Raw genomic sequence first — 56,629 nt, 5'->3', positions numbered from 1 at the left:
GGACCACTTCGCCGCGCTGAAGGCCGTCGCCGAGGAGCTGGCCGCGGACGGGCTCGGGCTGGACTCCCCCGACCTGGCCGCGATCGGCCACCGGGTGGTGCACGGCGGCAAGCGGTTCACCGAGCCGACCGTGATCACCGACGAGGTGCTGAAGGAGATCCGCCGGCTGATCCCGGTCGCGCCGCTGCACAACCCGGCCAACATCACCGGCATCGAGGTGGCCCGCGCGCTGCGGCCGGACCTGCCGCAGGTGGCCGTGTTCGACACCGCCTTCCACGCCTCGATGCCCGAGTACTCGGCCCGGTACGCGATCGACAAGGCCGTCGCCGACGAGCACCGGGTGCGCCGCTACGGCTTCCACGGCACCTCGCACCAGTACGTCTCCCGGGCGACCGCCCGGCTGCTCGGCAAGGACCCGGCCGAGGTCAACGTGATCGTGCTGCACCTGGGCAACGGCGCCTCCGCCTCGGCGGTCAGCGGCGGCCGCTGCGTGGACACCTCGATGGGCCTGACCCCGCTGGAGGGCCTGGTCATGGGCACTCGTTCGGGTGACATCGACGCCGGCGTGGTGTTCCACCTGCACCGGGTCGGTGGGCTGTCCGTCGACGAGATCGACGACCTGCTCAACCGCCGCAGCGGCCTGCGCGGCCTGTGCGGCGAGAACGACATGCGCGAGATCATGCGCCGCGCCGAGGAGGGGGACGCGGACGCGCGGCTCGCCTTCGACAGCTACGTCCACCGGCTGCGCAAGTACATCGGCGGCTACTACGCGGTGCTCGGCCGGGTGGACGCGATCGCGTTCACCGCGGGCGTCGGGGAGAACGCGGCGCCGGTGCGCGCGGCGGCCACCGCAGGACTGGAGGAGCTGGGCATCGCCGTGGACCCGGAGCTGAACTCGGTGCGCTCCGGCGAGGCCCGGATCATCTCGCCCGCGTACTCCCGGGTGGCGGTCGCGGTGGTGCCCACCGACGAGGAGCTGGAGATCGCCCGACAGGCCTTCGCCCTGGTGCACCGGGAGGCCGGGTCGTCCGAGGACTGACACGAAATCGTCTCACTCCTCGGAATTCTTCGTCGGCGATTCCTCCCGATCCGTGCCGAATGCACCTATAACACGAACGGATAGACTGACCCATATGCGCCGAGCGAAAATTGTCTGCACCCTGGGTCCGGCGACGGACTCCTACGAACAGCTGAAGGCCATCGTCGAGGCGGGCATGAACGTCGCCCGACTGAACATGAGCCACGGCAACCACGCGGACCACGAGGAGCGGTACCGAAAGGTCCGCCAGGTCTCGGAGGACACCGGCAAGGCCATCGGCGTCCTGGCCGACCTCCAGGGTCCCAAGATCCGTCTGGCGACCTTCGCCAACGGCCCGGTGACCGTCGACAACGGCGACGAGTTCACCATCACCACCGAGGACGTCCCCGGTGACCAGCACATCTGCGGCACCACCTACAAGGGCCTGCCCGGCGACGTGAAGCCCGGCGACCCGATCCTGATCAACGACGGCGTCATCGCCCTGGAGGTCGTCAGCGTCGACGGCCCGCGGGTGAAGACCGTGGTGGTCGAGGGCGGCGTGCTCTCGAACAACAAGGGCATCAACCTGCCCGGCGCGGCCGTGAACGTGCCCGCCCTGTCCGAGAAGGACAAGGAGGACCTGCGCTTCGCGCTGCGCCTGGGCGTCGACATGGTCGCCCTGTCCTTCGTCCGCAACGCGGCCGACATCAAGGACGTCCACGAGGTCATGGACGAGGTCGGCATCCGGGTGCCGGTCATCGCCAAGATCGAGAAGCCGCAGGCCGTCGAGGCCATGGAGGAGATCGTCCTCGCCTTCGACGCCATCATGGTCGCCCGCGGCGACCTGGCCGTCGAGTACCCGCTGGAGCGGGTGCCGCTGGTCCAGAAGCAGCTGATCACCCTGGCCCGCCGCAACGCCAAGCCGGTCATCGTCGCCACCCAGATGATGGAGTCGATGATCCACGCCTCGCGCCCGACCCGCGCCGAGGTCTCCGACGTCGCCAACGCCATCCTGGACGGCACCGACGCGGTGATGCTCTCCGCCGAGTCCAGCGTCGGCAAGTACCCGGTCGAGACCGTCCGCACCATGAGCCGGATCTGCGAGAAGGCCGAGGAGGAGCTCGTCTCCCAGGGCCTGCAGCCGCTCAACCCCGGCCGCAAGCCGCGCACCCAGGGCGGCTCGGTCGCCCGCGCCGCCTGCGAGCTGGGCGACTTCCTGAACGGCAAGGCGCTGGTCGCGTTCACCAAGTCCGGTGACACCGCGCGCCGGCTGTCCCGCTACCGCTCGCCGATCCCGGTGATCGCGTTCACCCCGGACGCGGCCACCCGCAACCAGCTCTCGCTGAGCTGGGGCGTCGAGTCGTACGTCACCGAGCAGGTGGCCACCACCGACGCGATGGTCGCGCAGGTCGACCGCGAGCTGCTGCGGATGGGCGAGCTGGGCGAGGGCGACACCGTGATCGTCACCGCCGGTGTCCCGGTCGGCGTCCCCGGCACCACCAACCTGGTGCAGGTGCACCGCCTGGGCAGCCACGGCGAGTGACGCCCCGGTAGGACCGTACGAACGCCGGTGGGGCGGCCCTCCTTCACGGGAGGGCCGCCCCATCGGCGTCGTGGCGTCCGCTATTTGTCGCTGTAGGGCGCGTTGTCGTTGAACAGGTGCATCCCGGGGATGTGCAGGGTGCCGCCGAACTGACCGGCCTGCTTGGCGGTCACGCCGGTCAGCTCCAGGTCCAGCGGGATCGGGACGGAGCCGATCAGGTCGTACAGCCAGCGCGGCAGGGTGTCCGGGGTGAGGGTGATCTCGCCCAGGTCGATCGGGATCGGCAGGCCGAGCACCTTGGACAGGTGGCCGGAAAGCCGTTCCACGTACATGGTGACCTGGCCGTTGCGCATGGTCGAGGTCGAGCCCGGGGCGCCCTGGACGTGGAAGGTGACGCCGTTGCCCTCCAGGGTCGACATGTCGAGATTCTCGATGTCCACGCTGTCGACCACGAACTTCAGCACCCGCTTGGTGCCGGTCGGGGTCCTCACGTCGTAGACGCCGTGGAAGGCCGCGCCGTGCAGGCCCAGCCGGCTGGTCTGCAGCGTCCAGTTCTGCTGCGGCACGACCTGCTCGGAGGAGGCCTTGCCGGCGGTCAGGTTGCGGGCGTCCACGTCGCAGTTGGGATTCGCGGTGGGCGAGGCGGACGGGGTCGCGGTGGCCGCCGGGGTCGCCGGGGCGTCCGCCGACGGGGTCGCGGACGGGGCCGCCTTGGCGCTCGACTTCCCGCCGGAGGCGGTGGCGGCCGGCGAGGGCTGCCCCGCCGAGGGCTGGGCCCCCGCGGACTGACCGCCCGAGGACTGGGTCGCGGCCTGCCCGGTGCCGGCGGCCGGGGCCTGCGGCTGGGCGGGCTGCGCCGGGGTGCCGACCCGCGGGGCCGGGGCGGCCGGGGCCTGGGGGGTGGCACTGGGTGTCGCGGTCGGCGTCGAGCTCGCCGAACTCCCCGGGTCCAGCAGGTGGTTGATGCCGCCGACGATGTCGTCGATCAGTCCGGCCTGGCTCGCGGTGGCCGTCCCGTTCCCGGTGCCCTGGTACACGGCGCTCACCGTGCCCGAACCGCCGGTGGCGGCGGAGCGGACGACGGGCGGGGCGGCCGGCGGCTTCACCGGCGCGGTGGTCGGGGCCGTGGTCGGCACCTGGGTCGGCACGGTGGTCGGCACCGACCCGGGGCCGGTCGCGGGCGCCCCCGTCGACGCCGTACCGGGCGTACCGGACGGCGCGGGCGGTGGCGCGGGCAGCTCGCTCTTGGGGACGGGCGTCTCGATCGGCGCCACGTCCGGAACGGCGACCGGCGCGTTGCCGCAGGGCTTGCCCGCCGCGGACTCGGCGACCGCCGGGTTGGGCGTGTAGGCCGCGGCCATCAGCAGCGCGGTCGGCACCGCGGCCATCGCCAGGGCGCGACCTCTCAGTCTCACCCGCACCGGCGTGCGTGGCGCCGCGTGCCGGCCGGAGCGCTGCGCGGGGCCGGCCGTGCCCTCCGCTTGCTCGGCCGGCCCGGTCACCGCGCCTCCTCCTGCTCCGCGGCGGTGCCCTGCTGCGGGACGGCGGCCTCGGCGGCGGGCTCGGCGGCCGGCTCCTTGGGCGCGGCCTGGGCGGGCAGCTTGGCGGTGGGCGCCTCGACCGCCTCGGTCTTGGCGCTCTCGGGCCCAGCGGTCTCGGCGGCGGCCGGCTCGGTGGCCTCGGAAGCCTTGGCACCTTCAGCGGTCCCGGTGGCGACGCGCGGCGCGACGGGGTTCTCCGCCTGCCTGGCCCGGCGCCCGCGCCGCCCGTCGGCGGGCTCGGCGACCGGCTCCGGCAGCGGCGCCCAGGAGACCATCAGCCCGCCGCCGATCAGACCCGGCAGCAGGGACAGGCCGAAGCCCGCGAGGTTGGAGACCGGGATCGAGACCAGCGTCAGCAGGATGGTCGCGATGCCGGCGAAGACCCGTACGGCGGGCTGGAACCAGGCGGTCAGACCGAGGATGATCATCAGCACCCCGATGATCAGCGACCCGGCGCCGGCCGTGGTGGACATCGCGATGGTCAGCCCGCCGAACGTGAGGTGCGCGTACGGGAAGTAGAGGATCGGGATGCCGGCGATCATGGCCAGCTTGCCGCCCCAGTAGGGCCTGGTGCGGCGGAAGTCACGCCAGTGCCGCCAGAGCCACCCGATGGGGTTCTGATGGCCGGGTCGCGTCTCGACCGTTGCGCTGGACATGGTGCAACTCCTCGACGTCGCTACGAGGTTGGAACAAAAAAGGGGGGTGGCCGAGGAGCAGCGGTGATCCGCCGCCCCCCGGCCGCAGTTGGACCCGTCACCCGGGCACGCCGGTCGGCGTGCCGTCAGACGGGGCTCAGAAGCACTCGTTGCCCGCGCCGTCGCCGCTCTTCAGCGCGAGGCTCAGGCCGTTCAGCTTGAAGGTGCCGGCCGAGGTGGCCCGCGCGGTCTGCTGAACGCCGCTCAGGTCGGCGACCTTGGCCGACTGGGCGAAGCCGGTCGGACCGGTCGGCAGACCGGCGCCGCCGCCCGCCTTGGTCACGCCCGCGTGCGGGGCCCAGCCCTGGGTGGCCGTGCCGGAGAGGGTGGAGGCGTCCTGACCGATGTTGATGTCGGTGAAGGTCGCGTCCGCCTTCAGCTGCTCCAGGTCGATCAGCAGGTTCGAGGCCTCGACCGGCTTGGCGGAGTCGGTGCCGGCGTGCAGCTGGAGGGTGATCTTGCCCAGGCCGAACGCGGACAGGTCGGTCACCACCGACTGGCACAGGTTGTTGATGGTGGCGTGGTCGAAGGCCGAGACCGCGACCGGGTGCGGCTTGCCGTTCGCCTCGATGTCGACCGAGCCGAACTGGGCGAAGTTGGTGCCGTGCAGCTGGTCGGTGCTGACCTTGAACTGCTGGCCGGAAATGCTGAACGAGGCGGCGAGCGCGCTGTTGGCGATCGAGACGCCGACCATCGCGGTGGCCGCGACGCTCGGCACCATCACCAGGGCGAAGCGCTTCCAGCGGGTCTTGCCGTAGGCCTTGGACATGCGAGTCCTCCTTCTAGGACGTACATCTCCGGCTCCCCGGCGGCGCGTCCCGCGCCGGTGGGGGCCTGGGATGGGAGAGAGCTACGTCCTCGGTAGCGGAGAGCGCCTTGGGCGTCGTCGGACGCGGGAGCGGCCTGCGTGCTGCGGCACTCCCGTCCCGGAACCGGCCGTCCTTGTGGGACGACGGGTCGGACCGACGACATCGGCGATCACCCCCGAGCGACAACCAGCGACCGCGCAGGGCCGCGCGGCCGGTCGAGGACAGGAACCGCCGTGGGACCGCGGATACCCCCCTGCCCTCCCTACCGCCGACCGGAGCCGGCGGATCACCCGGTGGGGATCCCGCGCTCCGCGTGGCCGACCGGCTGTCGGAGGGTGTGGAGTCTGGGACCGGGCGTGGCCGATCGTGCTTGAATCCCGGGCGAAGCACAAGGGGTGGCTTACTGACGGGTAATGCAACACGGAGTGGCATTGATCATGGAATTGGCGCGATTTGCACTGTGCGTGACGCCTTGAAGGAATCGTGGCGACGAAATTTGCCGGAAACACTAGCGAAACACCCGTGGGTGGTCACTCAACGTGACCACCCACGGGTGAAATCAAGATTTGGTAAACCTCTGTCCGGTTGACCGGATTGTCGCCAAATCCCCCGGCGACACCACAGGTCACCCGACGTGCCAGGCACTCGGTGCCAGGACCCGCCAGCCGTACCGCTCAGAACGGCACGCGGGGCTCAGAACAGCACGCGGGCCAGCGCCGCTCGGGCCGCGACGACCCGCGGGTCCTCCGGGCCGATCACCTCGAACAGCTCCAGCAGGCGCAGCCGGGCGGTGTCCCGGTCCTCGCCGAAGGTCCGGCCGACGGTGTCCACCAGGCGCCCGAAGGCGTCCTCGACGTGACCGCCCACCAGGTCCAGGTCGGCCGCCTGCAGCTGGACCTCGACGTCCTTCGGGTCGGCGGCGGCCGCCACCCGGACCGCCTGCAGGTCCAGGCCCTCGACCCGCCTGAGCAGCTCGGCCTGAGCCAGGCCCAGCTTGGCCTCGGTGTTGTTCGGCTGGTCGGCCAGCACGTTCCGGTAGGCCTGGATGGCGCCGCCCAGGTCACCGGCGTCCAGCGCGTCGTGCGCGGCGGCCAGCGCCGGGTCCTCCGGGCGCTGCGGGACGGCGGCCTCCGCGGCCCCGCCCGGGGCGACCGCGCCGCCGGAGATGCCGAAGCGCTGCTCGGCGACCAGGATCAGCTGGTCCAGCACCTTGCGGACGTTCGCGGCGCTCTCCGCGCCCTGGAACAGCGGCACCAGCTGGCCGGCCACCACGGCCATCACGGCCGGGATGCCCTGGATGCCGAACTGCTGGGCGATCAGCGGGTTGGCGTCCACGTCGATCTTGGCGAGCACGAAGGCGCCGGCGTACTCCTCGGCCAGGCCCTCCAGGACCGGGCTGAGCTGCTTGCAGGGCCCGCACCACGCGGCCCAGAAGTCGATGACGACCGGCACCTCGGTGGAGCGCTGGACGACCTCGGTCTCGAAGGTGTCCTCGGTGACGTCGATGACGAGCTGGTAGGCGGACTGGGGGGCGACTCCGTCCGCTTCGGCGGCGGCCGCCTGGCGGGCCCGCTCGGCCCGGGCCTGCTCGGCCTTCTGGGCGGCCTCACCGGCCGCCTTCACTGCGGCGAGGTCGACCGCACCGCGCAGGGCGGCGCTGTTGAGACGCGAATTCCGTGGCTGCATGGCACCATCCTCCCCCGTCCGCGCTGCTCGCGGGCACCAACCTCCGGAAAGTCGCCCCGCGCGGGCTGCGCGGCGCGGGATCCCGGACGGTGCGCCCCTCCCCCGGTAGCCTGAACCGTTCGGCGCGGATCCCCACCCGCGCCCGCGCCGTCCCCGTCCCACGGGTCCGGCGCCTGGTTGTCACTGCTTTCGCTACAGGTCGTAGCGTAACTGGAGCCGGTGGCCCGGCCGCAAGCCCCACCGGCGGTTCGGGGACGTGAGCTGCCCCACTTTCCCGGGCTGCCCGGCTGCCCGAATCGGCGAACAGTCGCTACCGTTACCAGCCCCACCCAAGTTACTTACCAGTAAATCGCAAGGAGATCCGGTGCCGGCCGCCCAGCCCTCCGCGAGCCCGGACCGCACGGTCCCGGGCAGCCCAGACCGGGGCAGCACGGCCCAGGAGGGCGCGAACGCGTCCCGGACCAAGGGTCGGCCGCGCAGCGCCGCCGCCGACCGCGCGATCCTCGACGCCACCCGCGAGGCCCTCGCCGAACTGGGCTGGGGCGGACTGACCATGGGCCACGTCGCCAGCCGGGCCGGGGTCGCCAAGACCACGCTCTACCGCCGCTGGCCCTCCAAGAACGAGCTCGTGGTGGACGCCGTCGCCAGCCTCTTCGACGAACTCGTGATGCCCGACCTCGGCAGCCTGCGGGCCGACATCGAGGCCGTGGTGGCCCAGTTCGCCGACCTGCTGGCCCGCCCGGAGACCCAGACCGCACTGCTCGCCCTGTTCGCCGAGGGCACCCGCGACCCGCAGCTGCGCCGCCGGATCCGCGAGGCGATCGTGGACCCCCAGAAGCGGCTGGTCCGGCAGGGCCGGGCGGCCGCCCAGGCGCGCGGCGAACTCGAGGAGGACACCGACGCCGGATCGGCCCGCGAGGAGGTCGACATCATCTTCGACACCATCGCGGGCACGGTCGAACACCGCGTCCTGGTCAGCGGCGAGCCGATCACCCCCGAGTGGACCCGCCGCTTCACCGACCTGCTGCTCGGACCGCTCACCACGGGCTGAGGACTTCCGGGCACGGCGGAGCCGCCGTACGGAAGTCCGTACGGCGGCTTCGAAGTTCAGGAGGTCAGAACGCCGCGTTCTCCCGGTACGTCCCCCACTCCTGCCGCAGCGCGTTGCAGATCTCGCCCAGGGTCGCCTCGGCGCGCACGGCGTCCAGCATGGGCGGGATCATCGACTCGCCCGAGCGCGCCGCCGCCAGCATGGCGTCCAGCCCGGCCCGCACCGCCGCGTCGTCCCGGGCCGCCTTGCGCTCACCCAGCACCCGCACCTGCTCGCGCTCGACCTCGTGGCTGACCCGCAGGATCTCCAGGTCCGGGGTGACGCTGCGCGGGTGGCAGTTGACGCCGACCACGCGCTTCTCGCCCTTCTCCACCGCCTGCTGGTACTGGAAGGCCGCCTCGGCGATCTCGCCGGTGAACCAGCCCTCCTCGATCCCGCGCAGGATGCCGGAGGTGATCGGGCCGATCTCGTGGTCCTCCCGGCCCTTGTCCAGGATCCTCTGGAAGATCGCCTCGGCCTGCTGCTCGATCCGGTCGGTCAGCGCCTCGACGTACCAGGAACCGCCCAGCGGGTCGGCCACGTTGGTTACGCCGGTCTCCTCCATCAGCACCTGCTGGGTGCGCAGCGCGATCTCGGCGGCCTGCTCGGAGGGCAGCGCCAGGGTCTCGTCCAGCGCGTTGGTGTGCAGCGAGTTGGTGCCGCCGAGCACCGCGGAGAGCGCCTCGACGGCGGTGCGCACCACGTTGTTGTACGGCTGCTGCGCGGTGAGCGAGACGCCCGCGGTCTGGGTGTGGAAGCGCAGCCACTGCGCCTTGTCGGTCTTCGCGCCGAAGCGGTCGCGCATCCAGCGGGCCCAGATCCGGCGCGCGGCGCGGAACTTGGCGATCTCCTCGAAGAAGTCCAGGTGGGCGTCGAAGAAGAAGGACAGGCCGGGCGCGAAGACGTCCACGTCCAGGCCGCGGGACAGGCCCAGCTCGACGTAGGCGAAGCCGTCCGCGAGGGTGTACGCCAGCTCCTGCGCGGCCGTCGCCCCGGCCTCGCGGATGTGGTAGCCGGAGACGGACAGCGGCTTGTACGCCGGGATGCCCTTGGCGCAGTGCTCCATCAGGTCGCCGATCAGGCGCAGGTGCGGCTCGGGGGCGAAGAGCCACTCCTTCTGGGCGATGTACTCCTTGAAGATGTCCGTCTGCAGGGTGCCGTTGAGCACCGCCGGGTCCACGCCCTGGCGCTCGGCGGCCACGATGTACATGCAGAAGATCGGGACGGCCGGGCCGCTGATCGTCATCGAGGTGGTGACGTCGCCGAGCGGGATGCCGTCGAACAGCACCTCCATGTCGGCGGCCGAGTCGATCGCGACGCCGCAGTGGCCGACCTCACCGAGCGACTTGGGGTCGTCCGAGTCGTAGCCCATCAGGGTGGGCATGTCGAAGGCGACCGAGAGGCCGCCGCCGCCCGCGTCCAGGATCATCCGGTAGCGCTCGTTGGTCTGCTGCGCGTTGCCGAAGCCGGCGAACTGGCGGATGGTCCAGGTGCGGCCGCGGTAGCCGGTGGGGTGCAGGCCGCGGGTGAAGGGGTACTCGCCCGGCCAGCCGATCCGCTCGAAGCCCTCGACGGGCTGCCCGGGGGCGGGGCCGTAGACCGGCTCGACCTCGTCGCCGGAGAGGGTGGTGAAGTCCGCGTCCCGCTTGCGGGCCTTGTCGTACCGCTGCTGCCAGCGCTGCCGTCCGCGCTCGATCTCCTCGGCGTCCATGGGCCGAACTCCGCTCCGTACGGCCGCCACGGCACCGGGCGGCACAGCTATTAGGACGTCCTACTAATTTACTCGGACGTCCTAGTAGTTGTCGACGGCGGCCCCGGGAAAGCCGGAGAACAAAGAAAGGCGCCCCTCCCCGGTCAGGGAAGGGGCGCTCTCGAAAGCCCTGCTCAGGCGTTCACCGGCTCCGGAGCGGCGATCAGCGGCGCGACCTCGCGCGACACCGTGCGCTCGACGAAGAAGGCGGCGGTCGGGACCACCCCGGCCAGCAGGACCCAGGCCAGCTTGCCGACCGGCCACTTGGCCTTGGTGCCCAGGTCGAAGGCGAAGACCAGGTAGACCACGTACAGCCAGCCGTGCGCGATGCCCACCGCGGTCGTGAAGCCGGCCGCACCCGAGATGTCGAGCACGTACTTGGCGATCACACCGGCGGTCAGCAGCACCAGAAGGACGCCCGTGACATACGCCATGGCCCGGTAGCGGGTCAGCACACTCTGCTTCATGGCATCGAGGGTAACCGCCTTCACGCCCTCCCCTCGGCAGCCCCCTCGCCCGGCTCCGTGAAGTCCCCGGCGGCGACCCGCAGCGGCCTGAGCAGTTCGAACACCTGACGGCACTGGTCGGGGCCGTACTCCTCCAGCCCGAACTCCATCGCCATCAGCTCCCGGGTGGCCTCCTCGACCACCTCGCGGCCGCGCCCGGTGATCGTGGCGAGCACCCCGCGGCCGTCCAGCGGGTTGGGGCGGCGGGCGACCAGGCCGGCCCGCTCCAGGCGGTCGACGGTGTTGGTGACGCTGGTCGGGTGGACCATCAGCCGCTCGCCGATCTTGGAGAGCGAGAGCTCACCGGTCCGGCTGAAGGTCAGCAGCACCAGCGCCTCGTACCGGGCGAAGGTCAGACCGTACGGCTTGAGCACCGCGTCGACCCGGGAGAGCAGGATCTGGTGGGCGCGCATGATCGAGGTGATCGCCGCCATCGAGGGCACGGAGCCCCAGCGGCGGGCCCACAGCTCGTCGGCGCGGGCGATCGGGTCGAAGTCGAGTGCGAGGGGCTTGGCCACCTCCTTACCGTACCGGCGGACGGGACGTGTGCTACCAGCTGTCCTGATGCTGGACAAGCGCGACGCGTGGCGGGATCCCGCCAATCGGACGGCCAGGTCCATACCTGGACATTGCGTCGGTGTGAATGGACGGCAACGCGCCTCCGGCGCACGGGGGTTGCCCGTCGAACGACCGAACACCGCGGTACCCGGCCTCGGTTCGGACCGGAACCCGCTGAAAGTCAGGGTAAAAGGTCCCCTTTGTCCTTCCGTTCACATTGCTTCGCCTTGGCGGGACTTGGCCAATTCATGAGGAAGACCTGTCATTTGATTTGCTCGATTGTCATGCTTTCCGCCAACCCCGTTCGGTAGCCACCACCCCCACCCAACCGGTGGCAGCCGCACGACCGCTCGGGGTCCTCGCACGTCAGCGCCCGTCCCGCCCCTCAGGTGCCGAGCCCGGCCCCCGGGACGCGGTGCGACCGCGCCCACACGCGGTTTCCCGGAAGGACTCGTCCGTGAAGCGAAAGCTCGCCGCAGTCGCCGTACTCTCCGCCACCGCCCTGCTCACCGGTGTCGTCCAGGGCGTCGCCGCCCAGGCGGACCCGGCGCCGCACGCCCGGGGCGCCCAGCAGCGCGCCGACCTGATCGCCCAGGCGAACGGCCAGGCCGCCGAGGTGGCGCACGCCCTGGCCCTGGGCGGCCAGGAGCAACTCGTCGCCAAGGACGTCGTGGTGGACGCCGACGGCACCCGCCACCTCCGCTACGAGCGCACCTTCGCCGGACTCCCGGTCCTGGGCGGCGACCTGGTGGTGCACCAGAAGGCGGACGGCACGACCACCGCCGTGGACAAGGCCGTCGGCGCCACGCTCGCGCTGCCCGGCCTCGCCCCGAAGATCCCGGCGGACCAGGCCGCCGCCCAGGCGACCGGCGCCGTGCAGTCCACCGTCGGCATCGCCGCCGACGAGGACGAGGCACCGCTGACCGCCGTGCACCGGACCGGCAAGGCCGAACTGGTCGTCTGGGCGTCCGACGGCGCCCCGCGCCTGGCCTACCGGACCACCGTCGAGGGCGAACGCGCCGACGGCACGCCGAGCAGCCAGCTGCTGGTCACCGACGCGGCCACCGGCCAGGTGCTCTCCACCCACGAGCAGGTGCAGACCGCCTCCGGCACCGGCAAGGGCGTCTTCGTCGGCACCGTCCCGCTGAACACCACGCTGTCCAGCGGCACCTACTCGCTCAAGGACGACACCCGGGGCAACCAGTCCACCGTCAACATGAAGAACCGCACGTCCGGTTCGGGCACGCTGTACAGCAAGACCACCAACACCTGGGGCGACGGCACCGTCTCCAACGGCGAGTCCGCCGCAGTGGACGCCCAGTACGGCGCGGCGGCCACCTGGGACTTCTACAAGAACACCTTCGGCCGCAACGGCATCAAGAACAACGGCGTCGGCGCCACCAGCCGGGTCCACTACGGCTCCAACTACGTCAACGCGTTCTGGAGCGACACCTGCTTCTGCATGTCGTACGGCGACGGCGCGAGCAACACCCACCCGCTCACCGAGATCGACGTGGCCGGCCACGAGATGACCCACGGCGTCACCTCCGCCACCGCCGGACTCAACTACTCGGGCGAGTCCGGCGGTCTCAACGAGGCCACCTCGGACATCCTCGGCACGATGGTCGAGTTCTACGCCAACCTGCCCACCAACCCGCCGAACTACTGGATCGGCGAGCTGATCAACCTGAACGGCAACGGCACGCCGCTGCGCTACATGGACAAGCCCAGCAAGGACGGCAGGTCCGCGGACTCCTGGTCCTCCGGCGTCGGCAGCCTCGACGTCCACTACTCCTCGGGCGTGGCGAACCACTTCTTCTACCTGCTCTCCGAGGGCAGCGGCGCGAAGAGCATCAACGGCTTCAGCTACAACAGCCCGACCTCCAACGGCTCGACCGTCACCGGCATCGGCCGGGACAAGGCCGCGCAGGTCTGGTACCGCGCGCTGACCGTCTACTTCACCTCCACCACCAACTACGCGGGCGCCCGCACCGGCACCCTGAAGGCCGCGGCCGACCTGTACGGCGCCGGCAGCGCCGAGTACAACGCGGTCGCCGCCGCCTGGAGCGCCGTCAACGTCAACTGACGTACGGCACGCGGTGAGCAGGACGCCCGGGGCCTCGTTGGAGGGCAGGCCCCGGGCGTCCGCCCGTGCCCGGTGAGAAACGGCGACAGGCTGCCGCGGCCCTTGGGGAGAGGAGGCCGTGGCAGCCTGTCGACCGTCCACGCGGAAGCGGGATCAGGCGGTGGCGGGCTCCAGCTCGCCGCGCTCCTCCTGGGCGAGGGTCCGCTCGGCGTAGATGCCGCCGAACGGCAGCACCGAGAGCACGAACAGCAGGACGCCGCGCTTGGTGTCCCACTTCTGCGTCTGCCACGCCTGGATCCAGAACACCACGTACAGGATGAACAGGGTCCCGTGCAGCGGGCCGAGCACCGGGACGGCGTTGAAGCTGGTGTTGTACTTCAGCGCCGTGCAGATCAGCAGCAGGACGAAGGAGATCCCCTCGGGCGCGGAGATCAGGCGCAGGCGGTGGACGGCGCTGCGGTTCACGTTGGATACCTCAATACGGGGGTCGGAGGCGCGGGCACGCTTGTGAAGCGACTCACAAGCCTTCCGGCCATTATCACCGAGCACACGTCCGGGTCCCGGGCCGGGGGTGGCCACCGTGCCGGATGTCACAGCCGCGCGCCAGAACCCGGCCGGATGCGGCAGGGCGTCGCCCGTAGCCCCTATCCTCTTGCCCGCGCGCCCACAGATCCGGGCGCCCGGGCATCACACACGGGGGTAGCCACACCATGTTCAAGCGGGACTGGGACCGTAGGACCTGCGCCAAGCGCGGCCACATCACCTACGCGCCGACCGAGCCCGAGCTGGCCACCCGGCTGCACGCCGCCACCGCCGTCGGCGACGCCTGGCGCTGCCTGCGCTGCGGCGACTTCGCGCTCGGCGCCCCGCACGGCTCCGGCCCGGCGGCGAACGCCCCGCTGGTGCCGCGCGGCAAGGCGCTGCGGGACCTCTTCATCCTGCGCTTCCTGGCCGTCGAGCGGGTGCTGCGCGGCGTCGTCATCATCCTGATGGCCTGGGGGGTCTGGAAGTTCTCCAACAGCCAGGAGGCCGTGCAGCGGGTCTTCGAGGAGGACCTCACGATCTTCAAGCCGGTCACCGACCACTTCCACTGGGACCTCGACCACGCCCCGATCGTCGAGACGATCCGCAAGACCTTCGGCTACCAGAAGAAGACCCTGCTGATCGTCGCGGGCGCGATGGTCGCCTATGCGCTGATCGAGATCGTCGAGGCGGTCGGCCTCTGGCTGGGCAAGCGCTGGGCCGAGTACCTGACCGTGGTCGCCACCGCGGCCTTCCTCCCGCTGGAGGGCTACGAGCTGCACGAGCACGTCAGCGCGGTGAAGATCTGCACCCTGCTGCTGAACATCGCGGCGGTGCTCTGGATCATGCTCTCCAAGCGGCTGTTCGGCCTGCGCGGCGGTGTGGTGGCCTTCGAGGCGGAGCGCCACTCGGCCTCGCTGCTGGAGGTCGAGGAAGCGGCCGGCACCGTCCCCCACCCCGGCCACGGCCGCGGGGCGCACGCCCGCTCCTGACCCGAACGACTGTCCCAGCTCCGTACCGGTTGGCCCGCGCCCTCTCGCCCGGCCGCCCCGGCGGCGGCTAGATTGCGGCCGTGGCACAGTTCAGACTCCAGGGATCGCGGGTGCTCGCCGTCGAGTTGGGCGGCGACGCCGTCAAGGCCCGGCACGGCTCGATGGTCGCCTACACCGGCCAGATGACCTTCAAGAAGCTGACCGGTGGCGGGGACGGCCTGCGGGGCATGGTCACCCGCCGGCTCACCGGCGAACGGATGGCCGTCATGGAGGTGAAAGGGCAGGGCACCTGCTACTTCGCCGACAAGGCCACCGAGATCAACCTGGTCCGCCTCGACGGGGAGACGCTCCACGTCGAGGCGGACAACCTGCTCTGCACCGAGGCCGGTCTGCACACCGGCACCAGCTTCACCGGGCTGAACGGCGTCTCCTCGGGCAACGGGCTCTTCACCACCAAGGTGGAGGGCCACGGCTGGGCCGCCGTCACCTCCAACGGCCCGGCCGTCATCCTGCGGGTCAGCAGGGACATGCCGCTGCGGGTCGACCCGGGCGCGTACGTCGCGCACACCGGCAACCTGCACCGCAGCCTGAAGTCGGGCGCGGGCTGGACCACGGTGATCGGCGAGGGCGGCGGCGAGGCCGTCCAGGTCGAGTTCACCGGCGAGGGCCTGGTGTACGTCCAGCCCTCGGAGAAGGTCACCATCGGGGGTGACGTCTGATGGGTTTCACCCGGATCAACGGGAAGATGGTCGAGGCCCAGGTGCTGCCCGGCCAGCGGCTGTTCAGCCAGCGCGGGGCGATGCTCGGGTACACCGGCGACGTCCGGTTCACCCCGAACATCACCGGCGGGCAGGGCGGGGTGATGTCGATGATCGGCCGCCGGGTCGCCAACGAGGACACCCCGCTGATGACCGTCGAGGGCCACGGCCGGGTGATGTTCGGCCACGGCGGCCACCACGTCCAGGTGATCGACCTGACCGGCGAGGCCCTGTTCGTCGAGGCGGACCGGCTGCTCGCCTTCGAGGGCACGCTGCGGCAGTCCACCGTGTTCCTGGGCTCCCAGGGCGGGGTGATGGGCATGGTCCGCGGTCAGGTCAGCGGGCAGGGCCTGTTCACCACCCGGTTGGAGGGCCACGGCTCGGTCGCGGTGATGGCCCACGGCGGCGTCTTCGAGCTGCCGATCACCCCCGGCCAGCCGGTGCACGTCGATCCGCAGGCGTACGTGGCGCACCGCGGCGAGGTGCGCAACAAGCTGTCCACGGCGATCGGTTGGCGCGAGATGATCGGCCGCGGCTCGGGCGAGGCGTTCCAGCTGGAGCTGTCCGGGCAGGGCGCGGTGTACGTCCAGGCGAGCGAGGAGAAGCTCTGATGTCCTACCCTCCGCAGCCGCCGTACGGGCAGTCGCCGTACGGGCAGTCGCCGCACGACCAGCCGACCCAGCCGGGCTTCACGGTGCCGCCGGTGCCGCCGACGCCGGCGAACCACGGCCGCTCCTCGGACTACCCGCCGCCCCCGCCCCCGCCGCCCGGCTTCGTGGACCACCAACAGCCGTACGCCCAGGAGCAGTTCACCGGCCCGCCGGCCCCGCTGCCGACCACCCACGGCGGCCCGGGCCCGGTGGTCCACGACGCGTACACGCTGCCGGCCAACGACAACGTCAACCCGTACGCCTTCGCCGTCGACCTGAACGGCTCCTACTTCCTGCAGAAGGGCAAGATGGTCGCCTACTACGGCGACATCACCTTCCGCGGCGTCGGCGCCGGGATGGTCGACCGGGCGCTCGGCCTGCACTTCAACTCCCCGCTGCACGCGGCGGACTGGGTGGTCGCCCAGGGCACCGGCAAGCTGCTGCTGGCCGACCGCGCCTACGACCTCAACTCCTACGACCTGGACGACGGCAACCTGACCGTCCGCTCCGGCAACCTGCTCGCCTTCGACCCGGCGCTGCGGCTCAAGCAGTCGATCATCCCGGGCTTCCTGACGCTGATCGGCACCGGCCGCTTCGTCGCCGCCTCGAACGGGCCGGTGCACTTCGTGGAGCCGCCGATCCGGGTGGACCCGCAGGCCCTGGTCGGCTGGGCGGACTGCCCGGCGCCGTGCCACCACTACGACCACGACTACCTGCACGGGGTGGTCGGCGGCCTGCGGCGGCTGACCGGCCTCGGCGGCGCCTCCGGCGAGGAGCACCAGTTCGAGTTCATCGGCGCCGGGCAGGTGCTGGTGCAGTCGAGCGAGAAGCTGATGGCCGAGCGGTCGGTGGGCCGGGTGGACGCCGAGGCGGGCGTCCCGGGCGGCGGGGTGCCGGTCCAGCCGGACCACGGCGGCGACCCCCACACCCCGGGGCTCGGTAGCCTGGGCGAAATCGGTCGGCGTTTCGGCCTGTAAACTTGTACAAGATTGAACTAAATCGGCTATGCTGGATCCCATGGATACGCACACGATCGAGACTGCGGACACCCCCGAGCCGCAGCCCGAGGAGGAGACTCCCTGGCTGACCGCCAGGGAGCAGCGGATGTGGCGCGCCCATCTGGAGGTCGCCAAGCTGCTGGACTACCAGCTCAGCCGCGAACTCCAGCCCCACAACCTGGCCATCAACGACTACGAGATCCTGGTCGTCCTCTCCGAGGCCCCCGACCACCGGATGCGGATGACCGACCTCGCGACCGCCACCCTCCAGTCGAAGAGCCGGCTCTCGCACCAGATCACCCGCATGGAGAACGCCGGCCTGGTCCTGCGCCAGGAGTGCCCCGGCGACCGCCGCGGCCTCTACGCCCACCTCACCGAACAGGGCTGGGAAACCATGCAGCGCGTCGCCCCCGACCACGTCCGCAGCGTCCGGGCCCACTTCATCGACCGCTTCACCCCGGAACAGCTCGACGCCATCTACGAGGCCCTGGCCCCCGTCGCCGACCACCTCCGCGGCCTCCGCGGCCGCTCCTAGCCCCGGGAACACCCCGCGCCTGTGCACAGGAAGTCGGCCGGGCCGACTTCCTGTGCACAGGTCCGGACGGGGCGACCCGCTCAGTTCGTGGTCAGGCCCGCCACGAGTTCGTCGGCGGCGCCGTACGGGTCGAGGTGGCCGGTGACGACGCGTTCGGCGAGGCCGGCCAGGTGGCGGTCGCCGGAGAGGTCGCCGATCCGGGCGCGCAGTTCGGCCAGGGCGATGGCCTCGATCTCCTGGGCGGCCCGGCGGCGGCGGCGCGCGGCCAGTTCGCCGTGCTCCTCCAGCCAGGCGCGGTGCTTCTCCAGCGCCTCGACCACCTCGTCCACGCCCTCGCCGCGCGCCGCGACGGTCTTGACGATCGGCGGGCGCCAGTCCCCCGGTTCGCGGGCCTCGCCGAGGCCCAGCATGTGGTTGAGCTCCCGGGCGGTGGCGTCGGCGCCGTCCCGGTCGGCCTTGTTGACCACGAAGACGTCGCCGATCTCCAGGATGCCCGCCTTGGCCGCCTGGATGCCGTCGCCCATCCCGGGGGCGAGCAGCACCACGGCGGTGTCGGCCTGGGCGGCGATCTCGACCTCGGACTGGCCCACGCCCACGGTCTCGACCAGGATCACCTCGCACCCGGCCGCGTCCAGCACCCGCAGCGCCTGCGGCGCCGCCCAGGACAGCCCGCCCAGGTGCCCGCGGGTGGCCATCGAGCGGATGAACACCTCGGGGTCGGTCGCGTGGTCCTGCATCCGGACCCGGTCGCCCAGCAGCGCCCCGCCGGAGAACGGCGAGGACGGGTCGACGGCGAGCACCCCGACCCGCTTGCCGAGCCGCCGGTAGGCGGAGACCAGCGCCGAGGTGGAGGTGGACTTGCCGACCCCGGGCGAGCCGGTCAGGCCCACGGTGTACGCCTGCCCGGTGTACGGCGCGAGCGCGGCCATCGCCTCCCGCAGCTGCGGCGCGGCGTTCTCGACCAGCGTGATCAGCCGGGCGACCGCCCGCGGCCGGCCCTCCCGGGCCTGCTCGACCAGCGTGGCGACATCGATCATGGGGGATCTCCTTGCGCAGATGCCGACGGACGGCGGATGCCGAAGGGGCTGCGGACCACTTGTGGCGGTCCGCAGCCCCGAGGTCAGAGCGGTGATCAGGCCTTCGGCACGCGCACGATCAGCGCGTCGCCCTGGCCGCCGCCGCCGCACAGGGCGGCCGCGCCGACCCCGCCGCCGCGGCGCTGCAGCTCCAGCGCGAGGGTGAGCACCACGCGGGCGCCGGACATGCCGATCGGGTGGCCGAGCGCGATCGCGCCGCCGTTGACGTTGACGATGTCGGAGGAGACGCCCAGGTCCTTCATCGACTGGTGGGCGACGGCGGCGAAGGCCTCGTTGATCTCGATCAGGTCGAGGTCGGAGACCTCCAGGCCCTCCTTGGACAGCGCGTGCTTGATCGCGTTGGACGGCTGCGACTGCAGCGAGTTGTCCGGGCCGGCCACGTTGCCGTGCGCGCCGATCTCGGCGATCCAGGTCAGGCCCAGCTCCTCCGCCTTGGCCTTGCTCATCACGACCACGGCGGCGGCGCCGTCGGAGATCTGCGAGGAGGTGCCGGCGGTGATCGTGCCGTCCTTGGTGAAGGCCGGGCGCAGCTTGGCGAGGCCCTCGACGGTGGTGTCGGCGCGGATGCCCTCGTCCTGGCTGAACAGGACCGGCTCGCCCTTGCGCTGCGGGATGGCGACCGGGACGATCTCGGCGTCGAAGACGCCGTCGGCCTGCGCCTTGGCGGCGCGCTGGTGGGAGGCGGCGGCGATCTCGTCCTGCACCTCGCGCGGGATGCCCAGGCGGGTGTTGTGCTTCTCGGTGGACTCGCCCATCGGGATGTTCTCGTAGGCGTCGGTCAGGCCGTCGTACGCCATGGCGTCGAGCACCTCGACCGCGCCGTACTTGTAGCCCTCGCGGGACTTCGGCAGCAGGTGCGGGGCGTTGGTCATCGACTCCTGGCCGCCGGCCACCACGATGTCGAACTCGCCGGCCCGGATCAGCTGGTCGGCCAGGGCGATGGCGTCCAGGCCGGAGAGGCAGACCTTGTTGACGGTCAGCGCCGGGACGTTCATCGGGATGCCGGCCTTGACGGCCGCCTGGCGGGCCGGGATCTGGCCGGCGCCGGCCTGCAGCACCTGGCCCATGATCACGTACTGGACCTGCTCACCCGTGATCCCGGCCCGCTCCAGCGCGCCCTTGATCGCGAAGCCGCCGAGGTCGGCACCGGAGAAGCCCTTGAGGGAGCCGAGCAGGCGACCCATCGGGGTCCGCGCACCGGCAACGATCACAGAGGTGGTGTTGGTCATGGGACGGGCCCCTTCGCACGTCGTGGCCAGGTGAGGATGCGCTCAGGGTACTGACCCGTTTTCCGCCCGTCACCGGAGCGACGGTGTGATCGAGCGCACTGGCACCATCCAGTCAACACCGTGTCAACACGGTCCGGGTGAACGTTCGGGTGAAACCCGTGCGTGTGAGCAGGCTCGCACGTCCGGCACTGGCGCGGCCTCGGGCCCGTACGCTGCACTGGGTGCCACTTTCCGTCCACCGCCCTGGAGGCCGCCGTGCTGACCCGTATCGACCACATCGGCATCGCCTGCCGAGACCTCGACAAGACGGTCGAGTTCTACCGCGCCACCTACGGCTTCGAGGTGTTCCACAGCGAGGTCAACGAGGAGCAGGGCGTCCGCGAGGCGATGCTCCGGATCAACGGCACGGACGACGGCGGCGCCTCGTACCTCCAGTTGCTCGAGCCCACCCGGCCGGACTCCACCGTCGCCAAGTGGCTGGAGAAGAACGGCGAGGGCGTGCACCACATCGCCTTCGGCACGGCCGACGTGGACGGCGACGCCGAGGCCATCCGCGGCAAGGGCGTCCGGGTCCTCTACGACCAGCCGCGGATCGGCTCGATGGGCTCGCGGATCACCTTCCTCCACCCCAAGGACTGCGGCGGCGTGCTGACCGAGCTGGTCACCTCCGCCCAGCCGACCGAGCGCGAAGGGCACTGAGAACCACCGGACGCCGCACTCGACCCTAGCGACCCGTCAGTAACCTGGTCCGCCAGCCGGAAAACCCCCACGCGGCCATTCCCCCGCAGTGCGCTCCCACTACAATGCCCAGGTGCGCGACGACTCCGGGGGACGGAGGCGGCGGGCACGGCCGATGACAGGCCTGTCCGCCCTCCGGTGGTCGGCCCGTCGCAGGGGAGTCCAGTACGCGGGCACGGCTGAACAGTCGCAAGACGGATCTGTCACCATTCTCCACAGGCAAGAGTTCGCCCAGGAGTCCACCCGGACGGGGGAACGCGGCACCCCCGCGTTCCCGCGGCCAGGACTCCGACGACCGCGGCGGACGCCCCCGGCTTGGCAGGGGGCCGTCCGGTGACCGCGGATGCAAGGACCAGTCGGACCGGCACCCGGACACGGGAGCCCCGGACCGGCCGGGTCGAGGACGCGACCAGGAGATGGATGGGACCGCGGAGTGCGGGGCAACGACCGCTACGAGGCTGACGATCACCTCTCCCAGTTCGAGGCCGAGATGGGTCGGACTCGGAAGGAGCGGGACAAGGCAGTCGAGCATGCCGAGGACCTCGCCTACCAGGTGGAGGTGCTCCGGGCCAAGCTGCACGAGTCCCGGCGCATGCTCGCCCAGCCGCGCGCCTTCGACGCCGTCTCCGGCCAGGCCGAGCAGATGCTCCGCACCGCCGAGATGCAGGCCCAGCAGATGCGCGCCGACGCCGAGCGCCAGCTGCGCGACTCCCAGGCCGCCACCCAGCGGATCATGGCCGAGGCCGCCGAGCGCACCGCCCGGCTGGAGGCCGAGCTCGCCGCCCGCCGCCGTCAGCTGGAGGACGAGCTCACCGAGCTGCGCCGCACCGCCGAGCAGCACGTCAACGGCTGGGCCGAGCAGACCCGGACCGGGTCCGAGCAGGAGGCCCAGCGCCTGCTGCAGGAGGCCCGTGCCGAGGCCGAGCGGATGGTCGCCGCCGCCCGCGCCGAGGCCGCCGCCCTCTCCGACCAGGCCCGCGCCCAGACCGCCGCCGACGTGGACGCCGCCCGCGGCGAGGCCCAGGCCGCCGCCGAGGCCGCCCTGCAGAAGGCCCAGAGCGACGCCGAGCGGCTGCTGCGCGCCGCCTCCGAGCACGCCCAGCAGGCCGGCGCCCAGGCCGCCGCCGACGTGGACGCGGCCCGCGGCCAGGCCCAGCAGGAGCTGGCCGCCGCCCATGCCGCCGCCGAGCAGCAGCTGGCCGCCGCGCAGGCCGAGATCGGCCGGCTCAAGGAGCAGGCCGCCGCCGAGCAGGCCCGCGCCGAGCAGCAGCTCAGCGCCGCGAAGACCGAGATAGAGCGACTGCGGGCCGAGGCGATCGCCGAGGCCGAGCGCACCCGCCGGGAGGCCGCCGAGCTGCGTGCCCAGGCCGAGCAGGCCGCCGAGCAGCTCCAGGCCGACGCCGAGGCCGCCGCCGAGCGCAAGGTCGCCGACGGCGAGGCCGCCACCGAACAGCGTTCCCAGACCGCCCGGGCCGAGATCGCCCGACTGGTCGCCCAGGCCACCAAGGAGTCCGAGGCGATCCGCGCGGAGGCCGAGGCCCTCCGGGCCGAGGCGGCCACCAGGCAGGCCGAGGCGGACGCCGCCAAGGCCGCCGCCGCCGAGGAGGGCGAGCGGCTGCGGGCCACCGCCGAGTCGGTCGCCGCCCAGCTGAAGGCCGAGGCCGAGGCCGCGATCGCCGAGCTGCGCGCCCAGGCCGAGCGGGACGTGGCCGAGCTGCGGGCGCAGGCCGAGGCCGACGCCCAGCGGCTGCGCGGCGAGGCCGAGGAGGCGGGCCGCGCGGCCGGCGCCAAGGACGCCACCGTCCACCTCGCCAAGGCCGCCAAGACTGCCGAGGAGGTGCTCGGCCGGGCCAACCAGGACGCCGAGGCCGCGCGCAGCGAGGCCGCCACCGAGGCCGAGCGGATCCGCGCCGAGGCCCGCGCCGAGGCCCAGCGACTGCGCGAGCAGGCCCAGGCGGCCGTCGAGCAGGCCCAGAACGCCGCCCTGGACGACGCCGCCGCGATCCGCGAGCGGATCGAGCAGATGCAGGACGAGGCGGCCCGACTGCGGGCCGAGGCCGAGGAGCTGCGCGCCCAGGCCGCCGCCGAGGCCGACCGGGTCCGCAGCGAGGCCCGCCGCCAGGCCGTCCTGCAGATCGAGGAGTCGGCGAAGAACGCCGAGGAGCTGCTCACCAAGGCCAAGGCCGACGCGGACGAGCTGCGCGCGGGCGCGGCCGGGGAGATCGAGCGGCTGCGCGAGCAGGCCCAGGAGCAGGCCGCCGAGACCCAGGGCCGGGCCGAGCAGACCCTGGCCCGGGCCCGGGCCGAGGCCGAGAAGATCACCGCCGCGGCCGAGCAGCAGGGCCAGGACGCCCTGGCCGCCGCCAAGGCCGCGGCCGCCGAGAACCGCACCGCGGCCGAGCGCGAGACCGCCGAACTCCGGCGCGACGCGGCCGAGTTCGACCAGCGGGTGCGGTCCGAGGCGAGCGCCGCCGCGCAGGCCCTGACCGCCGACGCCCAGGCCGAGGCGAACGCCGTCCGGGACGCCGCGGTCGCCGACGCCGAGCGGGTGCGCACCGAGGCCGACACCGAGGCCGCCCGCACCCGGGCCGAGGCCGAGGCCGCCGCGAACGCGCTGCGCGAGGAGAGCCGGCGCGAGTACGAGGAGGCCGCCGCCGGGCTGCGCCGTGAGCGCGAGGAGACCGCCGAGCAGCTGGCCGGCGCCCGGACCGCCCGCGAGCAGGCCGAGCAGGCCGCCGCCGAGCTGACCGAGCGCACCGCCGCCGAGACCGCCGAGGTCCGCGCGGCCGCCGACCGCTACGCCGCCGAACAGCGCGAGAGCGCCGACCGCGAGACCGCCGAGCTGCGCGCCCTCGCCCAGCAGGAGACCACCCAGCAGCGCGAGAACGCCGAGGCCTACGCCGACCGCGTCCGCACCGAAGCCGAACAGCACGCCGCCGCGCTCACCGAGCGCACCGCCGCCGAGACCGCCGAGCAGCGCGAGGGCGCCGACCGGTACGCCACCAAGCAGCGCGCGGACGCCGACCACTACGCCGCCGAACAGCGCGAGAACGCCGACCGGTACGCCGCCACCCAGCGCGCCGAGGCCGAGCAGACCGCCGCCGAGCTGCGCGCCGAGGCCGAGCTGTACGCCGTCGACCGCCGCGCCGAGGCCGACGAGCTGCTGGAGCGGGCCGCGGACGCCGCCGAGCAGCGCCGGGCGGAGGCCGCCCAGGACGCCAAGGCGACCCGCGAGAAGGCCGCCGCCGAGCTGGCCCTCGCCAACGAGCAGGCCGAGACCGTACGGGCCGAGGCCGGCCGGGAGCTGTCCGAGGCCCGCGCCACCGCCGACGAGATCCGCGCCGAGGCCACCGCCGTCCTGGAGCGGGCCAAGGCCGACGGCGAGGACGTGCTCGCCGCCGCACGGGCCGAGGGCGCCGAGCTGGTCGCCGCCGCCGAGGAGGAGGCCGCCGAGGTCCGTCAGTCGGTGGCCGGCCTGCACGAGGCCGCCGCCGAGCAGATCGCCGCGCTGCGGGCCACCGCCGAGCAGGAGGCCGCGGACACCCGCGCCCTGGCCGAGCAGGACGCCGCCGAGACCCGCGCCCTGGCCGAGCGGGAGACCGCGGAGCAGCGCGAGCTCGCCGAGCGCGAGACGACCGAGCAGCGCGAGCTGGCCGACCGGGAGACCGCCGAGCAGCGCGCGGCGGCCGAGGAGTACAGCGCCGAGCAGCGCGAGGCCGCCGACAAGTACGGCGCCGACCTGCGCGCCCGCGCCGAGGCCGAGACCGCCGCCCTGCGCGAGCAGACCGAGCTCGAGCTCACCGCCGAGCGCGAGGCCGCCGAGGCCGAGCTCGGCCGCCAGCGGGCCGAGGCCCAGGCCTACGACGAGCAGCTGCGCGCCGACGCCGAGGCCGAGCTGCGCGCCGCCCAGGAGGCCGCGGAGCAGCTGCGCGCGGACGCCGAGGCGCAGGCCGCCCGTACGGTGGCGGACGCCGAGGCCCAGGCCGCCCGGACCGTCGCCGACGCCGAGGAGCTGGCCGCCGGGCTGCGCGCCGAGGCCGAGGAGTACGCCCTCGCCACCCGCACCCTGGCCGACGAGTACGACGCCGCCACCCACTCCCGCGCCGACGCCTACGACGCGGAGACCAGGGAGGCCGCCGAGCAGTTCGACAAGGCCACCCGGGAGCGGGCCAAGTCCGTCCTGGAGAAGGCCTTCGCGGACGCCGAGGCGCTCGGCGAGGACGCCCAGACCACCGCGCTGGCCACCACCGCCGCCGCCGAGGAGCAGGCGGACGCGATGGTCGCCGCCGCCCGCAAGGAGGCCGACCGGCTGGTCGCGGCCGGCGAGGCGGCCGGTCAGGCCGAGGTCGAGAAGGGCCGCTCCGACGCCGACGCGCTGCTCGCCGAGGCCCGTCGGGACGCCACCGCGATCCGCGAGCGCGCCGAGGAGCTGCGCGAGCGCACCGACGCCGAGGTGGAGGCGCTGCACGAGCGGGCCCGCAAGGAGAACGCGGCGGCCATGAAGTCGGCCGGCGAGCGGGTGGACGCACTGGTGACGGCCGCCCAGGAGCAGCTGACCGAGGCCGAGGAGCAGGCGGTGGCCACCGTCGCCGAGGCCGAGGACCGGGCCGCCGCCCTGGTCGCCGCCGCCGAGGAGCGGGCCGCCGAGCTCACCTCGGAGGCGTCCGCGGAGGCCAGCAAGGTCCGGCTGTCCGCCGTCCGCAAGGCGGAGGGCCTGCTCAAGGAGGCCGAGACCAAGCTCGCCAACTCCACCGACCGCGCCGAGTCGCTGATCGAGAAGGCCGAGGCCAAGCTGGCGTCGGCCGAGGCGGAGGCCGAGGAGCGGCTCGACAGCGCGGCCACCGAGGCGGAGAAGCGGCTGCAGGACGCCGACCGCACCGCGGAGGAGCAGGTCGAGCTGGCGAAGGCGGAGGCCGAGCGGATCGTCGCCGAGGCGAAGGCCGAGGCCAAGCGGGTCACCGACGAGGGCCGGCGCGAGCTGGACGAGCTGGTGCGCCGCCGCAAGGACATCAACACCGAGATCTCCAGGGTCCAGGACGTGCTGTCGGCGCTGGAGGCGTTCGAGGCACCGTCACCGGTCGCCCAGGCCAACGGGGGAAGCAACACCAAGAAGGACGGGGGTGCCAAGGCCGGTGCCGGAGTTGGCTCCCCCCGGTCGGGTGGCAATCGCTCCAAGAACGCACCACCCGATTGAGCGGACATTGGCGGTCATTGTCCGTGAGACAACGGCATTTCGCCGTCGACACTCCGGTACCGTGTCAGGATTCCCTCAACCACCTCAGCGGTTTGACGACAGGAAGCCCAGAGTCCCATGAGCGACAGTCACTCCCCTCACGGCTTCGACCTGGTGCGCCGTGGGTACGAGCGCGCCCAGGTCGACGAGCGGATCACCAAGCTGGTGGCCGACCGTGACAGTGCCTTGACCCGGATCAGCGCGCTGGAGAAGCGCATCGAGGAGCTCCACCTGGAGACCCAGACCGCCCAGGCGGCGGTCGCCGATGCGGAGCCCTCCTACGCCGGTCTCGGCGCCCGGGTCGAGAAGATCCTGCGACTGGCCGAGGAGGAGGCCAAGGACCTGCGCGACGAGGCGCACCGCGCTGCCGAGCAGCACCGCGAGCTGGCCGAGGCCGCCGCCCAGCAGGTCCGCACCGAGGCCGAGAACTACGCCAAGGACCGCAAGGCCAAGGCGGAGGACGAGGGCCTGCGGATCGTCGACAAGGCGAAGAGCGACTCCGCCCAGCTGCGCGCCGAGGCCAACAAGGACGCCCAGAACAAGCGCGAGGAGGCGGACGCCCTCTTCGAGGAGACCCGCACCAAGGCCGCCCAGGCCGCGCTGGAGTTCGAGACCAACCTGGCCAAGCGCCGGGAGCAGTCCGAGCGCGACCTGGCCGCCCGTCAGGCCAAGGCCGAGAAGCGCCTCGCCGAGATCGAGCACCGGGCCGAGCAGCTGCGCCTGGAGGCCGAGAAGCTGCGCACCGACGCCGAGCGCCGCGCCCGCCAGACCGTCGAGACGGCCCAGCGCCAGTCCGAGGACATCGTGGCGGACGCCAACGCCAAGGCGGACCGCATCCGCAGCGAGTCCGAGCGCGAGCTGGCGGCGCTGACCAACCGTCGCGACAGCATCAACGCCCAGCTGACCAACGTCCGCGAGATGCTGGCGACGCTGACCGGCGCGGCCGTGGCCGCCGCCTCGCTGCCGAACGACGACACCATGGGCGTGCCCGCCCAGCAGTCGCGCTGACGGCCGACACCGACGGGCCCTCACCCTCCCGGGTGAGGGCCCGTCGACTTTCCCCGCGTCACCACCTCGGGTAGGCCCCGTCGGGCCGCTGGTGCCCGCTGCTGAGCTGGTTGCCCTCGTCGTCCGAGACGGTGCCGAACCAGGAGGTACACCAGACCGACACCGAGTCGGGCCAGTACTGCACCTCGAACGGGTGCCCGGGCCCGTAGTCGCCGTACGAGGTGACGGTGAAGGTCTCGCCCGGGCGCAGCCAGTAGTCCTCGCCGAGCGGCTCCAGGGTCAGCTCCAGCAGCCCCTCGCCGCGGTTCGTCACCGGCATCCGGCCGGTGACCTCGAGCGCGGAGAAGTCCCAGCCCGCCGCGTCCGGGCTCATCCGGCCACCCGGGCGAGCAGTCGGCGGACGGCGGCGTCGAACGCCCCCGGGGACTCCAGGGCGCTGAGGTGTCCCACGCCGGGGACGACGGTCAGCTCGGCGTCCGGGCGGGCCTGGACCATGAGTTCGGCCTCCTCCGGCGGCACCAGGGCGTCCTGGGCGCCGGCGACGACGGCGAGCGGCACCCGGAGGCCGGCCAGCACGTCCAGGGAGTCCGGGCGGCCCGCCATGGCCCGCTGGGCCCAGGCGACGGCGGCCGGCGACGCGGCGGCCACCATCTCCTGCACCCGGTCCACCAGGTGCTGCGAGTCGGGCCCGAGCTGCCCGGCCGCCACCCGCTCGTCCAGCAGCAACCGGACGCTGTCCCGGGCGGTGACGGCGGCGGCGATCCGCTCCCGGTTGGCCCGGGCGGCGTCGGTGTCGGCGGTGGCCCGGGTGTTGGCCAGCAGCAGGCCGGACAGCCGGTCCGGGTGGCGGCGGGCGAAGGCGAGGGCCACGTAACCGCCCATGGAGAGCCCGCCGACCACCGCGCGGTCGATCCCGGCCGCGTCCAGCAGCAGCGCCAGGTCGTCGGCGACCAGGTCCAGCGAGGGCTCGTCGGCGCCCAGCTCGGTGCCGCCGAAACCCCGCTGGTCGGGGGCGAGCACCCGGACCTCGTCCCCGGTCAGTCCGGGCAGCGCGTCCAGCTGGGCGGACCACATCGAGGCGTTCAACGGAAAGGCGTGCAACAGCACGAGGGGTGTTCCGGTACCGCTCTCGCGGACCGATACTGCGGAGGGGAGCTGGGTCATGCGCCCACCTCGCTACGCTCGGCAGGGGCATAACCCAACGCGCACCTCTCAACGATTCGCTCGCTTCGCTCGCTCATGCGCCCACCTCGCGACGCTCGGCAGGGGCATAACCCAACGCGCACCTCTCAACGATTCGCTCGCTTCGCTCGCTCATGCGCCCACCGTATTCGGGTGTGCCCGGCAGGCCCACTCAGCGGGCCGCCTTGTCTGCTTTGTCCTAACCTGACAGAGAGTAAGGGAGCGCGAATGATCGAGTTGCACGACCTGACGAAACGTTACGGCAAGACGCTCGCGGTGGACCGGCTCGGCTTCTCGGTCCCCCCGGGAGTGGTCACCGGCTTCCTCGGCCCCAACGGCGCGGGCAAGTCCACCACCATGCGCATGATCCTCGACCTGGACCGCCCGACCGGCGGCCGGGTCACCATCGACGGCAAGCGCTACGGACAGCTCAGCGAGCCGCTCAGGAAGATCGGCGCCCTGCTGGAGGCCAAGGCCGTCCACCCCGGCCGCACCGCCCGCGACCACCTGCTCTGGCTCGCCCAGAGCAACCGACTCCCCGAGCGCCGGGTGGACGAGGTGCTCGCCCTGGTCGGCCTCACCCCGGTCGCCCGCAAGCGGGCACGCGGCTTCTCGCTCGGCATGGGCCAGCGCCTGGGCATCGCCTCCGCGCTGCTCGGCGACCCGGAGATCGTCATGTTCGACGAGCCGGTCAACGGACTGGACCCGGAGGGCATCCTCTGGATCCGCAACCTGATGAAGCGCCTCGCCGGCGAGGGCCGGACGGTCTTCGTCTCCTCCCACCTGATGAGCGAGATGGCCGTCACCGCCGACCACCTGGTGGTCATCGGCAAGGGCCGGCTGCTCGCCGACCTGCCGATGCCGGAGTTCATCCGGCGCAACTCCCGCTCCGCCGTACGGCTGCGCAGCCCGCAGCCGGAGCGCCTGCTCGACGTCCTGGCCGGAGCCGGCCTGCGGCACGAGCCGGGCCCGGACGGCTCCTACGAGGTGGTCGACGGCGACCTCGCGGACCTCGGCGAGCTGGCCGCCTCGCACGGCGTGGTGCTGCACGAACTCAGCCCGCAGCAGGCCTCGTTGGAGGAGGCGTTCATGCAGATGACGGCGGACTCGGTGGAGTACCACGCGGGCGACGGCCCGGGTCGGGACGCGGCCGGCGCGCCCGGCGCCTGGGGCGCGGGCTGGAAGGCGGACGGCAACCGGCCGACCGCGGCCGTGCGGCAGGAGGAGAACTGAGATGACGTCCTTCCCGGCGATCCTGCGCTCCGAGTGGACGAAGATCCGCAGCGTCCGCTCCACCGTCTGGACCCTCGCGCTGGCCTTCGTGGTCACCGTGGGCATCGGCGCGCTGCTGTCCCTGCTCACCGCCGACAACTTCACCGAGTTCCGGCGCCACGACCAGAGCCCCTTCGACGCCACCGGCACGGCCTTCTCCGGCATCATGCTCGGCGAGCTGGCCATCATCGTCTTCGGCGTGCTGGCGGTCGGCAACGAGTACAGCAGCGGCATGATCCGGGTCACCCTGGCCGCCGTCCCCCAACGCGGCACCCTGCTCACCGGCAAGGCCGTGGTGCTCGGCGCGCTGGCCCTCGCGGTCTCGCTGGTGACGGCCTTCGTCACCTTCTTCGTCGGCCAGGCGCTGCTGGGCTCGCACTCCACCACCCTGAGCGCGCCGAACGTGCTGCGGGCGGTGCTCGGCGCCGCGCTGTACCTGACGATGCTCTGCCTGTTCTCGGCCGGCGTCACCGCCATGCTGCACAACCAGACGCTCGCGCTGGGCGTGCTGGTGCCGTTCTTCTTCCTGCTCTCGCCGATCCTCTCGGCGGTGCCGAAGGTCAAGACCCTCGCCCACTACTTCCCCGACTACGCCGGCTCGCGGATGCTGCTGGTGTACGAGCAGAACGGCCAGCCGTACGGTCCGTGGGCGGGCTTCACCATCTGCCTGGCCTGGACCCTGGCGGCCCTGGTCGGCGGCGCGCTGGTGCTCAAGGACCGCGACGCCTGAGGCCAGCCGGGCCCTTTCGGTGCGGCCGGGCTCTCAGTACCGCGGAGCGCTGCGGCCCCGCGGGATGTTGGCGGCCCGGCGCTCCCGCGCTCCCCAGCACGCGCGGTGCCAGTGCCGCCGGTCGTCCACCCCACCGCCGTGCATCGGCCAGGCCACCACGTGGCCCACCCCGGGCGGGATCTCCTGGTCGCAGCCCGGGCAGCGGTAGAACCGCCCCGAGGTGCCCGCGACCGTCTGCACCACCCAGTCGTCGCCCTGGTAGCTCTCGGTACGGCGCAGCGATCCGCCGAGCGGGGCGGCGGCCGGCTTGGCGCTCTCGCGGGGGGCGGCGCTCTTGATCCGGTTGCGGCGGGGCACGGCGGACTGCCTCTCTTCCGGGGGCACGAAGTCGTTCCAGCCTAGGGCCTGTCCCTTCGGGGGTGTCCGGCCGCCTCGAGGGCCCGCTCGGCGGCCCATACCACGGCTTCGGCCGGTCATCCCGCCTTTTTACCGAGATCCACCCGGTCATCGGGCAAATTCGGGGTTCAGCGTGCCATTGGCACATGACATCGGATACCCACGAGGGGACAGGCGGGGCCCGCAGACCCTGCGTGCACCCGAGGAGGCCCCCAGGATGACCAAGACCAGCCCCCGCGCCGAGACCCGTCGGCCCGTCGGCGTACGGCCGCCCGCCCCAGGCCCGACGCTGACCTCCGTCCCGCCGCTGACCGCCGTCGCGGGCGAGCCGCTGACCGCCTTCCAGCGCGCCGGCACGCTGCCGCCGGACACCGCCCCGGTCCGGGTCGGCGCGTTCCTGCTGTCCGCCCAGTTCCCCGGGCAGAGCCACGGCGAGGTGCTGGAGCGCACCGTCCGGGCCACCGTCGAGGCCGAACGCGCGGGCCTGGACAGCGTCTGGCTGGCCGAGCACCACTTCGTCCCGTACGGGGTCTGCCCGAACGCCGCGACCCTGGCCGCGCTGCTGCTCGGCCGCACCCGCCGGATCGGCATCGGCACGGCCGTCAGCGTGCTCTCCACCACCCACCCGGTGGCGCTCGGCGAGCAGGCCGCGCTGCTGCACCTCACCTCCGGCGGCCGCTTCACGCTCGGGGTCGGCCGCGGCGGGCCGTGGATCGACCTGGACGTGTTCGGCAGCGGCGTGGACGCCTTCGAGAACGGCTTCCCGGAGCGGCTGGAGCTGCTGCTGCGCTGGCTGCGCGGCTCCCGGGTGGGCGCCGACGGCCCGCAGTTCAGCTTCCCCGAGGTGGCGGTGGTGCCGCAGGCCACCGAGTCGCCGCGCCGCCCGGACCTGGGCAGCTGGCTCGGCCTGGACGACCCGTCCGGCCCGGTGCGCTTCCCCCGCCAGCGCAAGGACACCGAGCGCCTCGGCGAGGAACTCGACTCCGCCGGACGGCCGGTGGCCGGCCCGCCGGTGGTGGTCGCCTGCACCTCCCCGGGCGGGGTGAAGCTGGCCGCCGAACGCGGTCTGCCGATGCTGCTCGGCATGCACTCCGGCGACGACGACAAGCTGCGGATGCTGGAGCACTACCGCGCCGCCTGGCTGGCCGCCGGGCGCGGCGAGGAGCAGCTGCGCCGGGTGACCCGCCAGCACGTCGCGGCCGGGGTGGCCCAGGTGGACGACCGCACCGCGGCCGCCCGGGCCACCCTGCTGAACGCGATGCCCGGCTGGTTCGAGTACGGGCTGGGCGCCCACCGCACCGTGGACGGGCGCGAGCGCAGGATGCGCGACCCGCGCCAGTACACCGAACTCCTCTGCGACCTGCACGCGGTGGGCACCCCGAAGCAGTGCGCCGACCGGCTGCTGGCCACCGCCGAGCGCACCGGCCTCCGGCGGTTCGCCCTGCTCGCGGAGGGCAGCGGCGACCGCGAGGCGACCCTGCACAACATCGCCCGGCTGGGCAACGAGGTGCTGCCGCAGCTGAGTTGACCACTGCGTTGGCCGAAGAACCTCGACCCCGGGCCGCCGCCCCTCCCCCGCACCGGGGGGACGGGGCGGCCGGCACCGGCCGGGTCAGCAGTCCCGCAGCTCCTCGGACTGGTTGAGCAGCTGCTCCCGGACGGAGGTGAAGCGGTCGTACCGCGCCTCGTTGGCCTCCGACGGCAGGAACACCGCCACCCGGTGACAGTTCTGGAACGCCAGCCGGACCCCGAAGTGCCGCTGCAGGGCACCCCGGATGGCATCGCTGGCCAGGGCGCGCAGCAGCTGGCCACGGGCCTGCTCACTGGGTGGCGGCACCTGGTTGTCGGCGAAGTCGGTGCCGTCCACCTTCGCCTGGGCGACCAGCGAGCTGATCAGGTCCCAGGCGTAGGGCAGCGAGACGCGGACGCAGTCGACGAATTCCCGCTCGTCGACCTCGCCCCGCTCGGCCTTCTCCAGCAGGGCCGGTGAGACGTCGAGCGACATGGATTCTCCTCTCGCGGTCCACCCGCGCGGCGCCCGGGTGGTCATGCGTAGTCCAAGCTCACAGTGAGGGTGGGCGAAATCGCAGGTGATGTCCGGAACACCGTGGGACGGGGATGTCCGGCACCTTTGCGAAGGCGGTGGCGCCACGGGACGTGACGTCCTGAACACCGACCGCGTCAGAACAGCGTGGCAGTCAACGGCGGGGCAGGCTGGTCATTCCTAGGGATTGCTTGGGAAATACGCGGTGGTGCACCAGAATGGCCAGATCCCGTCGGATCGTTCATCTGAAGTCTCCATCCCCGTTGACAGCGGCCCCGCATCCGTACCGTCACACACCGTAGCGACCCGAAGGGGGCGTACGCCAGAGCGCGAAGGGGCAGTCGGCGGGATCGCCGAACCTCCATGTTCGCGGGCTTCGCGCTTTCTTCACCCGGTCGTCTCGGAATCGCATCAACTGGCCCCGGTGGGCTAGCGTGGTCGACCGTGCGTCTCGTAATTGCCCGCTGCTCAGTCGACTATGCCGGTCGGCTCTCCGCCCATCTGCCCTCCGCCACCAGGCTGATCCTGGTCAAGGCCGACGGCAGCGTCAGCATCCACGCCGACGACCGCGCCTACAAGCCGCTCAACTGGATGTCCCCGCCGTGCGCCCTCAAGGAGGCCGACGGGGTCTGGACGGTGGAGAACAAGGCCGGCGAGAAACTCATCATCACGCTGGAGGAGGTGCTGCACGACTCCTCCCACGAACTCGGGGTGGACCCGGGCCTGATCAAGGACGGCGTCGAGGCGCACCTCCAGGAGCTGCTCGCGGACCGGATGGAGGTGCTCGGGGCCGGCTGGTCGCTGATCCGCCGCGAGTACCCGACCGCGATCGGCCCGGTCGACATCCTCTGCCGCGACGCCGACGGCTCCACGGTCGCCGTCGAGATCAAGCGCCGCGGCGAGATCGACGGCGTCGAGCAGCTCACCCGCTACCTCGAACTCCTCAACCGGGACCCGCTGCTGGCCCCGGTCAAGGGCGTCTTCGCCGCACAGGAGATCAAGCCCCAGGCCCGCGTGCTGGCCACCGACCGGGGCATCGGCTGCGTGGTGCTGGACTACGACGAGCTGCGCGGCATCGACGACGACAAGCTCAAGCTGTTCTGACCGGTCAGGGCTACGTGGCGGTCGGCGTCGGCTTCGGCGTGCCGCCCTGAGTGGGCGGCGGGGTCGACGGCGAGGCCGAGGTCGGCGCGGGCGTAGTCGTGGACGGGTTCGCCGTGGGCGAGGTGTTGGTCCCGCCACCGGAATGAGTACCGCCACCGCCGGTGCCGCCACCGCCGGTACCCCCACCGGTGCCGCCGCCGGCCGAACCGCCCTGCGGCTGCCCCGGCTGCGGGACCGGCGATTGCGACTGCTGCGGGGCGTCCGACTCGGTGGCCCCCGGCGAGGAACTCGGCCGCTTCGACGGCGAGGTGCTCGGCGAGCGCGAGGCGCTGCCGCTCGCCGAGGGCTGCGGGCTGGTCCCCGTCCCCGCCGGGCTCCCCTGCTCGGCGCCGCCCGTCCCGGCCGTGCCCGGGCCGTTGTCGGCGGACGGCTTCGGCATCGGCGTGTTCTGGGTGTCGCCGACCTCGTCCAACCGCCCGTGCGGATCGTTCGCCCGGTGCTCGTCCGGCCCGGTCAGGCTCATCGCCACCGCCGTACCGAGCACCCCGAAGGTGAGCACGGCCGCGGAGGCCACCACCACCCGGCGCCGCTTCCCGGCGCGGGCCTTCAGCCCGGCCGGCACCCGGGCCGCGATCTTGCGGATCACCGGCCCGCGGCCCGGCGCCGCGGCGGGCGCGGCGGCCGGCAGTTGCCGCCCCTCGGCGCGCAGCAGGTCGAGCATCCGGCGCGCGGCGGCGACCCCGCGCTGCTCCCCGGTGGTGGACCGCAGGGTGAGCGCGGTCTCCAGTTCGGCGATCGCCCGGGACGGCTGCCGGACACAGATCGCGTGCACGCCCGCCTCGTGGTGGAACCAGGCCTGGTCGACCGTCGAGCCGGTCCGCCGGGCGGCCTCCAGGCCCAGCTGCAGCACCCGCTCCCAGGCCCCCCAGCGCAGCGCCAGCGCCAGCGCGGGCGCCGCCGCCCGGGCCAGCCGGACCACCGCCTCGTGCCGCCCGGCGGTCCGGTCGGCGAGCAGCACCCCGATCAGCACCTCGGCCTCGGCGGCGATCTGCGCCAGCGACACCGAGCTGTGCCCGACCCACCAGGCGAAGTGCTGGGCGGCGCCGTCCACGCAGCCGCGGGCCGGCCAGTGCGGGGCGAGCAGTTCGAGCGCCCCGGCGGTGAGCCGGTGGTGCCCGCCGATGGACACCGCGAGCCCGGCGTCGGCGAGTTCGGCCAGCGCGCTCTCGCCCTGGCCGACGTCGATCAGCGCGGGCAGGTGCGGCGCGGTGGGGCACTCGCCGCCGAGCGCGACGGCCAGCCGCAGCACGGCCTGCGCGGGTTCGCTGAGCCCCTCGGCGAGCCGGACCGCGGGCGAGGCGGTCTCGGCGACCGAGGGCAGCGGCACGGTGCGCCGCAGCGCGTTCTCCCGGATCGCCGGGTCCGGGTCGTGGACGGGCTCGTCGACCGCGCCGAAGACGTCCCGCCGGTCCTCCTCGGCGGCCACCAGCGCGTCCACCGCGACGTCCCGCTGGCGCAGCAGCGCGGCGGCCTGGACGAAGCGCAGCGGCAGGCCCTCGGACTCGAACCAGAGGTCGACCGCCCAGGCCTTCTCGGCGACGTCCAGCGGACGCCCGGCCAGCCGGCCGGTCAGGGCGAGGCAGGCGGCGCGGGACAGCCCGGGGACGTGGTGGTCGCGCAGCCGGGAGTCGGCGGGCAGCGGCGGGCTGTCGGGGGCGACCGAGATCAGGAAGGCGCAGCCGGGGGCGGCGGCGAGCAGTTCCTCCAGCTCGGCGCCGGTCGGCTCGGCCTCGTCGATCACGACGACGGCGCCCACCCCGGCGAGGTGGGCGGCCAGCTGGCCCGGGTCGGGCCGGTAGCCGGGGGCGTGGTGGGTGGCCGCGAAGAGGTCCTGGAGCAGGTCGGCGGCGGTGCGGCGGTGTCCGCAGAGCTGGACGACGCCGCCGGGGGCGAGGTCGGCGGCGGCCCCGGCGACGGCCGACAGCAGGGTGCTGCGGCCCGAGCCGGCCTGGCCGACCAGGCGTATCGAGCGGCCCTCGGCGAGCAGCCCGAGCAGTTCGGCGATGTCGGCCTCGCGGTCGAGCAGCGGCAGGTCGGTGGGCCCGGCGCCGAGGGCGAGCGGGCCGACGGCGCGGCCGACGCCGCCGACCGGGCCGCGGGCGGGCTCGCTGCGTTCGATCCGGCGCGGGCGGGGCCGCCACTCCTCCGGGCAGGGCCTGGCCTCGGAGCCGTCCGGGGCGCCGACCCCGACCAGCAGGCCGCCGGAGACCAGTTCGCCGCCGCGGGTGCGGGCGGCCTCCTGCCGGAACTCCCCGGATGGCTGTGCCACGTTCTGCTCCGCATCGTGGTCGGCCGCCGGCGCCCCGCGCCGGCCGGCACACGTCTCGGTCGCGGCCGCGGGCGGGCTGGGGGCAGCCGGCCCCGGGCGGCCGTCATCTGACGGGCAGACTCTTGCACATCCGGGGCCGCCCGTGCAGCGCGGTCCGGGTGCGGGAAGGGTGCGGGAACGGTTCGGAGCCGGTGCGGCCGGGAACGGCCCAGGCCAGCGGCCTGCCGGGCGCCGGAGACTACAGGACGTGCGCCTCGGCGATGCCGCCGTCGACGGCCAGGATGCGGTGCAGCTTGGTGGCCACCAGCAGCCGCTGGAGCTGCGCGGGGACGGAGCGCAGCACGAGCCGGCGGCCGATCCGGCCGGCCCGGCGGTGGGTGCCCATGATCACGCCGAGGCCGGTGGCGTCCCAGAACTCCAGTCGGGCGAGGTCGAGCACGAGGTCGCCGAAGCCGCCGTCGACGGCCTGGTGCAACCGGGCCCGCGCGTCGGCGGCGGTGCGCACGTCGAGGCGGCCTTCGATGGCCAGCGCCGTGTGGTCGCCGGTGATGCGCATGCTCTCCTCCTTCGCCGGGGTGGCCTGGTCGGGTGGGTCCGACCCCGTCGGTGCCGGGGCCGGGAGGCGGGGTGGCCCCCGGACCGGGTGGGTCGGGGTGGGACGGTCCGGGCGGAACGCCTGTGACGGCTCGGCTCGCGCCCGGCCCCGGTCGCACTGCCGGGTTCCCTCATCTGACGGTGGAGCACCGTCGCAGGTTGCTGGTTTCCGCCCTGATCTGAAGCAACTTCACTCGTCCGAGGGAATATACGCAGGAACTCTCCACACTTATGCTCGATTACCGCCCAAATCACCCGTCTGCGGCACCCGGCGTGAGGAAACTCACCCGCCTCGGCGCAGCGGGCCGTACGACGCTCCGATCGCACGGCCCACCAGCGCGTTCAGCCCCGTCGGCTCACTTGCCGTCGTACGGGTAGAAGCCGCGGCCGCTCTTGCGGCCGAGGTCACCGGCGGTGACCATGCGGGCCATGATCTCCGGGGCGGCGAACTTCTCGTCCTGGGTCTCGGTGTAGATGTTGCGGGCGGCGTGCAGCAGGATGTCCACGCCGGTGAGGTCGGCGGTCTGCAGCGGGCCCATCGCGTGGCCGAAGCCGAGGCGGCAGGCGGTGTCGATGTCCTCGGCGGTGGCCACGCCCGACTCGTACAGCTTGGCGGCCTCGACGACCAGCGCGGTGATCAGGCGGGTGGTGATGAAGCCGGCCACGTCGCGGTTGACCACCACGACCTCCTTGCCGACGCCCTCGGCGTAGGCGCGGGCGGCGGCCAGCGTCTCGTCGCTGGTCTTGTAGCCGCGGACCAGCTCGACCAGCTTCATCATCGGGACCGGCGAGAAGAAGTGGACGCCGACGACCGACTCCGGGCGCTGGGTGACGGCGGCGATCCGGGTGATCGGGATGGCGGAGGTGTTGGAGGCCAGCACGGCGCCGTCCTTGGCGAGCTTGTCCAGCTCGCGGAAGACGCCCTCCTTGACCTCGAGGTTCTCGAACACCGCCTCGACCACGATGTCGGCCTCGGAAACGGCGCCCAGGTCGGTGGTGGTGGTGATCCGGCCCAGCGCGGCCTCGGCGTCCTCGGCGCTCAGCTTGCCCTTGGCGACGAACTTCTCGTACGAGGCGCGGATGCCCGCGAGACCGCGCTGCAGCGCCTCCTCGGTCACGTCCCGCAGCACCACCGGGTGGCCGGCCTGCGCGGACACCTGGGCGATGCCGGCGCCCATCAGGCCGGCACCGATCACGGCGATCTGCTTGCTGGACGCATTGCTCATGGCTGGGTCTCCCGATGCCGTCGCCGCCCTGCGGGCGGGCCCTGAAGGCGGCTCAGGACAGGGGTCGCCGCCTGGAGCCGCATCGCTCGATTCTCCCGCCTCGCTGACGCTCGGCGGTCGCTCTCGCGGAGCTCACAGTGTCAATTCGTTCGCTCGCTCCGCTCGCTCACGCGGACTCTAACGTCCGAATCCCCCGTGCAATAGCAATCGGGAGTGTGATCTGCAACCGACGTGGTCAGCCGCTCAGGACGCCCGTCGAACGGCCCGGACGCCCGTCAGACGGTCAGACCGAGGTCCTGGGCCAGGATCGCCGCCTGCACCCGGCTGCGCAGCCGCAGCTTCGCCAGGATCCGGCTGACGTGGGTCTTGGTGGTCGCCTCCGCCATCTCCAGCCGGGCCGCGATCTCCCCGTTGGACATCCCGGCCCCGACGCAGGCCAGCACCTCCCGCTCGCGCCCGGTCAGCCCCTCCACCGCGGCCCGGGCCTCCGGGCCGACCGGCCGCTCCGGGCGGGCGAAGGCGCCGATCAGCCGCCTGGTCACCGAGGGCGCCAGCATGCCGTCCCCGCGCGCCACCGTCCGGATGCCCTCGACCAGGGTGTCCGCCTCCAGGTCCTTGAGCAGGAACCCGGCCGCGCCGGCCCGCAGCGCGCCGTAGACGTACTCGTCCAGGTCGAAGGTGGTCAGCACGAGCACCTGGGCGGCCCCGGCGGCGACCACCTGCCGGGTCGCCGAAACGCCGTCCAGCCGGGGCATCTGCACGTCCATCAGCACCACGTCGGGCCGCAGCTCCAGCGCCAGCCGGACGGCCTCCTCCCCGTCGGCGGCCTGCCCGACCACCTCGAACCCCGGCTCGGCGCGCAGGATCATCACCAGCGCCGCCCGCACCGCCGCCTGGTCCTCGGCCACCAGCACCCGGATCGTCATGCCCGTCCCTCGCTCTCCCGGTCGCGCGGCAGCGCCGCGCGCACACTCCAGTACCCGTCCCGCGGCCCCGCCTCGAAGCTGCCGCCGAGCAGCCCGGCCCGCTCCGACATGCCCACCAGCCCGGCCCGGGCGCCGGGCAGTTCGCGGCCCGGCTCGCCGCGGTACGGGCTGTCGACGGCGATCCGCAGCTCCTCCGGGCCGAACTCCAGCCGCACCGCGACCAGTCCGGGCCCGGCGTGCTTGAGCGCGTTGGTCAGCGACTCCTGCACGATCCGGTACGCGGCCAGCCCGACCGGCACCGGGACGGCGCCGCGTTCGCCCAGCTCGGTCAGCTCGAACTGCAGGCCGACGCCCTGCCCGGCCGCCCGGGCCTTGGTCAACAGCGCGTCCACCGCGGCCAGGTCGGGTGCCGCGTACGACTCGTCGCCCTCTCCCCCGCCGCTGTCCCGGAGCAGTCCGATCATGCGACGCATTTCGGCCAATCCCTGGACGCTGTTCTCCCGGATCACCGCCAGCACCTCGACCAGCGGATCGTCCACGGCCAACCGCCGCCGCCGGGCGACCGACTGCGCCCCGGTGGCGTGGATCGCGATCGCCGACAGGTGGTTGGCCACCACGTCGTGCAACTCCCGTGCCATCCGGGCCCGTTCGGCGCCGACCGCCTCACGCCGGTCCATCTCCGAGAGCAGCGCGGTCTGTTCGGCCCGCAGCCGCTCGGCCTCCGCCACCAGGCGGTGCTTGCGCACCAGCTCGCCGGTCCACACCGGCGCCAGGAACACCAGCGAGCTGAGCACCACGACCAGCAGCCCCGACGAGGTCCCGGCCGCGTACCAGACCAGGCTGGAGAGCACCAGCACGGTCGCCCCGCCGGTCAGGTGCAGCACCCGCGACATCCGGTGGGTGCCGTAGAGCGCCGCCGCGTACAGCAGGTCCGTGTACATGATCGTCGTCGCCAGCAGGCTGCCGGCGACCACGCTCCCGGCGAAGGCCAGCCCGCCGAGCGACACCGCGAGCACCGGCCGGGTGCGCCGGACCAGCTCCAGCCCCGCCATCACCAGCAACGGCAGCGCCACGGCCCACCGCGGCACCTGGTCGGCCCGCTCGTACACCCGGAAGACGGTCAGCACCGCCCCGCCGAGCAGCCCGCACAGGGCGATCAGCCGGTCCAGTCGGCGCGGGGAGAGGGACGGTACGAGCACGACCCCATCTCACCATCCCCGGAGGTCCACCCGGCTCCGGTCCACGGAGGAGCCCGCTACATCGAAAGGTGCAGGCCCGGACGGCACCCCACGACGACGACACCCACGCGCCCGCACACCAGGCTGGACCACGTGATCGTCACCCTCATCCTCGCGGCCGAGGTCTCCTGGTGGATCGTGCTCGGCCTCGCCCTCTCCGCCCGTTACCTGCTGCGGTGGCGCCGCACCAGCACCGCGCTGCTGGTCGGCCTGCCGGTGGTGGACCTCGCCCTGTACGCGCTCACCGTGCTCAACCTGCGCGGCGGCGCCGAGGCGAACTGGATGCACGCGCTGGCCGCGAGCTACGCCGGCTTCTCGGTCGGCTACGGCCCCTCGCTGGTGGCCTGGGCCGACCGGCACTTCCTGCACCGCTTCGCCGGCGGTCCCAAGCCCCCGCCCTCCCCCCAGTACGGCCCGGAGCGCACCGCCCACGAGTGGCGGATCGCCAAGCGGACCGTCGTGTCGGCCGTGATCACCCTGGGCCTGATCACCCTGCTCGTCCCGCTCTCGGCGGGCTCCGCCCACTTCGGCACCTTCGCCCAGTGGTACTGGAAGCTGGGCATCGCGGCCGTGGTCAACGTGATCGTGGCCGGCTGCTACTCGATCTGGCCCAAGCAGCCGCCGGCCGCCGACCGCTAGCCGTCAGCGGTTCTCCCCCGGCACCCAGAGCACGTCGCCGCGCTCCTTGTTGGCCACCCGGGCCAGGATGAACAGCAGGTCGGACAGCCGGTTGAGGTACTTCGCGGTCAGCGGGTTGACGGAGTCCCCGTACGCGGCGATCGCCGCCCAGGTCGAGCGCTCGGCCCGCCGCACCACCGTGCAGGCCAGGTGCAGGTGGGCCGCACCGGGCGTGCCGCCGGGCAGGATGAAGCTGCGCAGCTTCTCCACCTGCTCCAGGTAGTGGTCGCAGTCCCGCTCCAGCCGGTCGATGTAGGACTGCAGCACCCGCAGCGGCGGGTACTTCGGGTCCTCGACCACGGGCGTGGACAGGTCGGCGCCGACGTCGAACAGGTCGTTCTGGACCCGGGTGAGCACGGCCACCACGTCCTCGGACAGCGCGCCGACCGCGAGGGCCACCCCGATCGCCGCGTTCGCCTCGTTGGCGTCGGCGTAGGCCATCAGCCGCGGGTCGGTCTTGGTGGTCCGGCTCATGTCGCCGAGCGCGGTGCTGCCGTCGTCCCCGGTACGGGTGTAGATGCGCGTCAGATTGACCATGCCGCACAGCCTAGCCGGGGGTTAGGCGACGTTAACCCTCCCCCAGCCTTCGGCCGGGGGTGCCCCCATCCCGAGAGTCTCGTCGCTACGCGACATTGACTCTCTGCCCGGGCGGGGCGGCCTCCAGCCAGGCCAGGAAGCCGGTGAGGGCGTCCTCGCTCATCGCCAGCTCCAGCGGGTCCCCGTTGTGCAGGCAGCGCAGCACCACCGAGCCGGAGAGCAGCGCCAGCTCCTCCTGGCCCTCCGGGTAGCGCCGGCCGAGCACCTCGATCTCCCGGCGCGGCAGCACCTTGCGCGGGCGCGGGGCGTACGAGAAGACCCGGAACCACTCGATCGAGTCGCCGCTGTAGCGACCGATACCAAAAACCCACCCCTTGCCGTCGGTCGGGGGGACCGGGGCGGAGGTGGGTTTGCCGTTCTCGTCGAGGTCGGGCTGCGTCGAGGCGTCGGCGGGCATTTTGAGCCGGTAGCTGCAGTCGAACGTGCCGCCGACCCGCTGGATCAGGCGGCGGCGTACGGCGAAGGCCATCAAGCCGATCACTCCCAGCGCCACGACCGCCGCACACACCACAAGCGCGAGGACCATGCTCACCTACCTCCTCGCTACCCGCGTTCCCCGTTACGGTCGTACCAGACGACCGCGCTGACCTACCAACTACGACGACAGTCCCGGGGTCACGCTCGCGCGTCCCCGGGACCGTCGGTCGACCCCGCCAAGCCGGGGTCCGGCGCACTCAGGCGTGGGCCTTGAGGCCGCGCGCCGCGAACAGACGCACCTCGGCGCGACGCTCGGCGTGCGCGTCCAGGTCCGCCTTGGCCTTCTCCAGTGCGCGCTCGGCGCGCGCGACGTCGATCTCGTCCGCCAGCTCGGCGATCTCCGCGAGCAGAGACAGCTTGTTGTCGGCGAAGGAGATGAAGCCGCCGTGCACCGCGGCGATGACGGTGCCGCCGTCCACCGTGCGGATGGTGACCGGTCCGGTCTCCAGCACGCTCAGCACCGGGGTGTGACCCGGCATGATGCCGGTGTCACCGGAGGCCGTACGGGCGACGACGATGGTGGCCGCACCGGACCACACCTTGCGGTCGGCTGCGACCAGCTCGACGTGCAGCTCAGCCAACGTGGGCTCCTAGGCTCATGCAACGCCCGATTACTCGGGAGTTTCGGTAAGAATAACGGCCCCGCGCCTCCGGCATGAAACCGGCGGCACGGATTTGACCGGAATCACAGCCGATGCGCCGTGAGGGGTGGTCCCCAGGCTCGGGGGCCACCCCTCACGGTCACTCAGCTGCTACCGGCCGCGATTACTTCTTGGCCAGCTCGGCGGCGTTCTTCTCGAGGTCCTCGATGCCACCGCACATGAAGAAGGCCTGCTCCGGGACGGAGTCGTACTTGCCGTCCGCGATCGCGTTGAAGGCCTCGATGGTCTCCGACAGCGGCACGGTCGAGCCCTCGACACCGGTGAACTGCTTCGCCACGTAGGTGTTCTGCGAGAGGAAGCGCTCGATGCGGCGGGCACGGTGCACCGTGATCTTGTCCTCTTCGGACAGCTCGTCGATGCCGAGGATCGCGATGATGTCCTGGAGGTCCTTGTACTTCTGCAGGATCCCCTTGATACGGACGGCCGTGTCGTAGTGGTTCTGCGCGATGTACCGCGGGTCGAGGATGCGGGACGTGGAGTCCAGCGGGTCGACGGCCGGGTAGATGCCCTTCTCCGAGATCGGGCGCGACAGAACGGTGGTCGCGTCCAGGTGGGCGAAGGTGGTGGCCGGGGCCGGGTCGGTCAGGTCGTCCGCGGGGACGTAGATCGCCTGCATCGAGGTGATCGAGTGACCGCGGGTCGAGGTGATGCGCTCCTGCAGGAGGCCCATCTCGTCGGCCAGGTTCGGCTGGTAGCCCACCGCGGAGGGCATGCGGCCGAGCAGGGTCGACACCTCGGAACCGGCCTGGGTGAACCGGAAGATGTTGTCGATGAAGAGCAGCACGTCCTGCTTCTGCACATCGCGGAAGTACTCCGCCATGGTCAGGGCGGACAGCGCGACGCGCAGACGGGTGCCCGGCGGCTCGTCCATCTGGCCGAAGACCAGCGCGGTCTTGTCCAGGACGCCCGAGTCGACCATCTCGTCGATCAGGTCGTTGCCCTCACGGGTGCGCTCACCGACGCCGGCGAACACCGACACACCACCGAAGTTCTCGGCGACGCGGTAGATCATCTCCTGGATCAGAACGGTCTTGCCGACACCGGCACCACCGAACAGACCGATCTTGCCACCCTGCACGTACGGGGTGAGCAGGTCGATGACCTTGATGCCGGTCTCGAACATCTCGGTCTTGGACTCGAGCTCCGAGAAGTTCGGGGCCTTGCGGTGGATCGGCCAGCGGACCGACACCTGGGACTCGAACTCGGCCTTGTCGACGTTCAGCACCTCACCGAGGGCGTTGAACACCTTGCCCTTGGTGATGTCGCCGACCGGCACCGAGATGGCGGCACCGGTGTCGGTCACCTGCGAACCGCGGACCAGGCCGTCGGTCGGCTGCATCGAGATGCCGCGGACCAGGCCGTCGCCGAGGTGCTGGGCGACCTCGAGGGTGAGGGTCTTCTTGCCCGTGCCGTCGGGGTTGTCGACCTCGACGTGCAGGGCGTTGAACATGTCCGGAATCGCGTCGACGGGGAACTCCACGTCGACGACCGGGCCGATGACCCGCGCGACGCGGCCCGTCGCCGTGGTCGGCTCAACAGTGGTGGTCATACTCATTCGCTCCCGCGGCTCGCGTCAGCGAGCGCATTGGCGCCACCGACGATCTCGCTGATTTCCTGGGTGATCTCGGCCTGGCGGGCCGAGTTGGCAAGCCGCGTGAGCGACTTGATGAGCTCGCCGGCGTTGTCCGTCGCGCTCTTCATCGCGCGGCGGCGGGCGGCGTGCTCGGAAGCGGCCGACTGCAGCAGCGCGTTGTAGATCCTGCTCTCGACGTACCGCGGCAGCAGCGCGTCCAGGACGCCCTCGGCCGACGGCTCGAAGTCGTAGAGCGGGAAGATCTCGCCCTTGCCCTTGGCCTCCGCCTCGGCCTGGACCTCGTCCAGCTTCAGCGGCAGCAGCCGGGCCTCGACCGCGTTCTGCGTCAGCATCGACACGAACTCGGTCGAGATCAGGTGCAGCTCGTCCACGCCGCCCGTCTCGGCCGTGAAGGCCTCGATCAGGTGGGCCGCAACGGCCTTCGCGTCGCCGTAGGTCGGCTTGTCGGAGAAGCCCGTCCACGACTCCTCAACCGAGAGGTTGCGGAACGTGTAGTACGCGACACCCTTACGGCCGACGACGTAGGTCACGACCTCCTTGCCCTCGCCGCGCAGGCGCTCGGTGAGCGTCAGCGCGGCCTTGATGGCGTTGGTCGAGTAGCCGCCGGCCAGGCCGCGGTCCGCCGTGATCATCAGGACGGCCGCGCGCTTGGCGTTCGGGTTCTCGGTGGTGAGCGGGTGCTTGGCGTTGGACCGGGTGGCCACCGCCGTCACCGCCCGGGTGAGCTCGTCGGCGTACGGAGTGGAGGCGGCCACCGCGCGCTGCGCCTTGACGATGCGCGACGCGGAGATCATCTCCATCGCCTTGGTGATCTTCTTCGTCGCGGTGACAGAGCGGATCCGGCGCTTGTAGACCCGAAGCTGTGCTCCCATGGGTCGTTACGTCCTTTCCCTCGCTACCGGACTCAGGCCTGCTCGGAGAGCAGCTTGCCGTCGGCGGTCTGGTAGCCCTGCTTGAAGGCCTCGATCGCGCTGGTCAGCGCGTCGACGGTGCCGTCGGCGAGCAGACCGGTCTCGACGATGCCGGCCAGCAGGTCCTTGTGCTGCAGACGGACGTGGTCCAGGAACTCGCGCTCGAAGCGGCGGATCTCGGCGACCGGGACGTCGTCCATCTTGCCGGTGGTACCGGCCCAGATGGAGACGACCTGCTCCTCGACCGGGAACGGCTGGTACTGACCCTGCTTCAGCAGCTCGACCATGCGCGCACCGCGCTCCAGCTGGGCCTTGGAGGCCGCGTCCAGGTCGGAACCGAAGGCGGCGAAGGCCTCCAGCTCACGGTACTGGGCGAGGTCCAGGCGCAGACGGCCGGCGACCGAGCGCATGGCCTTGATCTGGGCGGAACCACCGACGCGGGAGACCGAGATACCGACGTTCACGGCCGGGCGAATGCCGGCGTTGAACAGGTCGGACTCCAGGAAGCACTGGCCGTCGGTGATCGAGATGACGTTGGTCGGGATGTACGCCGAGACGTCGTTGGCCTTGGTCTCGATGATCGGCAGACCGGTCATCGAGCCGCCGCCCAGCTCGTCGTTCAGCTTGGCGCAGCGCTCCAGCAGGCGGGAGTGCAGGTAGAAGACGTCACCCGGGTAGGCCTCGCGGCCCGGCGGGCGGCGCAGCAGCAGGGAGACGGAGCGGTAGGCCTCGGCCTGCTTCGACAGGTCGTCGAAGATGATCAGGACGTGCTTGCCGGCGTACATCCAGTGCTGGCCGATGGCCGAACCGGTGTACGGGGCGAGGTACTTGAAGCCGGCCGGGTCGGAAGCCGGAGCCGCCACGATGGTGGTGTACTCCAGCGCGCCGGCCTCCTCCAGGGCGCCGCGGACGGACGCGATGGTGGAGCCCTTCTGGCCGACGGCGACGTAGATGCAGCGGACCTGCTTCTCCGGGTCGCCCGAGCGCCAGTTGTCGCGCTGGTTGATGATCGTGTCGACGGCCACCGCGGTCTTGCCGGTCTGGCGGTCACCGATGATCAGCTGGCGCTGGCCGCGGCCGATCGGGGTCATCGCGTCGATGGCCTTGATGCCGGTCTGCAGCGGCTGCTTGACCGACTTGCGGGCCATGACGCCGGGGGCCTGCAGCTCGAGGGCGCGGCGGCCCTCGGCGGCGATCTCGCCCAGGCCGTCGATCGGGTTGCCCAGCGGGTCCACGACGCGGCCCATGAAGCCGTCGCCGACCGGAACCGAGAGGACCTCGCCGGTGCGGCGCACGGTCTGGCCCTCTTCGATGCCGCCGAACTCACCGAGGATGACGACACCGATCTCGCGGGTGTCGAGGTTCAGCGCGAGGCCGAGCGTGCCGTCCTCGAACTTCAGCAGCTCGTTCGCCATGACCGAGGGCAGGCCCTCGACATGCGCGATGCCGTCCGCCGCGTCAGTGACCGTGCCGACCTCTTCCACAGAAGCGGCGTCCGGCTGGTACGACTGGACAAAGTCGGCCAGCGCGTCCCGGATCTCCTCCGGACGGATCGTAAGCTCCGCCATCAGGCTTCCCTGCTCTCCTAGTTTGCGATCCTCGGCCCGCCATTGAGGGCCGCAAGTACTCGACTCTCGGCCGGGTCGTATGAACCGGCCGTACGTTTTGCCGGCTCCTTGGGGAGCCGGTTTCCCGACCGAGGGTCGGATGTGCTGCTCTGTTGCTCAGCCTTCGAGCGACTGGCGAGCGCCTTCGAGGCGGCTCGACACGGTGCCGTCGATGATCTCGTCGCCGATCTGCACCCGGACGCCGCCGACGACCTCGGGGTCGACGTCGATGTTCAGGTGGACCTGACGGCCGTACATCCGGCCCAGAGCACCGGCCAGGCGCTCCTTCTGGCTGTCCGACAGCGGCACCGCGCTGGTGACCAGGGCCACCACGCGGCCGCGGCGCGCGGCGGCGAGCTTCGAGTAGGACTCGAGGCCCTGCTCCAGGCTACGGCCACGCGGCGCGTTGACGAGGGCGGTGACCAGCCGGACGGTGCCGGCGTTGGCGCGGCCGCCGAGCAGCTTGTTGATCAGCTGGGCCTTCGCGGCGGCACCGGCCTTCGGCTCGGTCAGCGCGGCGCGCAGCTCGTGCGAACCGCTCACCACCCGGCCGAAGCGGAACAGCTCGTCCTCGACGTCGTCCAGGACGCCCGCCTTGTCCGCGGCGATGACCTCGGCGTACGCGGCGAGTTCCTCGGTCGCGTCCACCAGGTCGCGCGAACCCGACCAGCGCGAGCGGACCAGGCCGGAGACCAGGTCCACCGCCTCGCCGGAGACCTGACCGGTCAGCAGCGAGGTGATCAGCTGGGCCTTGTCCTGACCCGACCGGGACGGGTCGGTCAGGACGCGGCGCAGCGACACCTCACGGTCCAGCACGGCCGTGACGGCGGTGAGCTCCTCGGCGAGCTTGGCCGCGTCCACCGAGGTGGAGTCGGTCAGGCTGTCCAGGTTCTGCCGACCGGCGGCGAGAGCCTCGCGGCTGGCGCCGATCACTTGGCCGCACCCTGAGCAACGGCCGCCTTGGCCTCCAGCTCGTCCAGGAAGCGGTCGATCACGCCGCTCTGGCGGGCGGAGTCCTCGAGGGACTCACCCACGATGCGGGAAGCCAGCTGGGTGGCCAGCGAACCCACGTCCTGGCGCAGGGCGGCAGTCGCCTGCTTCTTGTCGGCTTCGATCTGCGCGTGACCGGCGGCGACGATGGCCTCGCGCTGACGCTGGCCCTCCTCGCGCATCTCGGCGAGCTGGGCGGCACCCTGCTCGCGAGCCTGCTCGACGATCCGGGCAGCCTCGTGGCGCGCCTCGGCGAGCTCGGCGCGGTACTGCTCAAGCAGGGCCTGGGCCTCGGCCTGAGCGGCCTCGGCGCGCTCCATGCCGCCTTCGATGGCGTCCCGGCGCTCCGACAGCACCTTCTCGATGCTGGGGAGGAGCTTCTTGCCGAGCAGACCGAAGACGATGAAGAAGCAGAGCAGGCCGATAACGATCTCGGGCCAGTTGGGGAGAAGAGGGTTCATCTTCTCCTCAGCCGCGAGCTGAGCCACGATGCTCATTTCTGGACCTTCCTCGAAAGGGTCTGCGGCAGGATTACTTGTTGCCGAAGACGAACGGCATGACGATGCCGATGAGGGCGAGCGCCTCGGTCAGCGCGAAGCCGATGAACATGTTGGAACGGATGAGACCGGCAGCCTCGGGCTGGCGGGCCATGGCCTGGACACCGTTACCGAAGATCAGACCGACGCCGATGCCGGGGCCGATGGCGGCGAGGCCGTAGCCCAGGGAGGCGACGGAACCGTAGACAGTGCCCTCAGCGAGGATGCTCATTGACGTTGTCCTTTGCAGGGTGGTGAACCGGTGGTGATTGGCCACCGGGCGATCCGGGAGGTGGTTCTTGGGCGGGGCCGAGGGCCCCCTGGCTCAGTGCGCCTCTTCCAGGGCACCGGCGATGTAGCTGCTGGCCAGCATCACGAAGATGTAGGCCTGCAGGAACTGGACCAGCAGCTCGAAGGCGGTCAGGCCGACGGCGACGACGAACGAGGCCGAGCCGTACAGCGCGCCCAGGGTCGGGCTGAGCAGGTACCAGGAGGCGATGGAGAACATCACGATCAGCAGGTGGCCGGCGAACATGTTCGCGAAGGCTCGGACCGCGAGCGTGAAGGGGCGCACGAAGATGTTCGAGAAGAACTCGATCGGCACCAGGATGAACATGACCCAGCCGGGGATGCCCGACGGCCAGCAGAGGTTCTTGAGACCGCCGACGAAGCCGTGCTTCTTGAAGGTCAGCGTCATGTAGGTGATCCACACGACGGCCGCGAGGCCGGCCGGGAACGCGATCGTCGCCGTCACGGGGTACTGGGCGAACGGGATGATCGACATGATGTTCATCAACCAGATGAAGAAGAACATCGAGACCAGCATCGGGACGTACTTCTCGCCCTTCTTGCCGATCGTCTCCAGCACGATGGAGCGCTTGACGAAGTCGTAGCCGATCTCACCGACCAGCTGCAGCTTGCCCGGGACCAGGCGCGGCTTCGCGAAGGCGGCCCAGAAGAACACGACGACCAGGAGCGCGACGATGATCGACAGCAGCATCGGCTTGTTGAAGTCGATGCCGCCGACCGAGAAGATCGGCTTGAACTGGAACTCGTTCAGACCCGGGGCCGGGAAGCCGCAGCCAGCGTCCCCGAAGTGGCAACTGCTGGCGAGGGGGAGTTCAGCACTCACCACGGACTCCTTCGTCGTGACGCATGGTTACGGCAACCTCGGTGTGTCGGCGTGGCCTGCGACCACGGAGCGGCACTGGAACTTGATGGGTATCTCGCCGACCCCGCGCGGCAGTGCGCTGCACCACAGCGGGATCATCGAAGACTGCGCGGATCCGGGGGGCGATCCGTCCACTGTCCGGACAGACCTGGCCTCTTCCCGTACTCCGTTGTTGCGACGGACGATAGCAGCCCGTCAGTGCGGCATAAACACCGCCCCCCTCGTTGGGGGGACAGCTGGGCCTCGTCACTGTTGACGCCCCTTGTCGGAGGGCTTGTCGCCCTTGCTTCCCGAGGCGCCGGGGTCGACGTAGAAGGTCTTGGCCTTGAGGGCGCCGCGCACCTGGAAGCCCGTCCAGATCAGGGCGCAGCCGAGCAGGGTGAAGGCGAAGGCCTGCCGGTTGAACAGCTCGGTGTTCTTGAAGACCGCCAGGACGATGCCCACCAGCAGGATCTGAGTGGTGTACACCAGCAGCGCCGCAGCCATCATGATCTGCGGATTGGACCTGGTCAGCCGGTCGAGCGCGATCTGGCCGAAGCTGAAGAAGGCCATCACGAGCAGGGCGCCGAAGAGGGCGCCGAGCAGGCCCTTCCCACCGGCGACGGGGAAGGAGATCGCCATGGCGATGATCCCGGCGACCGCAGTGGGAATCGCGGCGCCTCGGAGGATCCGGGCGTCGGTGGACGGCATGTCGGCAGCTCCGGCGGCATGTCGATGTGGCGGGGGACGGGCACAGATGGTGGCGGGGTGACACCGGACCGAGTGGCCGCCGCCGGGCCGCCCGCGAGTGCGGCGGGCCCGTCGAGGGAGACCGACGAGGGACGGAAGTCCTCCACCTGTCAGGTCTTTCGGCGTGTTCTCGGTACTCGTGAACGGTATCACAAACTATTTGATGAGAGCTTTACCATGAATGTGTGGCTCCTGTCACACTGACGGCGCAGTGGTTCCGCCGTACGGGTGAGCCCATTTGACGGAGCGTCAACTCTCCTGTCACCGGCGGCCGGTGGCCTTGTCGTGATCGGAGGGCGCGGACGAGCCCCGGCTGGCTTCACCGAGAAGTTGCTTGTCCTTTGCGGACAGTTCAGCCATCGGGGCGCCGGACGGGCGCCGCCGGTACCGCGGCGGGACGAAGGACTGCACCGCCCGGGGGGCCCGCGGCCGGAACCGCGGGGTCAGCAGCACCACCAGGCCGACCAGGCAGAGCCCGGCGAGGGTCAGCACCACCGTGCGGCCGGTGTTGGTCACCGAGAAGGCGACCGTGCCGAAGGCGATCAGCGCGGCCCAGAAGTACATGATCAGTACGGCGCGGCTGTGCGAGTGCCCGACCTGGAGCAGTCGGTGGTGCAGGTGGCGCTTGTCGGCGGCGAACGGGGACTGGCCGGCCCAGGTGCGGCGCACCACCGCGAGCAGCAGGTCGGCCAGCGGCAGCGCGATGACCGTCAGCGGCAGCAGCAGCGGGATGTAGATCGGCACCAGGGTGTGCACGGTGGCGGTCTGCGAACCGGTCTCGCTGTTGATCAGGTCCGGGTCGACCCGGCCGGTGATCGAGATCGCGGCGACGGCCAGCATCAGGCCCAGCATCATCGAGCCGGAGTCGCCCATGAAGATCCGGGCGGGGTGCATGTTGTGCGCCAGGAAGCCCAGGCACATGCCGATCAGCAGCACGCTGAACAGCACGGCGGGGGCCGCGTCGGTGATCGCGTAGCCGTACCAGAGCCGGTAGCTGTACAGGAAGAACGCGATCGCGGCGATGCAGACCATGCCGCCCGCCAGGCCGTCCAGGCCGTCGATGAAGTTCACCGCGTTGACCATGACGACGACCAGGGTCACCGAGATGACCATGCCCTGGGTCGGGCTCACCGCCACCGGGCCGACGCCGGGCACCGGGAGGGTGATCACCGTGACGCCCTGCCAGACCATCACGCCGGCGGCGATCATCTGGCCGCCGAGCTTCACCAGGGCGTCCACGCCCCACTTGTCGTCGAGCACCCCGAGCAGGAACATGATCCCCGCGCCGGACAGCAGCGCGCGGATGTCACTGCCCCCGTTGAACACCTTGCTCAGGTTGTCCAGCTGCGAGGCGACCAGGATGCCCGCGCACAGCCCGCCGAACATCGCGATGCCGCCGAGCCGCGGAGTGGGCTCGCGGTGCACGTCGCGGGCGCGGACCGGGGGCATCGCGCCGGCTGCGATGGCGAACTTCCGGACCGGGCCGGTCAGCAGGTAGGTGACGGCGGCGGTGCAGAACAGCACCAGCAGATACTCACGCACCACTGGCCTCCTGCATCACTGTCGAACGGGGAGGTACCGAAGGTACTCCCCTGCCTTCCCGGGGTTCGAGGTGCGTCGCCACGGCACCCACCTTATTGAGTCGGACGCCCGGTGCGTGCATCGCGGTTCGCCCTCCCGGGTAAGAGATCCGGATACCCGCGGACGGCACCGCTCGATCGCGTCCCTCAGCTCCGCTCCGCGAAGGCCGCCGCCAGCTCCCGGACCCGCGCCGCGACCGGCCCGGGCGCCTGCCCGGAGAGCAGCCGGGCGATCAGGCCGGCGATCTCGGACAGCTCCGCCACGCCCATCCCCTGGCTGGTCACCGTGCCCGTGCCGAGCCGGATCCCGGAGGCCTCGGCGGCCGGCGCCGGGTCGTACGGCAGCGCGCACTTGCCGAGCAGCAACCCGGCCGCCGCGCAGCGCCGTTCCGCCTCCGCGCCGGTCACGCCGAGCGGGCTCACGTCGGCGGTCACCAGATGGGTGTCGGTACCGCCCGTCAGAGGGCGCATACCGGCCTCTGCGAGCCCCCTGGCAAGCGCCTGCGCCCCGGACACCGTCCGCTCCGCGTACGCCCGGTAGGCGGGCTTCCCGGCCTCCGCGAGGGCCACCGCCTTGCCCGCCACCTCGTTCATCGCCGCACCGCCCTGGCTGAACGGGAACACCGCCCGGTCGATCCGCTCGGCCAGCTCCGCGGTGGACAGCAGCAGGCCCCCGCGCGGACCGCGCAGCAGCTTGTGGGTGGCCGCCACCGTGACGTCCGCGTACGGCACCGGGGAGGGCGCCAGCCCGGCCGCGACCAGGCCGGTGGTCTGCGCGACGGAGGCGATCAGATAGGCGTCCACCTCGTCGGCGATCTCCCGGAAGGCCGCCCAGTCCGGGTGCCGGGGGTGGGAGATCGAACCCGCCACGATGGCCTTCGGGCGGTGCATCCGGGCCAGCTCGCGCACCTGGTCGAGGTCGATCAGGCCGTCGCCCTCGCGCACGCCGTAGCCGGTGAAGTCGAACCAGCGGCCGGAGAAGTTGGCCCGCGAACCGCAGCTGAGGTGGCCGCCGTGCTCCAGCGACATCGCCAGCACCCCGTCACCCGGCCGCAGCAGCGCCGCGTAGGCCGCCAGCATCGCCGAAGTCGCCGACCTGGGCTGGACGTTGGCGTGCGGGGCGGAGAACAGCTGGCGCGCCCGGTCGATCGCCAGCAGCTCCGCGGCGTCGGCCAGCGCGCAGCCGGTGTGGTGCCGGCGGCCCGGATAGCCCTCGGCGTACTTGTCGATCAGCGGACCGGTCAGCGCCGCCAGGACGGCGGGGCTGGTCAGGTTCTCCCCCGCCAGCAGCTGGATCGTCTCGGCGCGGCGCTCGGCCTCGGCGGCCAGCAGGTCGGCGATCTGCGGATCCGCCCGGTGCAACGCCTCGGACGCCCACGGGCGCCCCTTCGTCGTCGCGGTCGAGCCGGAGGCGGCATCGGTGACGGTCATGGCAGGGCTCCCGGGCGCTGCAGGGACGGTCCACCCAGCGTAGGACCGTCGCGGCCGCCCGGCTCGGCGGCGCAGGGCCGTTCGGCCCCAGGGGCCGTCCGAAGAGGTCTCCAGCCCGTCCGAACGGGTGCCTAGCGGGGCGCCTGGACGCCGGTGAGCGCGGTGACCACCGGGTCGACCGCGTGGAATATCTCCTCGCCGCAGTTGCGGAACATGCCGATCGGAGCCCCGTACGGGTCGTCCACCTCGTCCGACTCCGGGGTCGCGGCCAGCAGCCAGCCGCGCAGCGCGGCGGCCGCCCGGACCAGGGCACGGGCCCGCTCGGTGACGTCGGCACCGCGGCGCGGGTCGGGCAGGGTGCCCGGGTCGATCGTCCGCACCAGGCGGGTGAACTCCTTCAGCGTGAAGGTGCGCAGCCCCGCCTCGTGGCCCATCGAGATCACCTGGGCGCGGTGGTCCAGGGTCGCGGTGAGCACCAGGTCGGCCTCGACCACGTGCTCGTCCAGCAACTCCCGGCCGGTGAAGCCGCCGCTGTCGGCGCCGTACTCGTTGAGCACGGTCGCGGCGTGGTCCTCCATCGGCGCGCCCTCGTGGCCCCAGGTGCCGGCGCTCTCGACCAGGATCCGCCCGGCCACCCGGGGGTTGAGCCGGGTGTCCAGCTCGCGCCGGGTGAGCCGCTCGGCTATCGGCGAGCGGCAGATGTTGCCGGTGCAGACGAACAGGATCCGGAAGTGGTCCAGCGGCCTGGGACCCACGCTCAGGTACGGCGCTATGCCGGGCCCGTCATGGAGCGAGGCGGTGGGCGTCAACTTCCGGCCTCCAGGTCGGGGACGACCTCCCTCAGCTGCTCGATGCTGATCGCGCCGGCCCGCAGCAGGACCGGGACCTTCCCGGTGACGTCGACGATGGACGAGGCGGTGGCGTGGTCGGCCTTCCCGCCGTCCAGGTAGACCGAGATCGCGTCGCCGAGCTGGGCCTGCGCCTCGTCGCAGGTCGCCGGGGACGGCCCGCCGGTCTTGTTGGCGCTGGAGACGGCGAGCGGGCCGGTGGCGTTCAGCAGCTCGATGGCGACCGGGTGCAGCGGCATCCGGACCGCGACGGTGCCGCGGGTCTCGCCGAGGTCCCAGCGCAGCGACGGCTGGTGCCGGGCGACCAGGGTGAGGCCGCCGGGCCAGAAGGCATCGACCAGCTCCCAGGCCTGCTCGGAGAAGTCGGTGACCAGGCCGTGCAGGGTGGTCGGCGAGCCGACCAGGACGGGCGAGGGCATGTTGCGGCCGCGGCCCTTGGCGGCCAGCAGGTCGCCGACGGCCTCCGGGGAGAAGGCATCCGCGCCGACGCCGTAGAGGGTGTCGGTGGGCAGCACGACGAGTTCGCCGCGGCGGATGGCCGAGGCGGCCTCGCGCAGGCCGGTGGCGCGGTCCCCGGCGTCGGCACAGTCGTAGCGGCGGCTCATCGGTACGGTCCCCTTCCGGAATGGCTCATCACGTTCACTGCGGTCTTCACAGCGCGGCTTCACGAGCAGTCGTACTGCGCTCGATGTTCACGACCCGACCCTCCGGGCGGTCGTACTGCGCTCGATGTTCACGACCCGACCCTCCGGGCGGTCGTACTGCGCTCGATGTTCACGACCCGACCCTCCGGGCGGTCGTGAAGCGCGGCCGGTTGTTCAGGTCACGGTGGTCGGCGGTGTCCGTCCAGCCGCGTTCCTCGTTGAAGATCCACGGCACCTGCCCGCCCTGCTGGTCGGCGTGCTCGATCACCACCGCGCCGCCCGGGCGCAGCAGCCGGGCGGCCACCCGCTCGATGCCGCGGATGGTGTCCAGGCCGTCCTCGCCGGAGAACAGGGACATCTGCGGGTCGTGGTCGCGGGCCTCCGGCGCGACGTACTCCCACTCGGTGAGCGGGATGTACGGCGGGTTGGAGATCACCAGGTCGAAGCGGCCGTCCCAGGAGCGGTCGTCCTCGAAGGCCTTGGTGGCGTCCCCGGCGTGCAGGGTGACCCTGGCCCGGTCCGGGCTGGCCTCGATGTTGCGCCGGGTGTACTCCAGCGCTCCCTCGTCGAGTTCGAAGGCGTGCACGGTCGAGCGCGGCAGTTCCTGGGCCAGGGCGAGCGCGATGGCGCCGGAGCCGGAACACAGGTCGACCACCAGCGGCTCGGCGACGTCCATGTCGCGCACCGCGTCTATCGCCCACTCGACGACCGTCTCGGTCTCCGGCCGGGGCACGAACACCCCGGGGCCGACCTCCAGTTCGAGGTAGCGGAAGAACGCCCGCCCGGTGATGTGCTGCAGCGGCTCGCGCGCCTCGCGGCGCGAGACCGCCTCCCAGTAGCGGGCGTCGAAGTCGGCGTCCTTCACCGTGTGCAGCTGGCTGCGCTTGACGTGGTGGACGTAGGCGGCGAGTTCCTCCGCGTCGAAGCGCGGCGACGGCACGCCGGCCGCGGCCAACCGCTGGGTGGCCTGGGCCACCTCGGCGAGCAGCAGGTTCATCCGTACGACCTCTTGTTTCTGCGCTCCGGCTTCAGGCTTGCGTCGGGCTGGGGCGCGCCGGTCTCAGTTCTCTTGGGCCGCGGCGAGCTTGGCCGCCGCGTCCTTGTCGACGCAGGACTGGATCACCGCGTTCAGTTCGCCGTCCAGGACCTGGTCCAGGTTGTACGCCTTGAACCCCGTGCGGTGGTCCGAGATGCGGTTCTCCGGGTAGTTGTACGTCCGGATCCGCTCGGAGCGGTCCACCGTACGGACCTGGCTGCGACGCGCGTCCGAGGCCTCGCGCTCGGCCTCCTCCTGCGCGGCGGCCAGCAGCCGCGAACGCAGGATGCGCATCGCCTGCTCCTTGTTCTGCAGCTGGCTCTTCTCGTTCTGGCAGGACGCCACGATACCGGTCGGCAGGTGGGTGATCCGGACCGCGGAGTCGGTGGTGTTGACCGACTGGCCGCCGGGGCCGGAGGAGCGGTAGACGTCGATCCGCAGGTCGTTGGCGAGGATCTCGACCTCGACCTCCTCCGCCTCGGGGGTGACCAGCACGCCCGCCGCGGAGGTGTGGATGCGGCCCTGCGACTCGGTGGCGGGGACGCGCTGCACGCGGTGCACGCCGCCCTCGTACTTCAGCCGGGCCCAGACGCCCTGGCCGGGCTCGGCGTTGCCCTTGGTCTTGACGGCCACCGAGACGTCCTTGTAGCCGCCGAGGTCGGACTCGTTGGAGTCGATGATCTCGGTCTTCCAGCCGATCCGCTCGGCGTAGCGCAGGTACATCCGGAGCAGGTCGCCGGCGAACAACGCGGACTCCTCGCCGCCCTCGCCCGCCTTGATCTCCAGGATGACGTCCTTGTCGTCACTCGGGTCGCGCGGGACGAGCAGCAGCCGCAGTTCTTCGGTCAGTTCGTCGCGGCGCGCCTCGGAGTCCTTCACCTCGGAGATGAACTCCGGGTCCTCGGCGGCGAGTTCGCGCGCGGCCTCGATGTCCTCGCCGGCCTGTCGCCACTGCCGGTAGACCCGGGTGATCGGGGTCAGCTCGGCGTACCGCTTGGCCAGCCTGCGGGCGTTGGCCTGGTCGGCGTGGACGGACGGGTCGGCCAGCCTCGTCT

53 protein-coding genes (2 of these 53 only partly in view) are annotated in these 56,629 nt (G+C 72.2%); 17 read left to right on the top strand and 36 right to left on the bottom strand.

Going from position 1 to position 56,629, the window contains the following annotated elements:
* Window positions 1–1,039 carry the 3' portion of an acetate kinase gene (locus ACWCYO_RS08965; RefSeq protein ID WP_270143947.1) on the top strand. It extends 185 nt beyond the left edge of the window, so the window shows 1,039 of its 1,224 coding nt (coding positions 186–1,224); the start codon falls outside the window, past its left edge; its stop codon occupies window positions 1,037–1,039.
* Window positions 1,040–1,133: 94 nt separating this feature from the next.
* Window positions 1,134–2,561 (top strand): pyruvate kinase, encoded by a 1,428-nt coding sequence (gene pyk, locus ACWCYO_RS08960; protein ID WP_270143949.1) that lies wholly within the window; start codon window positions 1,134–1,136, stop codon window positions 2,559–2,561.
* 80 nt (window positions 2,562–2,641) lie between these two features.
* Here pyk and ACWCYO_RS08955 read toward each other — a convergent pair whose 3' ends face one another.
* The 4 genes from ACWCYO_RS08955 to ACWCYO_RS08940 all read right to left on the bottom strand — a co-directional run bounded on the left by ACWCYO_RS08955 (window position 2,642) and on the right by ACWCYO_RS08940 (window position 7,292).
* Window positions 2,642–3,976: a hypothetical protein gene (locus ACWCYO_RS08955; protein WP_449783829.1), complete on the bottom strand. Its 1,335-nt coding sequence runs from the start codon at window positions 3,974–3,976 to the stop codon at window positions 2,642–2,644.
* An 83-nt stretch (window positions 3,977–4,059) separates the two neighbouring features.
* Entirely contained in the window at window positions 4,060–4,758 is a 699-nt protein-coding gene (locus ACWCYO_RS08950) for a DUF6114 domain-containing protein (protein ID WP_449783828.1), read from the bottom strand.
* Window positions 4,759–4,894: 136 nt separating this feature from the next.
* Complete coding sequence (locus ACWCYO_RS08945) at window positions 4,895–5,566, bottom strand: DUF6230 family protein (RefSeq protein ID WP_270143955.1); 672 nt, start codon at window positions 5,564–5,566, stop codon at window positions 4,895–4,897.
* Between the two features lie 733 nt (window positions 5,567–6,299).
* Window positions 6,300–7,292 carry a tetratricopeptide repeat protein gene (locus ACWCYO_RS08940; RefSeq protein ID WP_270143957.1) on the bottom strand — a complete coding sequence of 331 codons (993 nt, stop codon included), beginning with the start codon at window positions 7,290–7,292 and terminating at the stop codon, window positions 6,300–6,302.
* Window positions 7,293–7,656: 364 nt separating this feature from the next.
* On the opposite strand from ACWCYO_RS08940, the gene ACWCYO_RS08935 reads away from it, so the two are divergent.
* On the top strand, window positions 7,657–8,343 hold the full coding sequence (locus tag ACWCYO_RS08935) for a TetR/AcrR family transcriptional regulator (protein WP_405000644.1): 687 nt from the start codon (window positions 7,657–7,659) through the stop codon (window positions 8,341–8,343).
* Between the two features lie 64 nt (window positions 8,344–8,407).
* Here the strand turns inward: ACWCYO_RS08935 and ACWCYO_RS08930 are convergent, their stop codons facing one another.
* The 3 genes from ACWCYO_RS08930 to ACWCYO_RS08920 form a co-directional block, all read right to left on the bottom strand.
* Complete coding sequence (locus tag ACWCYO_RS08930; RefSeq protein WP_270143958.1) at window positions 8,408–10,093, bottom strand: acyl-CoA mutase large subunit family protein; 1,686 nt, start codon at window positions 10,091–10,093, stop codon at window positions 8,408–8,410.
* Window positions 10,094–10,266: 173 nt separating this feature from the next.
* Window positions 10,267–10,599, bottom strand: coding sequence for a DUF3817 domain-containing protein (locus tag ACWCYO_RS08925; RefSeq protein ID WP_270143959.1), 333 nt, complete (start codon window positions 10,597–10,599; stop codon window positions 10,267–10,269).
* Window positions 10,600–10,619: 20 nt separating this feature from the next.
* On the bottom strand, window positions 10,620–11,156 hold the full coding sequence (locus tag ACWCYO_RS08920) for a MarR family winged helix-turn-helix transcriptional regulator (protein ID WP_270143961.1): 537 nt from the start codon (window positions 11,154–11,156) through the stop codon (window positions 10,620–10,622).
* Window positions 11,157–11,653: 497 nt separating this feature from the next.
* Here ACWCYO_RS08920 and ACWCYO_RS08915 point away from each other — a divergent pair, with 497 nt between their 5' ends.
* Window positions 11,654–13,282, top strand: a complete 1,629-nt coding sequence (locus tag ACWCYO_RS08915; protein ID WP_449783827.1) for a M4 family metallopeptidase — start codon at window positions 11,654–11,656, stop codon at window positions 13,280–13,282.
* A gap of 153 nt (window positions 13,283–13,435) precedes the next feature.
* Here ACWCYO_RS08915 and ACWCYO_RS08910 read toward each other — a convergent pair whose 3' ends face one another.
* A complete protein-coding gene (locus tag ACWCYO_RS08910) occupies window positions 13,436–13,747 on the bottom strand; it encodes a DUF3817 domain-containing protein (protein ID WP_270143964.1) in 312 nt (103 codons plus the stop codon).
* Window positions 13,748–13,992: 245 nt separating this feature from the next.
* Here ACWCYO_RS08910 and ACWCYO_RS08905 point away from each other — a divergent pair, with 245 nt between their 5' ends.
* From ACWCYO_RS08905 to ACWCYO_RS08885, 5 genes are all read left to right on the top strand, one after another.
* On the top strand, window positions 13,993–14,796 hold the full coding sequence (locus tag ACWCYO_RS08905; RefSeq protein WP_270143966.1) for a DUF2127 domain-containing protein: 804 nt from the start codon (window positions 13,993–13,995) through the stop codon (window positions 14,794–14,796).
* Between the two features lie 80 nt (window positions 14,797–14,876).
* Entirely contained in the window at window positions 14,877–15,515 is a 639-nt protein-coding gene (locus ACWCYO_RS08900; protein ID WP_270143967.1) for an AIM24 family protein, read from the top strand.
* Complete coding sequence (locus ACWCYO_RS08895) at window positions 15,515–16,165, top strand: AIM24 family protein (RefSeq protein WP_270143969.1); 651 nt, start codon at window positions 15,515–15,517, stop codon at window positions 16,163–16,165. The genes ACWCYO_RS08900 and ACWCYO_RS08895 overlap by 1 nt, the downstream gene beginning before the upstream one ends.
* Window positions 16,166–16,383: 218 nt before the next feature.
* Window positions 16,384–17,181, top strand: a complete 798-nt coding sequence (locus tag ACWCYO_RS08890; RefSeq protein WP_270151000.1) for an AIM24 family protein — start codon at window positions 16,384–16,386, stop codon at window positions 17,179–17,181.
* A 40-nt stretch (window positions 17,182–17,221) separates the two neighbouring features.
* The gene (locus tag ACWCYO_RS08885; RefSeq protein ID WP_449783826.1) at window positions 17,222–17,737 is read left to right on the top strand and encodes a MarR family winged helix-turn-helix transcriptional regulator; all 516 of its coding nucleotides are present in this window, start codon (window positions 17,222–17,224) and stop codon (window positions 17,735–17,737) included.
* Between the two features lie 80 nt (window positions 17,738–17,817).
* Here ACWCYO_RS08885 and meaB read toward each other — a convergent pair whose 3' ends face one another.
* A complete protein-coding gene (gene meaB, locus ACWCYO_RS08880) occupies window positions 17,818–18,774 on the bottom strand; it encodes a methylmalonyl Co-A mutase-associated GTPase MeaB (RefSeq protein WP_270143973.1) in 957 nt (318 codons plus the stop codon).
* A 95-nt stretch (window positions 18,775–18,869) separates the two neighbouring features.
* A complete protein-coding gene (locus ACWCYO_RS08875; protein WP_270143974.1) occupies window positions 18,870–20,063 on the bottom strand; it encodes an acetyl-CoA C-acetyltransferase in 1,194 nt (397 codons plus the stop codon).
* Between the two features lie 255 nt (window positions 20,064–20,318).
* On the opposite strand from ACWCYO_RS08875, the gene mce reads away from it, so the two are divergent.
* The 3 genes from mce (at window position 20,319) to ACWCYO_RS08860 (ending at window position 27,042) form a co-directional block, all read left to right on the top strand.
* The gene (gene mce, locus ACWCYO_RS08870; RefSeq protein ID WP_270143976.1) at window positions 20,319–20,762 is read left to right on the top strand and encodes a methylmalonyl-CoA epimerase; all 444 of its coding nucleotides are present in this window, start codon (window positions 20,319–20,321) and stop codon (window positions 20,760–20,762) included.
* Window positions 20,763–21,234: 472 nt separating this feature from the next.
* Window positions 21,235–25,995, top strand: a complete 4,761-nt coding sequence (locus ACWCYO_RS08865; RefSeq protein WP_449783825.1) for a hypothetical protein — start codon at window positions 21,235–21,237, stop codon at window positions 25,993–25,995.
* 117 nt (window positions 25,996–26,112) lie between these two features.
* A complete protein-coding gene (locus ACWCYO_RS08860) occupies window positions 26,113–27,042 on the top strand; it encodes a coiled-coil domain-containing protein (protein ID WP_270143980.1) in 930 nt (309 codons plus the stop codon).
* A gap of 58 nt (window positions 27,043–27,100) precedes the next feature.
* On the opposite strand, the gene ACWCYO_RS08855 is transcribed toward ACWCYO_RS08860, so the two are convergent.
* Both ACWCYO_RS08855 and ACWCYO_RS08850 read right to left on the bottom strand, forming a co-directional pair.
* Complete coding sequence (locus tag ACWCYO_RS08855; protein WP_270143982.1) at window positions 27,101–27,415, bottom strand: hypothetical protein; 315 nt, start codon at window positions 27,413–27,415, stop codon at window positions 27,101–27,103.
* Entirely contained in the window at window positions 27,412–28,206 is a 795-nt protein-coding gene (locus ACWCYO_RS08850; RefSeq protein ID WP_270143983.1) for an alpha/beta fold hydrolase, read from the bottom strand. The genes ACWCYO_RS08855 and ACWCYO_RS08850 overlap by 4 nt, the downstream gene beginning before the upstream one ends.
* A gap of 246 nt (window positions 28,207–28,452) precedes the next feature.
* Between ACWCYO_RS08850 and ACWCYO_RS08845 the strand changes: the two genes are divergently transcribed.
* Together ACWCYO_RS08845 and ACWCYO_RS08840 are read left to right on the top strand one after the other, a co-directional pair.
* Window positions 28,453–29,457, top strand: coding sequence for an ABC transporter ATP-binding protein (locus ACWCYO_RS08845; RefSeq protein ID WP_449783824.1), 1,005 nt, complete (start codon window positions 28,453–28,455; stop codon window positions 29,455–29,457).
* Window position 29,458: 1 nt separating this feature from the next.
* Window positions 29,459–30,226: an ABC transporter permease subunit gene (locus ACWCYO_RS08840; RefSeq protein ID WP_270143987.1), complete on the top strand. Its 768-nt coding sequence runs from the start codon at window positions 29,459–29,461 to the stop codon at window positions 30,224–30,226.
* A gap of 33 nt (window positions 30,227–30,259) precedes the next feature.
* Here the strand turns inward: ACWCYO_RS08840 and ACWCYO_RS08835 are convergent, their stop codons facing one another.
* Window positions 30,260–30,583, bottom strand: a complete 324-nt coding sequence (locus tag ACWCYO_RS08835; protein ID WP_270143989.1) for an ATP/GTP-binding protein — start codon at window positions 30,581–30,583, stop codon at window positions 30,260–30,262.
* 256 nt (window positions 30,584–30,839) lie between these two features.
* On the opposite strand from ACWCYO_RS08835, the gene ACWCYO_RS08830 reads away from it, so the two are divergent.
* On the top strand, window positions 30,840–32,150 hold the full coding sequence (locus tag ACWCYO_RS08830) for an LLM class flavin-dependent oxidoreductase (RefSeq protein WP_449783823.1): 1,311 nt from the start codon (window positions 30,840–30,842) through the stop codon (window positions 32,148–32,150).
* A gap of 84 nt (window positions 32,151–32,234) precedes the next feature.
* Here the strand turns inward: ACWCYO_RS08830 and ACWCYO_RS08825 are convergent, their stop codons facing one another.
* Window positions 32,235–32,627 (bottom strand): SCO5389 family protein, encoded by a 393-nt coding sequence (locus ACWCYO_RS08825; RefSeq protein WP_045694845.1) that lies wholly within the window; start codon window positions 32,625–32,627, stop codon window positions 32,235–32,237.
* 483 nt (window positions 32,628–33,110) lie between these two features.
* Between ACWCYO_RS08825 and nucS the strand changes: the two genes are divergently transcribed.
* Window positions 33,111–33,770 (top strand): endonuclease NucS, encoded by a 660-nt coding sequence (gene nucS, locus ACWCYO_RS08820; RefSeq protein WP_270143994.1) that lies wholly within the window; start codon window positions 33,111–33,113, stop codon window positions 33,768–33,770.
* Between the two features lie 10 nt (window positions 33,771–33,780).
* On the opposite strand, the gene ACWCYO_RS08815 is transcribed toward nucS, so the two are convergent.
* The 5 genes from ACWCYO_RS08815 to ACWCYO_RS08795 all read right to left on the bottom strand — a co-directional run bounded on the left by ACWCYO_RS08815 (window position 33,781) and on the right by ACWCYO_RS08795 (window position 40,044).
* The gene (locus ACWCYO_RS08815; RefSeq protein WP_449783822.1) at window positions 33,781–36,099 is read right to left on the bottom strand and encodes an ATP-binding protein; all 2,319 of its coding nucleotides are present in this window, start codon (window positions 36,097–36,099) and stop codon (window positions 33,781–33,783) included.
* 238 nt (window positions 36,100–36,337) lie between these two features.
* Window positions 36,338–36,655, bottom strand: a complete 318-nt coding sequence (locus ACWCYO_RS08810) for an STAS domain-containing protein (protein WP_270143997.1) — start codon at window positions 36,653–36,655, stop codon at window positions 36,338–36,340.
* 394 nt (window positions 36,656–37,049) lie between these two features.
* Window positions 37,050–37,919 (bottom strand): 3-hydroxyacyl-CoA dehydrogenase family protein, encoded by an 870-nt coding sequence (locus tag ACWCYO_RS08805; RefSeq protein WP_270143999.1) that lies wholly within the window; start codon window positions 37,917–37,919, stop codon window positions 37,050–37,052.
* Window positions 37,920–38,194: 275 nt separating this feature from the next.
* Window positions 38,195–38,845: a response regulator gene (locus ACWCYO_RS08800; protein WP_270144001.1), complete on the bottom strand. Its 651-nt coding sequence runs from the start codon at window positions 38,843–38,845 to the stop codon at window positions 38,195–38,197.
* Window positions 38,842–40,044, bottom strand: a complete 1,203-nt coding sequence (locus ACWCYO_RS08795) for a sensor histidine kinase (protein WP_270144003.1) — start codon at window positions 40,042–40,044, stop codon at window positions 38,842–38,844. Before ACWCYO_RS08795 ends, ACWCYO_RS08800 begins: the two co-directional genes overlap by 4 nt.
* A gap of 132 nt (window positions 40,045–40,176) precedes the next feature.
* Here ACWCYO_RS08795 and ACWCYO_RS08790 point away from each other — a divergent pair, with 132 nt between their 5' ends.
* Window positions 40,177–40,722 (top strand): hypothetical protein, encoded by a 546-nt coding sequence (locus ACWCYO_RS08790; protein WP_270144005.1) that lies wholly within the window; start codon window positions 40,177–40,179, stop codon window positions 40,720–40,722.
* A 3-nt stretch (window positions 40,723–40,725) separates the two neighbouring features.
* Here the strand turns inward: ACWCYO_RS08790 and ACWCYO_RS08785 are convergent, their stop codons facing one another.
* From ACWCYO_RS08785 to prfA, 17 genes are all read right to left on the bottom strand, one after another.
* Complete coding sequence (locus ACWCYO_RS08785; RefSeq protein ID WP_270144007.1) at window positions 40,726–41,298, bottom strand: cob(I)yrinic acid a,c-diamide adenosyltransferase; 573 nt, start codon at window positions 41,296–41,298, stop codon at window positions 40,726–40,728.
* Window positions 41,299–41,383: 85 nt separating this feature from the next.
* A complete protein-coding gene (locus ACWCYO_RS08780; RefSeq protein ID WP_270144010.1) occupies window positions 41,384–41,884 on the bottom strand; it encodes a DUF2550 domain-containing protein in 501 nt (166 codons plus the stop codon).
* Between the two features lie 148 nt (window positions 41,885–42,032).
* On the bottom strand, window positions 42,033–42,416 hold the full coding sequence (locus tag ACWCYO_RS08775; protein WP_270144012.1) for a F0F1 ATP synthase subunit epsilon: 384 nt from the start codon (window positions 42,414–42,416) through the stop codon (window positions 42,033–42,035).
* Window positions 42,417–42,600: 184 nt separating this feature from the next.
* Window positions 42,601–44,046 (bottom strand): F0F1 ATP synthase subunit beta, encoded by a 1,446-nt coding sequence (atpD, locus tag ACWCYO_RS08770; RefSeq protein WP_270144014.1) that lies wholly within the window; start codon window positions 44,044–44,046, stop codon window positions 42,601–42,603.
* Between the two features lie 2 nt (window positions 44,047–44,048).
* Window positions 44,049–44,963, bottom strand: a complete 915-nt coding sequence (locus ACWCYO_RS08765; protein WP_270144016.1) for a F0F1 ATP synthase subunit gamma — start codon at window positions 44,961–44,963, stop codon at window positions 44,049–44,051.
* Between the two features lie 32 nt (window positions 44,964–44,995).
* The gene (gene atpA, locus ACWCYO_RS08760; RefSeq protein WP_270144017.1) at window positions 44,996–46,570 is read right to left on the bottom strand and encodes a F0F1 ATP synthase subunit alpha; all 1,575 of its coding nucleotides are present in this window, start codon (window positions 46,568–46,570) and stop codon (window positions 44,996–44,998) included.
* A gap of 156 nt (window positions 46,571–46,726) precedes the next feature.
* Complete coding sequence (locus ACWCYO_RS08755) at window positions 46,727–47,542, bottom strand: F0F1 ATP synthase subunit delta (RefSeq protein ID WP_270144019.1); 816 nt, start codon at window positions 47,540–47,542, stop codon at window positions 46,727–46,729.
* A complete protein-coding gene (locus ACWCYO_RS08750; protein ID WP_270144021.1) occupies window positions 47,539–48,096 on the bottom strand; it encodes a F0F1 ATP synthase subunit B in 558 nt (185 codons plus the stop codon). Before ACWCYO_RS08750 ends, ACWCYO_RS08755 begins: the two co-directional genes overlap by 4 nt.
* Before the next feature lie 34 nt (window positions 48,097–48,130).
* On the bottom strand, window positions 48,131–48,367 hold the full coding sequence (gene atpE, locus ACWCYO_RS08745) for an ATP synthase F0 subunit C (RefSeq protein ID WP_031074289.1): 237 nt from the start codon (window positions 48,365–48,367) through the stop codon (window positions 48,131–48,133).
* A 93-nt stretch (window positions 48,368–48,460) separates the two neighbouring features.
* Complete coding sequence (gene atpB / locus ACWCYO_RS08740; protein WP_270144023.1) at window positions 48,461–49,267, bottom strand: F0F1 ATP synthase subunit A; 807 nt, start codon at window positions 49,265–49,267, stop codon at window positions 48,461–48,463.
* A gap of 285 nt (window positions 49,268–49,552) precedes the next feature.
* A complete protein-coding gene (locus tag ACWCYO_RS08735; RefSeq protein ID WP_270144025.1) occupies window positions 49,553–49,996 on the bottom strand; it encodes a hypothetical protein in 444 nt (147 codons plus the stop codon).
* A gap of 300 nt (window positions 49,997–50,296) precedes the next feature.
* A complete protein-coding gene (locus ACWCYO_RS08730; protein ID WP_270144028.1) occupies window positions 50,297–51,577 on the bottom strand; it encodes an MraY family glycosyltransferase in 1,281 nt (426 codons plus the stop codon).
* Between the two features lie 185 nt (window positions 51,578–51,762).
* Window positions 51,763–53,046: a serine hydroxymethyltransferase gene (locus tag ACWCYO_RS08725; protein WP_270144030.1), complete on the bottom strand. Its 1,284-nt coding sequence runs from the start codon at window positions 53,044–53,046 to the stop codon at window positions 51,763–51,765.
* A gap of 131 nt (window positions 53,047–53,177) precedes the next feature.
* Window positions 53,178–53,819: an arsenate reductase/protein-tyrosine-phosphatase family protein gene (locus tag ACWCYO_RS08720; RefSeq protein ID WP_270151001.1), complete on the bottom strand. Its 642-nt coding sequence runs from the start codon at window positions 53,817–53,819 to the stop codon at window positions 53,178–53,180.
* Between the two features lie 32 nt (window positions 53,820–53,851).
* Window positions 53,852–54,499 (bottom strand): L-threonylcarbamoyladenylate synthase, encoded by a 648-nt coding sequence (locus ACWCYO_RS08715; RefSeq protein WP_270144032.1) that lies wholly within the window; start codon window positions 54,497–54,499, stop codon window positions 53,852–53,854.
* Between the two features lie 169 nt (window positions 54,500–54,668).
* The gene (gene prmC, locus ACWCYO_RS08710; protein ID WP_270144033.1) at window positions 54,669–55,535 is read right to left on the bottom strand and encodes a peptide chain release factor N(5)-glutamine methyltransferase; all 867 of its coding nucleotides are present in this window, start codon (window positions 55,533–55,535) and stop codon (window positions 54,669–54,671) included.
* A gap of 63 nt (window positions 55,536–55,598) precedes the next feature.
* Window positions 55,599–56,629: the 3' portion of a peptide chain release factor 1 gene (gene prfA, locus ACWCYO_RS08705; RefSeq protein ID WP_449783821.1), read on the bottom strand. It continues 46 nt past the right edge of the window; only the last 1,031 of its 1,077 coding nucleotides appear in the window; its start codon lies beyond the right edge, outside the window; the stop codon is at window positions 55,599–55,601.

Source organism: Kitasatospora sp. NPDC001683, assembly GCF_053596495.1.
Note: the sequence above shows the minus strand (reverse complement) of the source record. Positions and strands in the feature narration are given on the sequence as shown.

Excerpts from the sequence above, each read along its gene's own strand:
- ACWCYO_RS08885 (WP_449783826.1), top strand. The coding sequence starts at position 17,222 with ATGGATACGCACACGATCGAGACTGCGGACACCCCCGAGCCGCAGCCC.
- ACWCYO_RS08925 (WP_270143959.1), bottom strand. The coding sequence starts at position 10,599 with ATGAAGCAGAGTGTGCTGACCCGCTACCGGGCCATGGCGTATGTCACG.
- ACWCYO_RS08930 (WP_270143958.1), bottom strand. The coding sequence starts at position 10,093 with ATGGACGCCGAGGAGATCGAGCGCGGACGGCAGCGCTGGCAGCAGCGG.
- ACWCYO_RS08850 (WP_270143983.1), bottom strand. The coding sequence starts at position 28,206 with ATGACCCAGCTCCCCTCCGCAGTATCGGTCCGCGAGAGCGGTACCGGA.
- ACWCYO_RS08785 (WP_270144007.1), bottom strand. The coding sequence starts at position 41,298 with ATGGTCAATCTGACGCGCATCTACACCCGTACCGGGGACGACGGCAGC.
- ACWCYO_RS08800 (WP_270144001.1), bottom strand. The coding sequence starts at position 38,845 with ATGACGATCCGGGTGCTGGTGGCCGAGGACCAGGCGGCGGTGCGGGCG.
- ACWCYO_RS08875 (WP_270143974.1), bottom strand. The coding sequence starts at position 20,063 with ATGACCAACACCACCTCTGTGATCGTTGCCGGTGCGCGGACCCCGATG.
- pyk (WP_270143949.1), top strand. The coding sequence starts at position 1,134 with ATGCGCCGAGCGAAAATTGTCTGCACCCTGGGTCCGGCGACGGACTCC.
- ACWCYO_RS08845 (WP_449783824.1), top strand. The coding sequence starts at position 28,453 with ATGATCGAGTTGCACGACCTGACGAAACGTTACGGCAAGACGCTCGCG.
- ACWCYO_RS08825 (WP_045694845.1), bottom strand. The coding sequence starts at position 32,627 with ATGTCGCTCGACGTCTCACCGGCCCTGCTGGAGAAGGCCGAGCGGGGC.
- atpE (WP_031074289.1), bottom strand. The coding sequence starts at position 48,367 with ATGAGCATCCTCGCTGAGGGCACTGTCTACGGTTCCGTCGCCTCCCTG.
- atpA (WP_270144017.1), bottom strand. The coding sequence starts at position 46,570 with ATGGCGGAGCTTACGATCCGTCCGGAGGAGATCCGGGACGCGCTGGCC.
- ACWCYO_RS08750 (WP_270144021.1), bottom strand. The coding sequence starts at position 48,096 with ATGAGCATCGTGGCTCAGCTCGCGGCTGAGGAGAAGATGAACCCTCTT.
- ACWCYO_RS08945 (WP_270143955.1), bottom strand. The coding sequence starts at position 5,566 with ATGTCCAAGGCCTACGGCAAGACCCGCTGGAAGCGCTTCGCCCTGGTG.
- atpD (WP_270144014.1), bottom strand. The coding sequence starts at position 44,046 with ATGACCACCACTGTTGAGCCGACCACGGCGACGGGCCGCGTCGCGCGG.
- ACWCYO_RS08905 (WP_270143966.1), top strand. The coding sequence starts at position 13,993 with ATGTTCAAGCGGGACTGGGACCGTAGGACCTGCGCCAAGCGCGGCCAC.
- ACWCYO_RS08765 (WP_270144016.1), bottom strand. The coding sequence starts at position 44,963 with ATGGGAGCACAGCTTCGGGTCTACAAGCGCCGGATCCGCTCTGTCACC.
- ACWCYO_RS08810 (WP_270143997.1), bottom strand. The coding sequence starts at position 36,655 with ATGCGCATCACCGGCGACCACACGGCGCTGGCCATCGAAGGCCGCCTC.
- ACWCYO_RS08725 (WP_270144030.1), bottom strand. The coding sequence starts at position 53,046 with ATGACCGTCACCGATGCCGCCTCCGGCTCGACCGCGACGACGAAGGGG.
- ACWCYO_RS08940 (WP_270143957.1), bottom strand. The coding sequence starts at position 7,292 with ATGCAGCCACGGAATTCGCGTCTCAACAGCGCCGCCCTGCGCGGTGCG.
- prmC (WP_270144033.1), bottom strand. The coding sequence starts at position 55,535 with ATGAACCTGCTGCTCGCCGAGGTGGCCCAGGCCACCCAGCGGTTGGCC.
- ACWCYO_RS08840 (WP_270143987.1), top strand. The coding sequence starts at position 29,459 with ATGACGTCCTTCCCGGCGATCCTGCGCTCCGAGTGGACGAAGATCCGC.
- ACWCYO_RS08950 (WP_449783828.1), bottom strand. The coding sequence starts at position 4,758 with ATGTCCAGCGCAACGGTCGAGACGCGACCCGGCCATCAGAACCCCATC.
- ACWCYO_RS08855 (WP_270143982.1), bottom strand. The coding sequence starts at position 27,415 with ATGAGCCCGGACGCGGCGGGCTGGGACTTCTCCGCGCTCGAGGTCACC.
- ACWCYO_RS08895 (WP_270143969.1), top strand. The coding sequence starts at position 15,515 with ATGGGTTTCACCCGGATCAACGGGAAGATGGTCGAGGCCCAGGTGCTG.
- ACWCYO_RS08805 (WP_270143999.1), bottom strand. The coding sequence starts at position 37,919 with ATGAGCAATGCGTCCAGCAAGCAGATCGCCGTGATCGGTGCCGGCCTG.
- ACWCYO_RS08715 (WP_270144032.1), bottom strand. The coding sequence starts at position 54,499 with ATGAGCCGCCGCTACGACTGTGCCGACGCCGGGGACCGCGCCACCGGC.
- ACWCYO_RS08830 (WP_449783823.1), top strand. The coding sequence starts at position 30,840 with ATGACCAAGACCAGCCCCCGCGCCGAGACCCGTCGGCCCGTCGGCGTA.
- ACWCYO_RS08860 (WP_270143980.1), top strand. The coding sequence starts at position 26,113 with ATGAGCGACAGTCACTCCCCTCACGGCTTCGACCTGGTGCGCCGTGGG.
- ACWCYO_RS08735 (WP_270144025.1), bottom strand. The coding sequence starts at position 49,996 with ATGCCGTCCACCGACGCCCGGATCCTCCGAGGCGCCGCGATTCCCACT.
- meaB (WP_270143973.1), bottom strand. The coding sequence starts at position 18,774 with ATGATCGATGTCGCCACGCTGGTCGAGCAGGCCCGGGAGGGCCGGCCG.
- ACWCYO_RS08780 (WP_270144010.1), bottom strand. The coding sequence starts at position 41,884 with ATGGTCCTCGCGCTTGTGGTGTGTGCGGCGGTCGTGGCGCTGGGAGTG.